Here is a 57,427-nt window from a genome sequence, read left to right on the forward strand (position 1 = left end):
GCCTTCGCAGCCCGACGTCTGCGCTTCAGCGCGCGCGTGCAGGAAGTTCGGGATGAGGATGGCGGCCAAGATTGCGATGATCGCGATGACGATCATCAGCTCGATGAGCGTGAAACCTTTTTGCGATTTGGTCACGAGAGAGGCCCCTTCCGACCTATTTCTGTGGATATCGAAATCGTCGCGCGAACCGGAGATTAGGCCAAAAGCCCAAGCGGTTCACGAACGCTTCACAATTTCATTTCTCGGCGCGGGGCGGATCAATCATGAGTGAGATAGGTCACGATCGCAATGATGCGAGCGCCAGATTCGGCCCGAGACGTCGCCTATTTCGCTTGGAGACCGGAGGCCTGATTGTAGATGATCGATGAGCCGCCGGGATTACCCGCGAGGTTGCCGGTCGTCGTCGTGTCGTGGCCGCCGGTATCCGTGACCTGGTATAAGCCGTACGTGCCCGTGGCCGTCGTCACGCTATAGTTCGATTTGTTGACCGGATCCGTCGGCGTGACGCCGAGGTATTGCGTGCCGAGCAGCGTGCTCGTCACCGTGCCGCCAGGGCCGTACGAACCGTTGTTGTCGACGGCATATTCTTCGAGCGCGGTCGCGATCTGCTTCTCGTTCGCTTCGCAGCCGGATGTCTGTGCCTGCGCGCGAGCGTGCAGGAAGTTCGGGATGAGGATCGCGGCGAGAATTGCGATGATCGCGATGACGACCATCAGCTCGATGAGCGTGAAGCCCTTTTGCGATTTGGTCACCGGACTACGATCCTCCCAATGCATCTCATCACATTTTCTCGGCTCTTGGAAGTCCACGAGCGAGGTGACCTCGATCACTATCGCCGATCGACAAGCTCTACCTCCCACGCCGATAAGCCCGACGTCTAGAACTCGCCGGGCTTATTCGTGTTTCGGCGTAAGCGATTTACTTCGCTTGGATTCCGGAGTTCTGGTTGTATATGATCGATTGACCGCCGGGGTTGCCCGGAAGGTTGCCGGTCGTCGTCGTGTCGTGTCCGCCGGTATCCGTGATCTGGTACGAGCCGTACGAACCGGTCGTCGTCGTGACGCTGTAGTTCGACTGGTTCACGGGATCCGATGGCGTGACGCCGAGGTACAGCGTGCCGAGCAGCGTGCTCGAAACCGTGCCGCCCGCGCCGTACGTGCCGTTGTGGTCGACGGCGTATTCCTCAAGCGCGGTCGCGATCTGCTTCTCGTTGCCTTCGCAGCCGGACGTCTGCGCTTCAGCGCGCGCGTGCAGGAAGTTCGGGATGAGGATCGCCGCAAGAATAGCGATGATCGCGATGACGATCATCAGCTCGATGAGCGTGAAGGCTCTATGGTGCCTGGCCAAGATCTACACCTTTCCGAGTCCGTGCGATCCCCCAAGCGGACTACCTTCGAGATTGTGGACCGCAGTCTATTGTGGCACGACGGCGTTCACACTTCCTTCGTACTCTTTTCTCAACGTTCGTAGCCCGTTCTAGCGTGTGACCGTACGAACGGTATGCGCCGGCTTCGATGAACGCTTCGTCTGTTTATCATATAAGATCACATTGACGATATCTGAAAGTCCCGCGCGAGCCTCGGACCACACGTGCAATTGCCGGCGCGTCGAGTCGAGGTAGCGCTTCACCTCGTGACCCGGGTCCGCGTAGTACGCCTGATTTTCGATGTACCAAATGCGCTGCCCCGCGTGCTTGCGGATCCACCCGAGCGTGAACGGCAGATCGGCCGGCATCGCCGGCCCTTCGGCCGGGTGGCCGCGAAACGCCGTGAAGTCGCCGACGACGAGATACGGGAACCCCTGGACGAACAGCATCGCGTCGTCGGGCTTCTCGTTCTGGAGCACGATGAGATTGACGAGATACCAGTCGGTGAACTGATAGAACGGGTCCCAGATGATGTCGGCCGAGCAGACGGCGGCGATCGCCGGCAACGCGATCGCGAGCGCCGCCCCCAAGACGCGAAGCCGGCCTGCGATAAGCCATGCGATGAGTCCGCCGACGGCGATCGTGAAACCGGGAAGCGCGGGCAGCAGATAGCGCGGCACCACGAGCCCTTTGCCGGTCGCGAGCGTCGCGATCACCTGCAGGGCGGCGACGCCGAGCCAGAACGGCACGATCGTCCTCGGCCAGCGCGCGATCGAGACGACGGCCACGATCGCTACGAATACGGTGACGGACCACGCGAATACGATCGAGCCGGACCAGTTCCACGGCACGCCGGCCAGCAAGACGTCGCGCGGCAATAGCACCCAGCCGATCGGCACGACCTTCGTGCCCGCGACGAGGCCGCCGTGTGGAGCCTGGATGCGGATCGCCCACATCCACGGCACGAGCGCGAGCACCGCGGCGCCGCATGATGCGAGGATCGGCCAGCGCTTGCGCAGGTCGAAGAGCGCGTACGCGCCCTGGCACACCAGCGTGACGGCGCCGAGATATTGGATGTAGGGCAAGAGTATCGCGACCGCCCCGTAGCCGAGCCATGCGGCGACGCGTCTTCGTCCGGTCGCATCCTGACCGATGAGCAAGAGCCACCACGACGTCGTGCAAAGCGCGGTGAGGACGCTGTACATCCGGAAGACGCGATCCCAGTCGACCAAGCTCGGCTCGAGAGCGACGAGGAACGCCGTCGCTCCCGCGGCGACGTCGCCGAAAAGGCGGCGCGCGATCGCCCACGATGCCACGATCGTCAGCAGCCCGAACGGCGCGGTGAGGAAACGATAATCCCACGGTTGCCAGCGCAGCACGCCGATGAGCCAATGCGTCACCGCGTAGAACACCGGCGGATGGAAATCGTGGTAGACGATCTGGTTCATCATCGCCGCCCACGGCTTGCTCGCGACCCAAAGCGTGAACGCCTCGTCGAGGAAGAGGCTGCGGTTCGTCAGGTCCCATAGCCGAAGGTAGCCGCCGATAAGGAGCGCGATGACGAGCGCGACGACCGCTCCGTCGATCCTACGGCCTCTCAAGGTTTCGGTCTCGATGTGGCATGCCGAGCGCAACTCGGCTGCCGACCTTCGGTCGGCATACCACATCTTTTCTCTGGGCCGTAGAGCGCGAAGAACACCGTGCTGCTCGGATCGGATCGCGGCTCGAACCATTCGCGCAGCCGAGGTCGCGTCGCTTCGATGCGCCGTTTGATCTCGCGGTTCGGATCGGCATACCACGCTTGGTTCTCGATATACCAGACCCGCACGTCAGCATGACGGTCGAGCCACGCATACGTCGGCTCGATCGACGACGGCGACTGCGGACCGAAGACATCGTGGCCGACGACCGCCGGCGAGGCCTCGAGGACGAGATACGAGTAGCCCTGTACGAAGAGGATCGCGTCCGACGGACGCTCGATGCCCGACATGATCGCAGCGACCGTGTTCCAATCCGAGGACTGATAGAACTTATCGAGGAGCTGGTCGGCATCTGCGACGGCATTCACCGACAGCACAGCGAGCGCGAGCGCGACGCCGGCGACGCGCCATTTCGTCCGCAGCGCAAATGCGCAGATCGCACCGACGGAGATCGCGAACGCGGGAACCAGATAGACGAGATAGCGGGCGAACACGAGGTTGCGGCCAAGCGCGAGCGTCGCGATGACCGCAACGGCGAGCGCGCCGCCGTAGATCGCCATCGCCCCGCCGCGCGCGAGCGCGAGACCGGCGGCAGCCAGGGCTATCACGGCGATCGCGAAGATCAGATCGAAATGCGTGCCGGTGTACCAGCTCACCGGCAGCGCGTAGCCGAGCACGTCGCGCGCGGACCATGCGGCGGCGGCCAGTCCCTTACCGCCCGTGAAACCCGATTGCGGGAACTGCTCTCGTATCGCCCACCACCATGGCATCGTGGCGAGGAACGCGATGATGCCACATGCGATCGCCGGACAGCGGCGTCGCAGGTCGAAGAGCGCGTACGCACACTGACAAGCGATGACGATCGCTCCGAGGTACATGACGTACGGCAGCACGATCGCGCATGCGCCGTACAGCGCCCAAGCGATGACGCGAGAGCGCCGCGTCTGCGCCGTCGAGGCGCGCATCAGCAAGACGCAGGACAGCGCCGTGAGCGCGGTCAGCGGCGCGTACATCCGCAGCAGCCGGTCGAACAGGAGCAGCGTCGGCTCGGTCGCGACGACGATGGCCGCCACCGCAGCCGCGATGTCGCCGAACCCACGACGCGCCAGCGCCCAGGTGCTCGCGATCGTGACGAGCCCGAACGGCGCGATGAGGTAGCGATACCACGTCGACGGCCAATGGAACAGCGCCATCGCGGCGTGGACGTAGAGGTAGAGCAGCGGCGGATGCGCGTCGTGCTGCGCGAGCTGGGCGAACATCGCCGGGATCGGCATGCGCGCCGCATCGAGCGTGAACGCCTCGTCGACGAAGACGCTTTGAGCCGCGAGCTGCCACAGGATCAGGAACGCGCCGACGGCGAGCGCGATCCACAGACCGCCGAACGCGACGCGTGCGGTAGCGGCGGGCGCCGGATCTCGCATCAGCGCAGGTCTTCTTTGAGCTTTCGGAGGCTTTGGGCGAGCAGTCGTGAGATGTGCTTTTGCGAGAACCCGAGCCGGCGCGCGATCTCGGTCTGCGTCAGGTCCTTGTAGAAGAACAGATGGATGAGCTCGCGCTCGACGTGCGCCAACTTGTCGATCGCGCGATCGAGTGCGACGCGATCCTCCACCGGCAGTTGGAACGACAGCGCGCGCTGGCTCCGGATGGCGTCGAAGCGTGCGGCCGACGCGCTCGGCGCGTCGTCCGACAGCGAGGCGAGATTATACGCGTCGCGCAGCCGCAAGATCTCGCGAACGCCTTCCGGCTTGACGTTCATCTCGTCGGCGAGCTCGTCGATCGTCGGCTCGCGATGGAGCCGGCTCGACAGCCTGTCGTGCGCCTCGTGCATCTGACGGTTGAGCGTCCGGTACCAGCGGGGCACGCGGACGATCGGGGCGAGGTCGCGGAGGTAGTGCGAGATCTCGCCGGCGATGACGGTGCGCGAGTACGCCTCGAACGGAACGCCGAACGCCGGATCGAAGCGTTCGACGGATTTGATGAGTCCGAGGTATCCGACTTGCTCGAGATCGTCGCGCGATCCCGACGTGCGGACGAACTGCGTCGCTATCTGACGGACGAGCGGCATGAAACGGACGACGAGGTCGTCGCGTGACTTACGGGATCTGGTCGCCCAGTATTCCTCGAAGTCAGCTCCGGCCTCGCCTGACCGATCGTGCATCAGAACCGCCATGCGGTCAGTGGATGTTGCCGATGATCTGGTACAGCGGCAGGAAGACCGAGATGACGATGAAGCCGACCACGAAGCCCATGCCGAGGATCATCATCGGCTCGAGCAGCGACGTCAGCGACGCGAGCATGTAGTCGACCTCGGTGTCGTAGAAGTCGGCGATCTTCGAGAGCATGCCGTCGAGGTTCCCGGTCTCTTCGCCGACGGACACCATCTGCGTCACGAGCGGCGGGAACATCCCGGACAGCTGGAGCGGCACCGCGATCGACTCGCCCTCGCGCACCGAGTCGCGGACCTTGTTGACCGTCTCGGCGACGACTTCGTTGCCCGACGCCTTGCCGACGATCTCGAGCGCCTGCATGATCGGCACGCCCGATTGGAGCAGCGTGCCGAGCGTGCGGCAGAAGCGCGAGATCGCGACCTTGCGGATGAGCATGCCGAACACCGGCAGCTTGAGCTTGAACGCGTCGAACTGTCTCCGGCCGACCTGCGTCGACGTGTAGCGGTTGAACATGATGAAGCCGACGATGAGCAGTATGATCGTCGGGATCAGGATGAACGGGTTGCGCGCTGCGACCGTGAAAGTGATGAGGATCTTCGTCGGCAGCGGCAGCTTCATGTCCATCTGTTCGAACATCGAGACGAACGTCGGCAGGATGAACGTCACGAGGAATATGACGATGCCGACCGCCATCACCAAGATGACCGTCGGGTACGTCATCGCGGCCTTCACCTTCTTCTTCAGGTTGAAGTCCTTCTCGAGGAAGCCCGCGAGCCGGTTGAGGACGTCGTCGAGGATACCGCCGAGCTCACCAGCGCGCACCATGTTGGTGAACAGGGGCGAGAAAACTTTCGGGAACTTGCCGAGCGCCGCGGCGAGCGTCGAGCCGCCTTCCACCTCGCGGCGCACCGCGACGATGATCGGCTTGAGCTGCGCGTCTTCCGTCTGCACGCCGAGGACGTCGAGACAGCGGACCATCGCGAGACCCGCGTTGATCATGGTCGCGAACTGGCGCGCGAACACGACGAGCGCCTGCTCGCTGACGCCTTTGAATTTGCTGAACACCGCGCCGATGTCGGCGTTCATCACCCCAGAGTTCTTCTGGGTGATGCCGGTGACGTAATAGTTCATCTCGCGGAGCTTCGCGCGCAGGACGCGCTCGTTCTCCGCCTCGATGACGCCGTTGACGGTCTTACCGGCCGCGTCTTTCGCCTGGTATGCGAAACTGGGCATGGAATCCTAACTCCCCGGTCGAGCTAAAGCTCGGCCGCTACAGAACAACGCTCAAAGATTGGTGTGCTGGCCCACGAGCAGGATCACGATGAGGATGAGCCACCACAACAAGGACATCTGCATGAGAATTCTCCCCCTCTATTCTCGGCCTTTGTTCACGGCCTATGTAGCGGTCGAGCTTTGGCTCGACCGTGTCGTGTCAAGCACCTTCGATGAGCTTGCGAAGCTCTTCGGGGTGCATCGATGCGTTGAGCGCCTCTTCGGCGGTGATCATGTGCTTGCGCACGAGGTCGCGCAGCGACATGTCGAAGGTCTGCATGTGCATGACCCGGCTCGTCACGATGGCGTTGTGGATCTGGTGCGTCTTGCTCTCGCGGACGAGGTTGCGTATCGCGGGCGTCGCGATCATGACTTCGGCCGCCGGCACGCGGCCGACTCCCGAAGCGTGCGGCAGCAGCCGCAGGCAGACGACGGCTTCGATGACCGAGGCCACCTGGACGCGGATCTGCTGCTGCTGATGGGCGGGGAACACGTCGATGATGCGGTCGATCGTCTGGGCCGCATCCGAGGTGTGCAGGGTCGCGAAGACGAGGTGTCCGGTTTCGGCGATCGTCAGCGTCGTCGCGATGGTGTCCATGTCGCGCATCTCGCCGACGAGGACGATGTCGGGGTCTTCGCGCAGCGCCGCGCGCAGCGAGTTGGCGAAGCTGTAGGAGTCCTGGCCGATCTCACGCTGATTGACCATGGACATCTTGTGGTAGTGGAGATACTCGATCGGGTCTTCCATCGTCAGGATGTGGCGCGCCATCGACGAGTTGATGACGTCCACCATCGCCGCCAGCGCGGTCGACTTGCCTGAGCCCGTCGGACCGGTGACGAGGATGAGTCCGTGCGGCCGGGCGACGAGATCGCCCATGACCGGCGGAAGGTTGAGCGACGCGAGCGGAGGCACCGTCGACGGGATGGCGCGGAAGACCGCGCCGATGACGCCGCGCTGCTTGAACGCGTTGATACGGAATCGTCCGAAGCCTTTGAGGCCGTGCGAGAAATCGAGCTCGAGATTCTTCTCGAACTTCTCCTTCTGTCCGTCCGTCAGGATGCTGTAGAGCAAACGCTTCGAGTCATCGGGCGTGAGCTTCGGAAATTCGGTCGGCGAGAGCCGGCCGTCGATGCGGAGCATGGGCGGCAAGCCGACGCACATGTGAAGATCGGACGCGCCGCGTTCGATCGTCACGCGCATCAGTTCGTCCATGCGCAGCCCGAGGAGATCGCTTACGTTTGTCGCCATTATTTTTCGCTCGTCCTGGAGGGTGTCGGAATGCGAGGGCACGACACCGGAAAACGGCGGCCTGCCCAGCCTCTCCTAGAGTATCGGCACGTCGTTACGACTTCCTGACGGCGGTCGCTGTGTCACGCCCCGTGTCCCGAAAGGCTAAAATCATGGGGGCGACGAGCATCACGGCCGCGAGCGCAGCCAAAAGCGGGGTGTACGCCGAGCCGAGCTCGGCCGGTGCGATGCCATCGAGCGCGTAGCGCAAGAATACGAAGACGCCGAGCCACCAACCGAAGGCGCCCCATCGGCCGCTGTCGACCGCCGACGGTGCGGTCCATAGCGCATACCACGGATGGATGATCGAGAGCGAATAGACGGCGCTCGTGAGCGTGCGCCAGATCTCCGCGAGGCGGCGGCCCGAGGCGTAGCGGATGACGCTTACGACCGCGATCGCGACGAAGGCGGCGAGCGCCGCGAGCTGGATGATCCGCGGCCATGTCAGCTGGCCGAAGAGCGGCAAGACGACGCCGGGCAAGACCGGGTTGTCGGCAGTGCCGAGCGAGAAGAACGGCATGTCGGCAAGCCACTGCGGCGACATCGCGAGCACGCCGCCGTGGCCGATGAGCGAGTACAGGGTTTCGATCCCATTCCAGAACGGGCGGAAGAGCAGCGCAGGCAACGCGATCGAGATGCCTGCGCAAAGCATGGCGCCGGTCGCGCCTTTTCTGGCGACGCGGATGACGAGGAACGGCACGAGCACGATCGACACGTATTTCACCGCGATCGAAGCGCCGAGCAAGAGCCCGGCGACGAGCGGCAGTTCGTCCGCGACCGCGAACGCCCAGATCGCCGCGGCGGCCATGAGCATGTCGTTGTGGCCGCCGACCGCCGTCTCGTAGAGCACGAGCGGATGGAGTGCGAAACGCGCGGCGCGCTTGACGCGCTCACGTTCCGCTAGCCCTCGCAGGGCGAAGAGCAGACCGGTGGTCGCGGCCAGCGCGCCGCCGGCCGAGAGGATCCGATGCGACCACACCTGCGCCCCGAGCGGCCAGGCCGCTTCGACGCGCGCGATGCCGCCGGCGAGCAGCGTCCAGAGCGGCCCGTAGTTGTCCGGCGGCGGCGGATTTCCGTAGAACGCGAGCGCCTGACGCAATATCTGATCGCTTCCGACATTTACCGGCGAGCCGAGCAGGTACGGATCGAGGCCGAGCAGTCCGTACAACCTGCCGTAGATGACGTACGCGTAGACGTCGCCGGAAAGCGTCACGGTGACGGCGAGCAGCGCCAAAAGGAGCAGTGCTTGTATGCCGACGAGCACGCCCGAGCGAGCGCGGCCTTCCGTATCCATTGCACGCGCGATCTGCGTTCCGGCGATCGCCAGGCCGGCGACGAGCGCCCAGAGGCAAAGCGTCAGGCGCCACTCGCCGAGCGCCTGCCATGCGACGTGGACCGGCAGCGCTAGGCCGACGGTGAAGTCGACGTGATGACGGAGGTCGTTGAAGTCGATCAGGCTCCCGGCGATCTGCGCACTCGCCAAAGCATAGGCGACGATGAGCGCCACAGCAAGAGCGGTCCAGCCCAAGAGCCTCACGCGCGAGCTTCCGCGTTCGGCTTCGTCGTCATGGCCATGACGGCGGGAACGATGAGATATGCGGCCGTCGCAGCGATGGGAACCCATGCCGGCATCCAGCCCGAAACCGTGTCGACCGTATAGCAGCCGAAGACGAAGACGCCGAACCACCACGCGTATTCGGCCCAACGGCCGGCGCACGACACGGCCGGTACGAGCCACAGCCCGTACCACGGATGCATCGAGGGCAACGAAAGCAGCAGGGCGGTGATCGATCGCCACACGTGACGCATGTCGAACCGTCGCAGACAGAGCAGGGAGCCGATGACGACGAGCGCCCCGGCGACCGACAGCGCCGCGAGCTGCACGATGCGGGCCCACGAGAGTACGCCGAACACCGGCACGACAGGCAGCGCCTCGAACGCGGGCACGTTTCCCAGCCCGGCCGCGAAGATCGGCATGTTCGCGAGCCATTCGAACGACATCGCGAAACGGCTGCCGTTCGCGGCGAGCGCCTGCGCGCCCGCAGCTCCGGTCTGGAACGGCCTCGCGCAAAGCACGGGTATGACGATAGCAAGAACGCCGCAGAGGATCGCTGCCGGCCAGCCGCTGCGCCGCGCGCGGACCACGAGGAACGGCAGCGCGATCACAGCGACGTACTTCACGGCGATCGCGCAGCCTGCGAGCAATCCGGCGATGAGCGGCAGTTCGTCGACGATCGCGAACGCCCACACCGCGGGCGCGACCATGAGCATGTCGTTGTGGCCGCCGACGGCGCATTCGTAGAGGACGAGCGGATGAAATGCGAAGCGGCCGGCGGCTTTCGTGCGCTCGGCCTCCGGCATACGCCGCAGCGCGTGCAGGATGCCGGCGATCGCCGCGAGGGCAGCGACGATCGCGACGGCACGAAACGACCATGCCGACCAGAACAGATCTGCGCCGGCGAACAGCTTCGATTGCAATCCGGCGACGAGCGTCCATAACGGACCGTACGGATCCTCGAACGGCACCTTGCCCGCGAAGGTCAATATCTGCGCGATGATCGGGTCGCCTAGATGCGTCACGTCGCCGAACGCATACGGATTCATCCCGTGGACGCCGTAGAGGCGTCCGTACATCACGTAGAAATACACGTCGCTCGATTGGATGATAGCGAACGCGCTGAGCGCCGCGCTCGTGACGGCGAACGAGAAGCAGAGCACGTGCGCCGGCCGCCGTTCCAGACGAGAGATAGACGAAGCGAGCGCGATGCCGCAGACCGCGATCGCGGCGAGCATCGACCAGATGACGAAGTCGACATCCCAGCCGGGCGATGCCGCCTGCACGACGTGGATCGGAAATGCGTACGCCGCGGAATACGGTGTCCGGGTGTATGCATCGAAAAAAGTCTCGTGGACTGCGAGCGCGGACGCCGCCAGCGAGCCGGCCACGGCGAGTACGACGATCGCCGCAAGCCACACCGCCCAGTGGACCTTCTTCATCGCTCGATCCACCGCGCAACCCTACCAAACCGGAACACCGTCACCATATCCCGCGAGTACACCGGCTTCAGAACGCCGCGGGCCGCATCTTCGTCGAGGACGCGCCAGTCGACACCCGTCGGCGTGCGGTCGACGTACGCGCTGTTCGCGTTGACGACGAGGTATCTGAACCCGGCGGCCGTGAGCGGTTCATAGCGTCGATACGACGGGAGCGTCCAGTCGATCGACAGCGGCTGATAGTACGGATTGAACCACGTCGCGGTCGAGCCGAAGTAATAATCGCGGACGTCGTCGAGCGCGGCGACGCGGCCGCCGCCGTTGTCGCGGACCCAGCGGACCGCGCCGTAGAATTCCAGGCGCGACGTCAGGTAGGCGTCGCCCGATTGCGCGCCCGCCATGTACGTGAACGCCGGCGCGACGCTGTTCGACGCGTCAAGCCGCCCGGGGATCCAGTCGACCGCGACGCCGAGGGCGCACAGCGCGAGGAGCACGGTTTGGCCGGCGACGCGCAGCCGCGGGCCTGCGATGACGGTACCTGCCGCCGCGGCTATCGCGAACAAGCACACGGCGGGCACGAGAAAACGCAGCTGCTGGCTCGATTCGAACCAGACGATCGTGAGCCCGAAACTCAGAGCGAGAACGACGGCCGTGCGACGGAACGCGGCGAGCGATGCGAGCACGAAGATCGAACCGATGTCGAGCGCGTAGCCGGGATCGCCGCAAAAGGTCTTCGGCGAGACGAGCAGACGCCACGGCAACATGACGGCGTCGCTCGCGCTTGCGCCGCCGCCGCACCACGAGCGCGTCATCGAAACGTAGCGCTGCGCGAAGAGCCCGACCGACCCCGGCGCCGAGGCGCTGAGGAACGGGAATACGGGATCGCCGGTCGCGAGCGCGGTTCGTAAGAACCACGCACCAGCGAGCACGATAGCAGCCGCGCCGAACCGGGCGACATCCGATGCTTTGACGCGACCGCGCAATACGACGAGCGCGATCAGCGCGATGACGATGATGACGAGACCCGTATATTTCGTCGCCGCCGCCGCGCCGGCTAGAGCGCCCGCAGCGACAGCGACTCCCGAGCGGACGTCCGACGGTTCCGAGGCGACAAGCAGCGCGCCGATCGCGAACATCGCGAACGGGATGTCGACGTAAAACGACGGCGCGAGCCAGATCCATAGCGCGCAACACGAGACCAGCGCCATCGCGATGGGGCCGGATCCGGCTGCGACACGCTGCGCCCACCTGGCGCAAAGGAGGACGAGGACGATGCCCGATCCCAGCGTCGCGAACGCCGCGCCTGCGGTGCCGCCGACGATGAAGGCAGGCAGCGCCGCGGCCTCACCGAGCAGCACGAAGCTCGTCTGAAGCATGCTCGGGTCGACCGCGATGGTATGCGCTTGCACCGCTCGCGCCAAGATCGGCAGATGATAGGCGAGCGGATCCCACCACGTCGCGGGCAGCGCTGCTGCGACCGCGCCGGTCAGCCACGCGCAAACGGTGACGACGACCGCCGCCTTATCGAGGACCGGCATGACCTTGAACGCGCTTATCGCTCCGGCCGGTAGCGATAGCGCGAGACGCCTATCTTGTATGCAGCGCATGACAAATCGCGCGACGATGAGACCGACGACGATCCACGCCCAGATCGCATGGAGCAGACCGAGCGCGCCGACGGCAGTCCCGACGAGCGCGTAGCCGAGAGCCGCCGCCTGCGGACTTCGTGCTCGATCCTCAAGACCGATCGCCGAAAACGACACGGCGCCGAGGTCGATCGCCGCCCACCAGACGAGCGTGCCGCCGGCAAGGCCGAACGCGAAACGCTCCCAGAACGGCGCAGCGTCGAGCCAGTTCATAGCGCGAGCGTCTCGCGGATCTGGCGCAGCCTGGCAGGTTCGATGGATCTGGCAGCGGCGGCTCTGCGGCCGAGGCGGGTGTTTTCGACGATGCGCAGCAGCGCGCGTAGCGGCGCGGCGGCGATGATCGCGCGCCAGCCGCCGAGGAGCAACGAGCCTCCGAGGCGCGGACCATATCGATCTCGCATCGCAAGTGCTGCGTCGCGCGCGACCGCATCGTCGCCGCGGACGAGGCCTTTCACCCAGACCTCGACGAGCTTCATCCGCAGCTGACGCAGGACCCTGGCGGCGAGCTTCTTGCGCGTGTCCGTCTCGATCTGAGTGTCTTCATCGATCTTGCGGCAGATGCGCGCAAAGCCGGTAGCGACTTCAGCCGTCTCTCCGACCGAATGCGCGTCGGCGTGCCTGACGTATGCTCCGCAGACGCGTTTCGAAACGACGATCGGGGCACACGCGGCGAGGTGCAATTCGAAGTCGAGATCGGACGGGGCACCCACGTCGAGGTCGAGGTATCCGATCCGATCGATCGCCTCCCGCCTGAACAGCACCGTCGTCCATGTCGGGTGTCGATTGTCGAGCATCGCGAACGCCCCGCTCGGCGGCTCGAAGATTCCCTCGCGCGGCCACAACGCTAGGGGTTCGAACAGCGGCCGTCCTGCTTCGTCGACTTCGACGGTCGACGCCGCGGACATGAGCGCGTCTGGCTGGCGTGCAAAACCAGAGAGTGCGGTCTCGTAGAAATCGGGTAACAGAACGTCGTCATCGGAGAGGAACGAGAAATACGGCGTCTCGACACGCCGCATCCCGAACAAGAAGTTCGCCATAGCTCCGATGTTGCGGTCGTGCCGAAAGTACTGGACTCGCGCGTCTCCAGAAGCGAATGCTTTGACGACGGACTCGGTCTCACCACCCGATGCATTGTCGTAAACGCATACCCTCACATTCGGGATCGTCTGACGGAGCACGCTGCTTAGAGCGCGCCGCAGCATCTGGGGCCGTTGATATGTCGGTATGATCGCCGTGACTGCTCCTAACGTTCGCACTAGCCGGCCGCAGTGATCCGATGAGTGACGCGAAGGTAACGTGCGACGGCATCGCGCCACGGCGCCGGCGTTAAGCCAAGCGCTGCAAGCTTTTCGCTTGCCAAGGCGCTGTGAAGCGGTCGGCGCACTATGTCTTCGTGGCCTGGGGTCGCTTCCACGATCGTGATATCGGCACCGCACAAATCCCGAACGACCGACCCTAGCTCGTACCAGGTGCAGGCTCCGGCGTTTGCGAGGTGATACACCCCGTAGGGTGCATGACATGCGAGCAGCCGGCCGATGAGCTCGGCCGCATCCGCCGCGTACGTGGGCGATATGGAGCCCTGGGCGACGAGTTCAACGGTCGAGCCTCGTTCCAGCCCGGCGATGCGATCGACGAAGTTCGGTCGTCGACGTCCGGCTGCGACGCCAAAAACCGTCGCAAGTCGAGCGACGTAGTGACGTGTCGTAGTCTCCCGTGTAATCGCTTCCCCGGCCAGCTTCGAGGCGCCGTAGACATTTAAAGCGTTTGTCGGATCCGACTCGACATACGGCGATGTCTTCGATCCGTCGAAGACGTAGTCGGTACTGAACGTCACGCAGGTCGCGCCGGTTGATTGCGACGCGAGCGATACGTTGAGGCAACCTCGATAGTTCGTCTCGAATGCCGCGGTCAGATCGCGTTCCGCGGCAGCGACGTCCGTCCAGGCCGCGGCGTTCACGAGCACATCGCCATCGGTGAGACTGTGCGCCGCCTCGAGCACCGCATCGAGAGACTCGATGTCGCAAGCGGCACGGTCATATGGGCGGACCACGTAGCCAACCTCCGTGAGAACGCTCTGAATCGCGCTGCCCATTTGGCCCCTCGACCCGAACACGACCGCCTTCGGAAAGTTGTTCAATCTTTCACGCACCGAAGGTACCCGTCGGGCGCCGCGGTCACGAGGAGCGTCGCGAGGATATCCTCGGCGATTTCGAAGCGATCGTCATGCCTGAGGAACGAGTGGACCGCCGTCATCGGGTTATTCCCGTGGCTCCACGGACGATCTGGAAAGGTGCCCGGCAATGTCTCGATGATCGTGTCGAAGACCACGAGGTAACCGCCGGATTTCACGAGCGGCGAGTACGCCTCGAGTTCACCTGCGACATGGTCGGCGGTGTGGTTAGAATCGAGAACGACGACCACGCGTTTACCCGCCGCCCGCTCGCGGGCCACCGCGACGACGGCCGGATCGGTCGACGAGCCGTCGAGCAACTCGATCCGCCGCGCCAGGGGATGCGCTTGAATGACCATCCGGTTATGCGCTCTGATGTCGACATCTATGCCGAGCACGCCGCCGGTGCCGATCATCTCGAGCATCGACGCGAAAAACACGGTTGAACCACCGTGTGCGACGCCTGTCTCGATGATGAGCTCAGGCTTGTATTCCCAAATGATCTCCTGAAGCGCGACGACGTCTTGCGGATATTGGATGATCGGAATTCCGAGCCATGTGAAGTTGTACGAGTAGCGGTGCTCGATCGTCTTCTCCATAAAAGCGGCTGACAGCCGTGCCAAGTCGCGATCGGCACGCATTGCGGCCAACAACGCCGGATCCGAAGCTCTATTGTCGCTCATCTCGCACACCAGTCGCCTCGGCTCGACAAAGAGTCAACGTTGGTATCGGCACGACGAACTGCCCACCCCATCCTTGGATCGCCTCCAACTGAAAGAAAATCTCGTCTTTGATATTCCACGGCAGGACGAGAACAAAATCTGGCCGTCGCTCGAAAATCTTCTCGGGAGCTTCGATGGGAATACGCACGCCCGGGATCAGGCGTCCTTGTTTATGCGGACTACGATCGACCGTATACGCGAGCAGGTCCGGACCGATACCGCAATAGTTGAGTAACGTCGTAGCTTTCGCCGGCGCCCCGTATCCCGCTACTCCTTTGCCGGAACGTCGGGCCTCCTGCAGAAACGTCACGAGTGCATCTTTCGCCTTGACGGCGGCGCCTTGAAAAGCAGCGTACGCGTCGCGGCGCTCCAGATGTGCATCTTCTTCCTCCGTAAGCACGCGCTCGACGGACTCGCCCTTCGGTGGATCCGCCTGAGCATGTCGCACCCAAAGACGCAGGCTTCCGCCGTGGGTCGGCAACTCGTCGACGTCGACGACGTCGAGCCCGTGGCGTTCGAAGATCCTTTGCGCCGCGCGCAGCGAGAAGTAGGAGAAATGCTCGTGGTATATCGTATCGAACTCGCCGGATTCGAGCATCCGCAACAGGTGTGGAAACTCGAACGTCGCCGTGCCTCGACGCGCGAGCAGCGATGCGATGCCGGCGACGAAGTCGTTGACGTCGGGCACGTGCGCGAGCACGTTGTTGGCGACGATAAGGTCCGCGCTGCGGCCGTCTTCGATGAGCTTTCTGGCGAGCGCGACTCCGAAGAACTCGGCGACCGTCGGCACGCCCGCGGCTTGGGCGACGCGGGCGACGTTGGCGGCCGGTTCGACGCCGAGCACGGGCACGCCGCGGGCCTGGAACTCCTTGAGCAGATACCCGTCATTGCTCGCCAGCTCGACGACGAGCGACTGCGGACCGAGCCCGAGCCGCTCCACTACCGTGGCCGCGTATGCTCGCGCGTGTGCGATCCAGGTGTCCGAGTACGACGAGAAATACGCGTAATCGCCGAAGATACGCTCGCGGCTTTCCACCGCGGGCACCTGCACGAGCCAGCACGTCTCGCAGACGTACGCCCGCAACGGGTACAGCGGATCGGCGGCGTGTGTCGACGGCTCGACGAGCGCGTTCGACAACGGCGACATGCCGAGGTCGATGACCTCGCTCGTCAGCGCCGCGCCGCAGGAGCGGCATGAAGGCGCCTTGCTCACGCGGACAGCGCCTCGTACCGCGAGATGTCGCGGGCGAGGAGATCGCGGACGGAAGCGCCCGAAGCGCGATCCTTGTGCCAATCGACCGTCCATCGGATCGCTTCGTCCAGCGCTATCCGGTCGCACCAATCAAGCAGCCGCGCTGCTTTTGTGCTGTCGAGCCGCAGCACGCCTCGCTCGGCGGCGTGCGCGCCCTTGTCGTGGCTCCACGACGCGCCATCGCCCCACGCTATCGCGACGGCATCGGCGATCTTCCGGACGGGCACCTCGTTCTGTGCGCTCGGCCCGAAGTTCCATGCTTGTGCGAACGAGCGTGCATCCGAGAAAAGGCGTTCGGCGAGATCGAGGTAGCCCGCGATCGGGTCGAGGACGTGCTGCCAAGGCCTGATGTCGTCCGGCCGGCGGATCCGTGCCGTCTCGCCCACGTCGAACGCTCGAAGCATGTCGGGCACGAGCCGGTCGCGCGAGCTGTCGCCGCCGCCGATGACGTTGCCTGCGCGCGCGGTCGCGATTTTTTCGTCCTCGAAGAACGCTCGTCGATACGCCGCCGCGACGATCTCGGCGCCGGCCTTGCTCGCCGAATATGGATCGTCGCCGCCGAGCGGATCGTCTTCGGTATGTCGTCGAGACGGCTCGCCGGCGGCATAGCATTTGTCGCTTGTGACGACGACCGCGGCGCGTGCGGTGGGCGACGATCTGAGCGCGTCGAGCAGGTTCGCCGTCCCCATCGTGTTGACGGAAAACGTCAGCGCCGGTTCTTCGTACGAGCGTCGCACGAGCGATTGTGCGGCCAGGTGGATGACGATATCCGGCCGCGCGTCGTCGAGCGCACTCGCAAGCGCGGACGTGTCGCGGATGTCCGCAACGGTCGAGACCATGTCGGCCTTCAAACGCGAATCGCCGAACGGCGAGCCCGCTTCAGGCGCCAGAGCGAACCCCGACACGCGCGCGCCCGCGTCGACGAGCCACGCGCAAAGCCAGGTCCCCTTGAAACCCGTATGCCCTGTGACGAACGCGCGCTTCCCTTTCCAGAAAGCCCGATTCATCCCCACGCTTTCCACGGCGCTTTGCCCGACGCCCAGAGATCGTTGAGAAGTTCTTTGTCGCGCAGCGTGTCGAGCGGCTGCCAGAAGCCGCGATGGAGAAACGCAGACAACTGGCCGTCTTTAGCGAGCCGCTCCATCGGATCACGCTCCCAGACGCTATCGTCGCCGTCGATATAGTCGATCGCCTTGGGCGAAAGGACGAAGTAACCGCCGTTGACCCAGCCACCCTCTTTCGGCTTCTCCTCGAACGCCGAGATCTTCGCGCCGTCCATCGTGAGGATACCGAAGCGGCCGGGCGGCTGCGTCGCCGTCACGGTCGCGAGCGTCTTACCGCTCTTGTGGAACGCGACGAGCTTGCCGATATCGACGTCCGACACGCCGTCGCCGTAGGTGAAGCAGAAAACCTCACCCGCGACGTGGTCCTTCACCCGCCGCAGTCTGCCGCCGGTCGCCGTCGCTTCGCCTGTGTCGACGAGCGTCACGCGCCAGGGCTCGGCGCTTGACTGGTGGACCTCCATCTCGCGCGTCCGCATGTCGAAGGTGACGTCCGAGACGTGGAGCGCGTAGTTCGCGAAGTACTCTTTGATCATGTAGCCCTTGTAGCCGCAGCAGATCACGAAGTCGTTGATGCCGTGAGCCGAATAGGTCTTCATGATGTGCCAAAGCACGGGCTTGCCGCCGATCTCGACCATAGGCTTCGGCCGGAGGTGTGTTTCCTCGGCGATGCGCGTGCCATAGCCGCCGGCCAAGATGACCGCCTTCATATCTATTAGATTATCGGTCGGGGCCGGTTTTTTCCAAGGCTCGGGACACGTCGTGGGTCCTAACCCGAAAGCGGCGAAGTGCCGATTCGTTGATTATGCCGTCAACCGTCGCCATCGGCGTCATGGCCCACAACGAGGAAGCCAACATCGCGCGGCTTCTCGACAGCATCTTGGGCCAAACGGCGTTGCCCCGGATCTCCCGGGTCGTCGTCGTCGCGAGCGGCTGCACCGACAGGACCTGCGAGGTCGTCGAGGCGTACTGCCGCAAAGACCCACGCATCTCGCTCGTCGCCGAAGCCGAGCGCGGCGGCAAGGTCAACGCGATCAACACCTTCATGACCTCATCGCCGGAAAGCATTCTCGCGATATCCGGCGCCGACATGGTCTACACGCCGACGACGATCGAAGCGCTGATCGCGCCATTCGACGACGCCGACGTCGGCATGGTCGGATCGCACCCCGTGCCGCTCAACGAGACGACGTCTTTCGTCGGCTTCGCGGTCAACCTGCTGTGGAAGCTCCACCACGAGATCTCGCTCATCGTGCCGAAGATGGGCGAGCTCATCGCGTTCAGGAACGTCTTCCGAGGCCTCGACCCGGATATGCTCGCCGACGAGGTTCAGATCGAGCGCGGCATCAAAGCCGTCGGCTTCAGGCCCGCGTACGCGCCCGACGCGATCGTCTACAATCGCGGACCCGAGACGGTGCGTGAATTCGTCGCGCAACGAAGCCGCTGGGTCGCCCACAACCTGCAAGTACAGCGCAAGCATCGCTACGCCGTCTCGACCTGGAACGGCTCGACGTTGCGGCGAGCCGCTCTGGCGGTATGGAAGAACGACCACCCGCGGCTCGATTGGTTCCTCGGAACCGCGGCGCTCGAGATGTATTGCCGGATCCGGGGCCTGCTCGCGCATCCGACCGCGACGAGCAAACACGGTCGCCTGTGGGAACAGCAGGCGTCCACCAAAGAAGTCGTCCGCGGCGCCGATCCGGTCCCTCACGGCGTGAAATAACCGTCCGATCGACGCCGGCCTAGCCGAGCGCCTTGCGCATGGCATCGAGGGGAGCGTCGGCCCCGGTCCACCAGCGGAACGATTGCGCTCCCTGATGGAGGAGCAGCGGCAGACCATCCGTGCGAGATCGGCCGATGGCGTCGGGCACGGGTGATCTCGAGGCGCGATAGTTGAGATCGAAGACGTGCGTCGCACCCTCGATCGTATCGAGTACTTCGGGCGGGATCTCCGCATCCTGCGGCAGGGCGCTGACCAGGATGTCAGGCCGCGAATCGGGGGGCTCCCCTATCTGCTCCGACGTCAGCGGATTGCGCGACCAGCACATGATGCGTAGCGCGTTCCGCCGAGCGACGGCTTGCGCGATCGCCCGCGCCGCCGGCCCGCTCCCGAGGAAGCAGAATATGAGCCGGCGCGGTTCGAGCTTCCACACATCCATGAGCGCGTCGACGAAGCCGGCGCCGTCCGTATTGTGTCCGGTGAGCTTGCCCTTTTCGATCCGCACGGTGTTCACCGCGAGCGCCGATTCTGCCACATCGGTGAGCGCGTCGACGAACGGCAAGATCACCTCTTTGAGCGGCGTCGTCACGTTGAACCCGCTGTGGTCGGAGCGCAGCGCGTCGACCGCGGCGGCGATGCCGTCGCGCGAGACCCGCAATGCCGTGTATTCCGCATCCATGCCGGCCGCGGCGAAGGCGGCGTTCTGCATCGCCGGCGACAGCGAATGCTCGACCGGGTCACCGATGAGCGCGTACTTCGCGGACAACGTTCAGATACGCCGCGGCGCGACGCGCGCGCGGACAGGCCGCTCTAGCCAGCGTACGAATCGCGTCGTGAAGAACTCGCGTGTCGACAGCGGCTCGACGAGAATCGCACGCATGCCGACGAGCTTGCCGCCGAGCACGTCGGTGAAGAGCTGATCGCCGACGACCGCCACCTGGCCCGCCGGCAGCGCCATGACGCGAAGCGCTCCGCGAAACGCCGCCGGTGAGGGCTTGAACGCAGCTTTGATGATCGGGATCTTCAACAGTCGCGCGACTTCGCTCGCGCGTTGCGTGTAGTTGTTCGTCAGCACGCAGGATGCGATGCCCGCCGCGGTCAGGTCACGCACCCACGCGCCGACCGGACCGGGGACCATCGCGGTGTTCCATGGCACGAGCGTGTTGTCAAGGTCGAGGACGAGGCCGCGTACGCCCCAGCGCGCGAGAAAGGCGGCGGTTATCTGATCGACGCTATCGACGTGAGCATCCGGCGTGACGTAATGCAAGAGGCCCACACGCAAGGCCGCGTCAGTGGACGCGGAACGGCTCCGCGCGCAAACGATGGACGGTCTCGACGAAGCGTATCGTGCCTGCTTGACTGTTCATGACGATCGAGTGCGTGCGCGCGCCATTGCCGAAGAAGCGAACGCCACGCACCAGATCGCCGTCGGTGATCCCGGTGGCGACGAACGAGACGTCGGACGTTCGGACGAGATCGTCCATCGTCAGCACCTTGCCCACGTCATCGAAGCCCATCTCTTTCGCCCGCTTCACCTCGTCGTCGTTGCGCGGCTCGAGCCTCCCCATGAAGCCGCCGCCGAGGCACTTGAGCGCCGCAGCGGCGAGAACGCCCTCGGGAGCGCCGCCCGTCCCCATCGCCACGTGGACGCCCGTGTTCTCGACGGACGTCGCGATGCACGCGTCGACGTCGCCGTCGGAGATGAGCTTGATCTTCGAACCCGCCGACCGGACGTCTTCGATGAGCTGCTTGTGGCGCGGGCGGTCGAGGATGATGACCGTGATGTCGTCGATGGGACGCTCGAGCGCGTTTGCGACGAGCTGCAAGTTCTCTTTGACGGTCGCGTCGATGTGGACGTAAGGCGCCGCCTTCGGCCCGACGGCGAGTTTCTTCATATATGTATCCGGGGCGTTGAGGAGGCCCCCCTTTTCGGCGACCGCAAGCACGGCGATCGAGTTCGGCAGGCCGTTCGCGACGAGGTTCGTGCCTTCGACCGGGTCGACCGCGATGTCGACCTCGACGCCGCCTCTGCCGACCTCCTCGCCGATATACAGCATCGGTGCTTCGTCGCGTTCGCCTTCGCCGATGACGATGCGGCCGCGGATGTCCATGTTGTTGAGGACTTCGCGCATCTTCTCGACGGCCGCGCCGTCGGCGAGGTCGCGCTGTCCCTTGCCCATCCAACGCGATGCGGCGAGCGCCGCCGCCTCGGTCACTTTGACGAACTCGAGGGTGTTCAAGTCGCTGTCTCCTCCATCACGAGGGCAGGTCTGCCCAGCGCGCGACGACGTCGTGGACAAATTGTGTTGCCCCGCTGCGCGTCACCGCGAGCGAGCGGTTTTGGACGTCGGCGCCAGACGTGTCGCGTTCGCCTGTAGCCCAAGAGCCGCGCGTATATTTGTATTGGAGCACGGTTCCCCCCGCTAGCGGGATGGTCGCGGTCCAGATGTTGCCGGGCTGCGGCGAGAGCCGGATCGCGTTCGCCGTCCAGTTCTGCGCGTTCGTCGCCAGGTAGACGCTTGCGTCGGTGGGCGTGTTCACCGGAACCCGTACTTCGAAAGTGACGGCCACGGTCGCAGCGGCGGCGACTTGTGCGAACGGATGCGTCGAGACCGACGCGTCGAACGCGTCGCCGGTGTCCGGATCGGTGTGGAGCTCGACGTACGAACCGAGCGGCACCGAGGCGAGCGCTGCGGCCGCGGCGACGAGTTTATGTGCGACGCCGTCGGTACCGACGAGATAGCCGCCTTGCATGACGACGGCTCGGGTATCGACGAGCGCGTACTCGGCGTCGACTTCGACGATGCGCCCGGCGGCATCGGACACGATGCGTATGGGTTCATCGAGTTTGACGTCCGCGATCGATGCCGGCTCCCAATCGCCGCCGATCGCCCTCTGCCGGACCTTGGCGGTGGGCGGCACGGTCACGACGACCGAGCCGGACGACGTCGCGATCGTCAACACGGCGCCCGCCGGGCTCGCCGCTATCGAGCTCAGCGTTCCCGATGCAGGCGCTGCGGGTTGCGGCGGCGGCGCCACCGTCGCGAACAACAACGATGCTGCGATCGCCGCGTGAAGACCCACCATGTCCCGCCACTTTTGACCGATGAGAAATGGCGCCCTTTACGCGTCGTGCGCGCGACGAGGACCGTTCGGCGGTACGGCGAAGCCGCAGCGTCGTGCAGGCCGCAACCTCGCAACCGCGGCCCGACGGGTCTGCTTTCGGCCTGGTCGGCCGCGTTCGTGTTCTTCTTCCACCAAAGGCGCGCGTCGGAGCCGCGGTCACCGGATTCGCCGGCGTCTCGATCGGCGCTTTCCTCTGGTACTCGCTGTCGATCCACGCCGAGGGCTCGGACGCATCCTCGAGCCCATTGCTCGCGCTCTGCTTGCTCGTCGGCGTCGGAGCCGCGTACGGCGCGTGGTTCGGCTATTCGAGCTGGGCGGCGCGACATTTCGGCGTCGATACGGGCACGCTGCTGCAGGCCGACTCGTACAGCTTCCTGCCGATGCTCAGCCTGTGGCTTTACCTGTTCCAAGTGCCGCCGACGTTGTCGTCCGCTCCGGCCATCGCGGCGGCCGCGCTGCTCATCATGGCAGCGGTCAAGCTCGCGATCGCGGCGCGCTACTCGGATATCGCCCGCTCGATCTCGGTCGTCTTCGTCGCGACGCGCGTGCCGCTCATGCTCATCGCGCCGCTCGCCGCGATCGTCATCGGGCAGCGGCAAGGACACCACTTCAGTCCGGCGCACGGCGTACTGCTCGACGTCTGGGGACGCTGGGACGCGCAGCACTACCTCGACATCGCGACGCAAGGCTACCACGGCAAAGACATCGCGTTCTTCCCGCTCTATCCGTTCCTCATCCACATCGTCGGCGATCTGATCGGAGACCATCTCGTCGCGGGGCTCCTCATCTCGAACATCGCGTTCCTCGGCGCGCTCGCGTTCTTGTACGCGCTCGTCAAGCTCGAGTTCGGCGATAACAGCGTCGCGTTTCACGCGATCTTCTACGTCGCGATCTTCCCGACCGCGATCTTCTTCTCGGCGGTCTACACGGAGTCGCTCTTCCTCATGCTGACCGTCGCGTCGGTCTACTTCGCGCGCAGGGGCAACTTCATGACGAGCGGCGTGTTCGGCGCGCTCGCGAGCATGACACGTGTGGAAGGCATCCTCACCGCGTTGCCGCTCGCGTACGAGGTGTGGCGAGCGTGGCGCGAAAGGCGAGGGACGACGCTCGCGCGCGGCGCGGCAGGCCTCGCGATCGTGCCGCTCGGCATCGGCGCGTATATGTTCTACCTATACGCCCTGCAAGGCGACCCGCTCGCGTTCTCCAAGGTCCAAGCTGAGTGGGATCGCCATTTCGCGCCGCCATGGATCAGCATCGCGAACACGATCCAAGCGATCGCGACGCCACCGTTCACGAGCGGCACAGCCAATCACATCATCGAGCTCGTTTTCACGCTCGCCTTCCTCATCCTCATGGTCGTCGCGTTCCGCCAGTTGCGTCCTTCGTACGCGTGGTACTTCGCTGCATCGCTCCTCATGCCGATGTGCACGGCGAGCCTCATGAGCATGCCGCGCTTCGTGCTCGTCGTCTTCCCCGCGTTCATGCTGCTCGCGCTCTGGGGCCGCAGGCCGGCCGTCAACTCGGCGATCGTATCGTTCTGCTTGCCCGTGCTCGGGTTGTTCACGGTGCTCTTCGCCGACTGGTATTGGCTCGCGTGAGCCTCGCGCGGCGGATCGCGGCGCGCCGCGGCGTGCGGCAGTTCTTCAAGTTCGGAATCGTCGGCGCGTCCGGCGCCGTCATCAGCTTCATCATCTTCCACTCGCTGCTCCACTTCAAGCTCGATCTGACGCTCGCGTTCTCGATCGGCTTCATCTGCGGCGGCGTCAACAACTACTGGTGGAACCGGCACTGGACGTTCCGATCGCAAGGGCACGCGGGCAAAGAGCTCATGCAGTTCTTGACGGTGTCTGCGATGGCGCTCGTGCTCGGGATCGTCATCACGAAATTCATGGACGGCCGGCTGCCCCCGTTCATGCTGCGCAACTCGCTCATCTGGCTCTGCGGCACGGTCGGCGGTATGGGCGTCAACTTCTTCGTCAACAAATACTGGACGTTCAGGCACACGCATCACGTCCAGCCCGACGCAGAAGCGTAGATGGGCGAAGGCTCGACACTGCGCAACCGGTTAGCGCTCGTCGCGATACTCGTGCTCGCGCTCGCGCTGCGTCTGTACGGCATCCACGACCCGATCATCGATCATCCCGGCTGGCGCCAGGGCGACGAAGCGGCGATCGCCCGCAACTTCGCGCAGCTGCAGGACGATCCGCTCGCCCCGCAGACCGACTACGACGGGCCGCCGCCGAACTACGTCGAGCTCGAGCTGCAGATCGTGCCGTTCGCCGCGGCGCAGCTCTATCGCGTCTTCGGCGTCCACGAGATCTTCGCGCGGCTCATCGTCGTCGCGTTCAGCCTCGGCACGGTCGTACTGCTCTACTTCTTCGGCACGGAGCTGTTCGGGCGCAGAGCAGGGCTTATCGCGGCGCTTTGTTACGCCATCGCGCCCGGTGCCGTCTACTACGGACGCACCATCACGCCCGACTCGGACATGGTCTTCTTCCTCACGGGAACCTTGCTGTTCTGGTGGCGTTGGGCGCGCAGCGACGCGAACTCGGACTTCTGGCTGGCGACGGCGTTCGGCGCGCTCGCGTGGGTCGCAAAACCGCCGGCGCTGCTCGCGTTGGCGCCGATCGTCGCGGTCGTGCTCGCGATGCGCGGCCGCAAGGCGCTCGTAAGCTGGCAGCCATACGCGTTCCTAGCGCTCACGCTCGCGCCGTTCTACTTCTACTTCCACTACGAGAGCTCGATAGCCGAGTGGCACTGGGCAGAGGGGATCACGAGCCAGCACGTCCTGCCGCAGCTCGTCGCCGAGCTGACGAAGCCGCAGGCTTTGTGGACCGGGCTCCAAAGCGCGTTCGCGCTCCTGCGCATGCTCGGCTCCACGATCTTCGGCCCGGCGCTGTTCGGTTTCACCGCGGTCGCGGGATTTGCGCTGCCGCGCGATGACATGTCGCGCGCACGTGCGTGGTTGTTCGGCGCGTGGGCCGCGGCCTTGACCGCGTATACGGTCGTCGTCGTCAACGTCGAGCGCGTCGATTACTATCTGCTGCCGTGGCTGCCGTTCGCAGCGCTGCTCGTAGCGGGCGCTGCCGACAACGTCATCGAGCGCCTCGGCGCCAACGCGGCCTCGACGCGTGCGAACGTCATCGCGTGCGTCGGTATCGCCGCGGCGATCTTCTTCATCACGTACTCGAACATGCTTCAGATCCACGGGTACTACACGTGGAGCCGCCCCGTATACGCCGCCGCGACCGAGCTCGATCGCACCCTCGATCCGGACTGCCTCATCGTCATGGGTCATCTCGATCCGTCGGTGCTCTACACGATCGGGCGTAAGGGTTGGGAGGAGGACCCGCTTTCGTGGAACGTCCACGATCAGACGAGCGCGATCGAAAAGGGCGCATGCTATTACGTCGCCATCGAGATCCCGCGCCTGCGCGCGAACCCCGCGCTCTACCATTTCCTCCAGCGCTATCGGCGCGTGCCCGTCGCCTCAGGCTGGCAGGTGTACGACATGCGCCATTTCGCGCGGCGGTCTACGGCACGGGGAGGAGGTTCGGCGTCTCGGACTGCGCCGGCGGCTGTGCCTTCACCTCACCGCTCGTCACCAGTCCCCGGTACGCAACGATCCTCGACGCCAGCCGGTGCTCCTCATCCTGGAGCGCGTAAGCGGCGATGATCGCTTTGGTCAGGTGCGTCGCGTCGAAGTCCGATCGGAACGCCTTGAGCTGCAGGGCGACTTCGTGCTGCGACGCAGCGAGCGTCTTGAGCGAATCGGTCAGCGACGCGCCGACCGTCTCGTAGAGCGGGTAGTTCGCCAGCACGATCTCGCGGCGGATCTTCGCCTGCTCGATCTGCGCAGAGAGCGCCTTCGCCGCGTCATCCTGCGGCGCGTAGCGCAGCGCGCCGGCGATCTCGACCTGTGCATCTTCGAGCTTGCTGTCGACGAAGGCCGCGCGCGCTTGGAGGAAGAGAACGCGCGCAAGGCCGGAGCGCGCGTGCGAGTTGTGCGGGTCGAGCTTGAGCGCGAGGGCGTACTCTTTTTCGGCCTCTGCGAGGCTGCCCGCGGTGAGCGCGGCATCGCCTTGCGACGTGCGCAGGTCGACGAGGCGCTGCGTGAACGCGCTCGCGCAACCGCTCGCGCTCAAGGCAAGCGCGATGCATGCCGCGACAGCGGCGATCCTATATCTGCGTTGCGGCATTCGTGAGGATCCTCGCGACGTATGCGATGACGGACGCGGCGGGGTCGAGCAGCAGCTGCGACAGCAGGGTCCCGACGATGGTCGTCAACACGAGGTACACCAGCATCGCTTTCAGGTCTTCGATCGGGCGCTTGCCGGCGGCCGTCTGGTCCGTGATGAGCGCGGCGGTCGGGTCGACGATGAGCGTCAGCGTAACGGTCGCGACGCCGGTGATCAAGCCGGAGAGCGATATAGCGGTCGCCATGGACGAGTGGAGCAGCGCCCCCGCGTAGTACGCCGACAGCGGCCCGGTCACCCAAAAGCCCATGACGACGACGTTCCAGATCAAAAAGCCCTTCGGCAGGTTGCGAGGAGAGTATGCCCAGACGTTCAGCCGCGGCGTCCGGACTTCGCCGAGCGCCGACACTGCCGTTCGCGGCACGAACAGTCGCGACATCGCGGCGAGCACCGATCCGCGCCGTTCGAACGAATCGATGCCGCGCTGGAGCAGACGCGCTGCGGTCGGAAGCAAGAGCCCGCCGAGGCCTGCGCCGATCGTCGCGGCGAAGATGATGACGCGCACCTCCGCTTCGAACTCGCCCGGTGCGCGCCGCTGGACCGCGCGATCGGCGAGCGCCGCGATGAGCGGCATGTAGAACAGGCTGAGCAGACGCGAGAACGTCGCGAACAGATTGAAGAGCGTCAATCCGGTTGCGACGCGATGGGCGCGGACGCCCGCGAGGCGCGCGGCACCGGTGCCCATCTGGAGCGCCTGCGCGAACATGTAGAGCAGCGCCGCTATCGGTAGGAACCACCCCGCTGGGACGTGCAGGTGGTCGGTCACTTTGCGGCCTTAAGCGGATTCTGCAAGCCCGACTTGCGCTTCGAAGCGGTCGTCGACCGGGCCGAGCACGGTGAGCGCGAGTTTACCCTGCGCGAAGAGCGAACGCGCTGCGGCGTCGACCTGCTCTTTGGTCACCGACTCGATCTTCTCGACCACCTCGCTCGGCGGCACCGATCTGCCGGAGACGAGCTCGGTCCGGCCGAGCCGCAGCATCCGCGTGCTCGTGCTCTCGAGCGACAGGAGGAGCCCGCCTTTGAGGTGTTCCTTCGCTCGCGCGACTTCGTCGGGGCTGACGCCGCGCTCCGCGAGTGAAGTCGTCTCCGCGCGGATGAGCGAGAGCACTTCTTGCGCGTTCTTCGGCCGCGTCGCCGCCGCGATGGTGAACAGACCGCCGCTGCGATACATCTGGTGCGCCGAGTAGACGCTATAGACGAGGCCGCGCTTCTCTCGGATCTCCTGGAAGAGCCGCGACGCCATACCGCCCCCGAGGATCGTGTCGAGCACGGAGTAGATGTAGCGGCGGTCGTCTCCGGCGCTCGTGCCCTCGGCGCCGACGAGCACGTAGACCTGCTCGCAGTCGCGCTGTTTGACGACGCTCACCGGACGGAATACGGGCGGCTTGGGGTCCGCATGCTGCGAGACGCCCGCAAGTCCGCCGAAGCGCCGCCGTACGTCAGCGACGAAGTCGTCGTGCTCGAGATTGCCGACCGCGGTGACGATGACGTTTCCGGGCACGTAGTTGTGGCCCATGTAGTCGAGCAGCGCGTCGCGCGTGAGCGCCGAGACGGTCGACGCATAGCCGATCGTCGGCTCGCCGAGCGGGCTGCCGCCCCAAGCGGAGCGCACGAAGATATCTTGGCTCACCTCGTCGGGCGAGTCGTCGTACATCTTGATCTCTTCGAGGATCACTTGCTGCTCTTTATGCAGCTCCGCCGGATCGATCGCGGAGTTCTCGAGCATGTCGGCGAGGATCTCGACCGCGAGCGGTGCGTGCTCGTCGACGGTGCGGGCGTGAAAGCACGTCGTCTCTTTGTCCGTGAACGCGTTGAGGTGGCCGCCGATCGAATCCATGAGCTCGGCGATCTCGCGAGCGGTGCGCGTCCGCGTGCCTTTGAAGAGCATGTGCTCGATGCAGTGGCTGATGCCGCGCTGGCCGGCCTCTTCGTTCGACGACCCGACGCTCACCCAGACGCCCATCGCGACGCTGCGGACGTAGGATACCCGTTCTGTGATGACTCGAATGCCGTTATCGAGGACGCTTTTTTGGATCGCGCCGTCGTTCATCTCGCCGCTTGATCGAGCCAACCCGCCTCCCAATACGTCGTGCCGAGCGAGCCTTCGTCTCGAGTGAAGTCCCTTCGCAGCACCGCGGCGGAGAACACCGTCCGGTTCGTCGGCACGGCAAGGTCTCCTGAGACGTCAGCGTACGGCGACACAGCTATCGGAACGACCGCCCACACGTCGACCTCGGACACGCTCGGATCGGCGGCGAACGCTCGATATATCATGTCCGCCGCATCGGCTGCGAACGTCTGCCTGTCGACCGGCGCGTGGAACTTCACGCCCGATAGCATGATGCCGGCGACGACCGCCGGCTCCGTCTTGTACGTCCGCACCTTGAGGATCTGTTCGGGGTAGCCAACGCTCAGCAGTGCGACGGCGACGCGTTCGGCGACGTCCGGCGCGTTCCCCGCAATCCTGTCCTTCGCGATGTCGCGCAACTCCGCCGTATCCAACGCAGGCGCTGCGCTCCCGCCGCTTCCCGCCGCGCCGAGGACGCGCCGGATGAGCGCATCGCCCCGTCCGCGCAGTACGCGAAACCGCGGGAGTGCGAACTTGTCCCGAGCTAAACCGGCCGGCGTGATGTCGCCCGCAGCGGTCGCGAACGCCACATCGTAGCCCGCAGCGGCGACGGCTCGCTCGACCGAGATGTTGAAACGCCCCGACGGATACGCGAACGCGCCGACGTGTGCGCCCGTGATCGACTCGAGCACTGCTCGCGAGCCGCGCACCTCGCGCTCGACCGCAGCGGGCGCGAGCAACGTCAGGTCGGGATGCGTGATCGTGTGCGCTTCGACGTCCATCCCGGATCGCGCGAGAGCACGAACTCCGGAAGCGCTGAGATGACCGGGAGTGCCGAGCAGTCCGGTCGTGACGAAGAACGTGCCGACGTCGCCGTAACGCCGCAGCATCGGGGCGGCTTGGGTCGCCGCGTCGTCGTAGCCGTCATCGAATGTGAGCGAGACCTCGCACGCGCGCGCTCTGCTCGAACCGACGTCGGCGACGAGCTTCTCGACGCCGACGACCGAGCAGTCGTGGTCTCGCAGGAGCCGCAACTGGTCGTCGAGCTCTTGCGGCGTCACCGTCAGCGCGGTACCGAACGCTCCGCCGCCGGGACGCGTCGAAACGTGGTGGTACATGAAGACGGCGGCGACCGCTGCCGCGATCACCGCTCGGACACCTCGCGTCGACGCCTAGTACGAGCGGGCAAAGTATGCTTTGACTTTCGCCGGCGACCCGCAATACGCGCACACCTCGCCGGGCGACGCGTCGGCGACGATGACGCGCGATACCGCGCTCGTCTCCGCCTTGATCTCAAGCTCGCACTCGCTGCGTTCGCACCACGCCGCCAGCACGAACCCTGTCTGGCGTTTGAGCGCGTCGACGAATTCTTCGCGACTCGTCGCGGTCGTCGTCCGGCGCTCGCGGTCCGCGAGCGCGCGTTCGTGCAGGGTGCGCTGGATGTCGGCGAGCATGCGCCCGATGTGCGCCGTTGCGTCAGCTGTCGGCACCGATGTCTTCTCGAGCGTGTCACGCCTGGCGATGGTCACCTTACCCTCGGCGACGTCACGCGGTCCGATCTCGACGCGAACGGGGACGCCGCGCATCTCCCACTCGTTGAACTTCCAGGGCGCTGTCTGCTCGAGGCGATCATCGAGATGGGTGCGGAACTCGCCGCGCAGGACGTCGAAGCAAGCGTGCGCCGCCGGGAGCACGGTCTCATCGCCTTTGCGGATGATCGGCACGATGACGATCTCGTGCGGAGCGATCGACGGCGGCAGCACGAGTCCCCGATCGTCGCCGTGCGCCATGATGAGCCCGCCGAGGATCCGCCACGACACGCCCCACGACGTCGTCCATGCGTGCTTGCGCTGCTCGTCGACGTCGGTGAACGAGATGTCGTACGCCTTCGCGAAGTTCTGGCCGAGGTCGTGCGACGTGCCGGCTTGGAGCGCTTTGCCGTCGGGCATCATCGCTTCGATCGCATACGTCGCGAGCGCGCCGGCGAACCGCTCGTTGGCGCTCTTCCGGCCTTTGATGACGGGAAGTCCGAGCACGTCTTCGGCGACCTCGCGATACACCTCGAGCATGCGCTGCACTTCCTCCGCCGCTTCCGCGTGCGTCGCATGCGCGGTGTGGCCTTCCTGCCAGAGGAATTCGAGCGTCCGCAGGAACGGCCGCGTCGCCTTTTCCCATCGGACGACGTTGCACCACTGGTTGATGAGCACGGGGAGATCGCGATGCGACTGGATCCAGCGCGCATACATCATGCCGATGACCACTTCCGAAGTCGGCCGAATGGCCAGCCGCTCGGTCAGCGTTTCGCCGCCGCCTTGCGTGACCCACGCGACTTCGGGCGCGAAGCCTTCGACGTGATCCGACTCGCGCGCGAGCAGCGACTCGGGGATGAAGAGCGGGAAGTAGGCATTCGAGTGGCCGGTCGCCTTGAAGCGCTTGTCGAACTCGTCGCGGATGCGATCCCAGATGGCGAAGCCGTACGGGCGCAGCACGATGCACCCGCGCACCGGCGAGTAGTCGACGAGCTGCGCCTTTAGACAGACCTGCGTGTACCACTCGGACAGGTCGTCGCCTTTGGGCGGGATGTTCTTGACGGCTTTCTTCTCTTCTGCCATGCTCACGCGTTATTGGGAGCGGTCGAGATTCATCTCGACCGCCGCGGTTTCGCAGTAAGGTCGTCTGCGGTCGAGCTAAAGCTCGACCGCTACACCGATCATTGGTAGTCCGGGTATCGCTCGGCGATGACCTTCTCGATCTCTTCGCGCAGACCGTCGAGCAGCTGCGCCTCCGGAAGCGAGCGCACCTTGACGCCGTCGCGATAGAGCAAGCCCATCCCGCGCCCGCCGGCGATGCCGACATCGGCCATCGACGCTTCGCCCGGACCGTTGACCGCGCATCCCATGACCGCGACCTTGACCGGCGCCCGGTACTCGGCGGTGATGCGCTCGACCGCTTCCGCGAGCTTGAGGATGTCGACCTGGACGCGACCGCACGACGGACAAGCCGTGATCTCGACGCCGCGCTCCCGGATGCCGAGCGACTTGAGTATCTCCCAGCAGACGGGCACCTCTTCGACCGGATCCGCCGCGAGCGACACGCGAATCGTGTCGCCGATGCCTTCGGCGAGCAGCATTCCGAGCCCGACGCTGCTCTTCACGGTGCCCGTGCGCAGCGTTCCCGCTTCCGTTATGCCGAGGTGGAACGGATAGTCGACTTTATCCGCCATCATGCGATATGCAGTGACGGTCGATCGCACGTCGTGCGACTTCAGCGACACGACGATATCGCCGAACTCGAGCTCCTCGAGAATCCTGATGTGCCGCATGGCCGACTCGACCATGCCCGCCGGCGTCCGTCCGAGCGTCTCGACGATGTCGGGAGCGAGCGATCCCATGTTGACGCCGATGCGTATCGGCATGCCGCGATCTTTCGCCGCGCGGACGACTTCGCGGACCTTCTGCGGATCGCGGATGTTGCCGGGGTTGAGCCGAAGCTTATCCCAACCCGCCTCGATCGCGGCCAGCGCGAAGCGATGATCGAAGTGGATGTCGGCGACGAGCGGAACGCCTGCGCCGTCCTTGATCTTGCGGCACACCGCAGCGGCTTTTGCGTCCGGCACCGAGATGCGCACGATCTCGCAACCCGCTTCGGCGAGCTGATGCACTTGTTCGAGCGTCGCCGCCCAGTCGTCGGTCTTCGTCGTCGTCATCGACTGGACGGAGACGGGCGCGTCGCCGCCGATCACCAACGAGCCGACTTTGACGGAACGCGTCTTGCGTCGAGGCGGCAGCGCGGGCGGACTAGGATTGCGCTCTTGGACGCCGGTCCATTCGGGCACCGGAGGCAGCGCCATCTAGATCGCGCCCTTTCCGCTTATCCAGTTCGCGATGTCATGATACGTCACGAACGCGATGAACACCATGAGCAGTGCGAACCCGGTGAGGTGGACGAGCCCCTCCTTCTCCGGATCGACGCGCCGCCCGCGGACGAGTTCGACGACCATGAACGCGAGCCGTCCGCCGTCGAGCGCCGGTATCGGCAACAGATTGAACATGCCGAGGATCACCGAGAGCATCGCCGCGAGCTCGACGAGCGAGCCGATGCCGTACTGGGCGACCTGGGAGACGACTTGTGCGATGCCAACCGGCCCGTGAAGGCCGGACGTGTCGTGGGTCGCGATCATCTGGACGATGCCGTACCATTGCGTCGCAATCGTCAGCGGAACCATGCTCACGCCCCACACGACTCCTTCGAAAAACGGCATCCGCAGTGCGGTCGTCGTCGGCAAGTAGCCAAGCAATCCTTGCTTCGTTCCGTCGCCGACGGGTCCGTACGTCGTCTTGATCTTCAGATGGAAGACCTTGCCGTCGCGTTCGATCGCGACGTCCATAAGCCGGTTCGGGCGAGCATGGATGTAGTCCATGATCTCCGTGCCCGACCGAAACGCACGGCCGTCGAGCGTCCGGATCTCATCGCCGGGCTGGAGATGTGCCGCGGCCGCCGGTGTATCCGGACGGACTTGCCCGATGACGTCCGTCGGCACCGGTTGTCCGATCGCGACGCCGACGATGGTGAAGAGCAGCGCGGCGAGCAAGAAGTTGAAGAACGGCCCGGCGAGGATGATGCCGAAGCGCGCGTAGAGCGGCTTGTGCTGGAAATTGCCCGGATCGGGGCTGCCGTCGTCGGCGCTATCCTCGCCGACCATCCGGCAGAAGCCGCCGAGCGGAAGCAGATTCACCGTGTAGAGCGTTCCGCCGCGCTCGATCGCGAACAGTCGCGGTCCGAAACCCATCGCGAATTCGCTGACGGTGACGCCCGCGCGCTTCGCGACGACCATGTGGCCGAGCTCGTGGAACAAGATGAGCACGCCGAGGATGAGCAGGTAGAGCGCTACCTTCTCGACGCCGCTCAAGGTCGCGGCGAGGACGGACTCGATGCTGCTCGTCGTCAGGGCTGCTAAGATCAATGGGGTTCCTTTCGCTGCGAGGCTCCCAAGGCACTACCGCTTGGAGCCGCATACCGTTACTTTCGGCGCGGTTGTGGCGCGGCGCACCACGCGTTTTCGTCTCCGCGCCGTGCTAAGCGCGGCGCGAACCTGTGACCACGTCCCGGGTGAAAGACCGCGCCCAGCGATCGGCTTCTTCTATCTCAGGCAATCGCGCCGGCCGGGCGTCGTGGGCGTCGAGCGCTGCGGCGACGATCTCGCCGATTTCGACGAATCGGATTTTCCCTTGTAGGAATGCCCGTCCTGCCTCTTCGTTCGCGGCCGAGAGCACCGCGGGATACGTTCCACCGGATCCGACGGCGCGATATGCGAGCTTGAGGCTCGGAAAACGCGCGTGGTCGACGGGCTCGAATGTCAGCGTGCTTTGCTGCGATTGCAGGCCAAGGGCTCTGCGCGTCGCTTCGAGCGCGACGGGCTGGTCGAGGCGATCCGGATATGCGAGCGCGTACCCGATCGGCATGCGCATGTCGGGCGATGCGATCTGCGCTTTGACGTTGCCGTCGGCGAAGACGACGAACGCGTGCGCGATGCTCTGGCGGTGGACCACGACGTCGATCTGCGACGGCGCGAGCCCGAACAAGCGGCACGCTTCGATCACCTCGAGACCCTTGTTCATAAGAGTGGCGGAGTCGAGCGTGTTCTTCGCTCCCATCGTCCACGTCGGGTGGACGAGCGCTTGCACCGGCGTCACCGAATCGAGCTCGTGAAGCGTGAAATCGACGAACGGACCACCGCTCGCGGTCAGGACGACCGTCCGAACGTCGGAAGGCTTCTCGCCGAGCAGGCACTGGAACACGGCGCAATGCTCGGAATCGACCGGCATGATGCGTGCGTCCGATGCGCGAGCAACAGCGAACAGCGGCTCGCCCGCCGCGACGGCGATCTCTTTGTTCGCGAGCGCGATGGCGATGCCGCGCTCTGCGGCCGCGAAGACGGCGCGGCAAGCGACGAGCCCGTCGGTGGCGGCCAACACGATGTCCGCGCCGGACTCGACTGCGACGGCGATGAGCCCGCGTTCGCCGTGCTCCAGCCGGACTACGGGCGAACCGGGTGTGCGCGGCGCGATCCGTTCTGCGAGCTCCGAGAGACCAGCCTCAGTGGCGCACGACGCGACCGCCGGCGCGAACGCATCGATCTGCTCGGCGAGCAGTTCCGTCTTCGTTCCCGCGGCGAGACCGCAAACGGAAAACCGATCGCGGTTCGCAGCGATGACCTCGAGCGCTTGGCGGCCGATAGACCCGGTCGAGCCGAGGATCGCGACGCGGCGCACGCGCGTCGTCAGATGCGCCCGGCGAGCGCGAGGACCGTGTACGCGACGACGCCGGCGACGAGGTATGAGTCGAAGCGGTCGAGCACGCCGCCGTGGCCGCCGATGAGCTGACCCGAGTCCTTGATCTGCGCGTTGCGTTTGAGCGCGCTCTCGAAAAGGTCGCCGACTTCCGCGGCGACCGCGCAAGAAGCGCCGAGCACGAGGCCGAGCCACCACGGCTGTCCGATCTGCGGCACGAATGACAAGCCGACGCCCGCGAGCGTCGCGATGACGAACGCGACGAGCGCGCCCTCCCATGTCTTGTGGGGCGAAAGCCGCGGCGCCATCTTCGTGCGCCCGAAGCGCAGCCCGCCGATCATCCCGAATATATCCGTGAGCGCGACGAGCACGATCACCCAGACGGTGAACGCCGCGCCGTGCGGCGACTGTCGGAGCAGGACGAAGTAGGAGAGCAGCTTGCCGAGATACATCGACGCGAAGAGCGTCATCCCGACGCGGCCGGCGAAGCGGTCGCTGCCGTGTGCGAAGGCTGACACGAGCGACGCGACGATGATCGCACCGCCGAGCACCCATTCGTTGCGCTCGAGCATGCCGAGGTACGCGAGCACGGCGTAGGCGACGCACGCGGCGATCGCGACAGATGCCGAAAGCTCGTTGCCCGTGCGGCGGGCGATGTTCTTCAACTCGAACACGCCGATGATGCCGATGACGATGAGCAGCGCGGTGAACGCGGGCGGCCATGCGACCGAGCCGAGGCCGATCGCAGCGACGAGCGTGCCGTTGACGAGCCGTCGTGCGTTCAACGCCTCGCCCGCTTTCGCGCCGACCTTATCCGTCGTCGCGGCCGCGTCGCCGATCACGATCCACCGAAGCGACGCGCGCGGCGCTGGTACGCGATGACCGCGGCGACGAGATCGTCGCGACCGAAGTCCGGCCAATACCGCTGCGTCACCCAGATCTCGGTGTAGGCGAGCTGCCAGAGGAGAAAGTTCGACAACCGCAGTTCGCCGCCGGTCCGGATCAAGATGTCGGGATCCGGCGCCGGCGCGGTGTATAGATGCTGCGCCACCGTCGATTCGTCGATGTCGTCGGGCGATATCGATCCGTCGCGAACACGGGCCGCGATGGCGCGCGCGGCGTCGGCCAGCTCGGCACGCGCGCTGTAGTTGATCGCGATGTTCAGCGTCAGCCGCTCGTTCGCGCTCGTGCGCCGCTCGAGCTCCTCGATCGCGCCGCGCTGATGCGCGGGCAGTCCGTCGATGCGTCCGATGCCGCGCACGCGCACGCCGTTGCGGTTGAGTTCGGCTTCTTCCGACTTCGCGAACTGCACGAGCAGGTCGAGCAGAAGCGAGATCTCGAGCGCCTCGCGCTTCCAGTTCTCGGTCGAGAAGGCGTAGACGGTGACCATGCCGATTCCGAGATCGGAGCAGCCGCGCACGAGCTCGCGCAACGCGAGCACGCCGCGGCGATGGCCCTCGATCGCCGGCAACCGCCGTTCGCGCGCCCAGCGCCGATTGCCGTCCATGATGACCGCCACGTGGCGCGGCATCCGCGCGGGGTCGAGCGCGGTCGCGGTCGTCAGCCGGCGATCGCGCGCGCTCATAGTCGAGCGTACCCTTCGTAGGCGGCGGTCAGCTCCAGGCGGCCGTCTTCGACCAAGGCGCGCACGACGCGCAACGTGCCGATTCCCGCCGCGTCATACGGCGGAGCGAGTACTTCGACGATCGCGCGGCGCGTCGACCGCGCCAGCGCATCGCGTAACGGGGTGAGCAGGAGATCCTCAGACTTGTCGATGGCCTAGACCTCCATGATCTCCTTCTCTTTGTTGTGGACGAGCGCGTCGATATCCGCGATGTGCTTGTCGGTGAGCTTTTGCACCTGCTCGTTCGCGCGGCGGCTCTCGTCTTCCGTGATCTTCGAATCTTTCTGCGCCGTCTTGAGGTGGTCGTGCCCATCGCGGCGGACGTTGCGCACGGCGACGCGACCTTCTTCGGCGCGCTTGTGGACGAGCTTGACGAGGTCTTTGCGACGCTCCTCGGTCAGCGGCGGCATGCCGAGCCGGATGACGTTTCCGTCGACGTTCGGCGAGATGCCCAGGTCCGATTTCTCGATCGCTTTGCGGACATCGCCGAGGATCGACTTGTCGTGCGGCTGGATGACGATGCTCCGCGCGTCGGGCACCGAGACGTTAGCGATATGGCGCAGCGGCATCTCCGTGCCATAGGCCTCGACGACGACGTGATCGAGGAGCGACGCGTTCGCGCGCCCCGTACGGATCGCTGCGAACTCGCCTTGCGTGGCCTCGACCGCTTTCTTCATGCGGTTCTCGAGATCTTTATAGAGCTGGGGTAACACCGCTTGATGACCTCCCGACGACCGTGCCTATCGGTTCGCCCCAGATCGCCTTCTTGATGTTGCCGCGCTGCGACAGCTCGAAGACGATGATCGGCAGGCCGTTGTCCATGCAGAGCGTCAACGCCGTGTTATCCATGACCTCGAGGCCGCGCTGAAGGACGTCGAGGTATTCGAGCGACTCGAAGCGGACCGCCTTTGGATCCTTCTTCGGATCCGCGCTGTAGACGCCGTCGACCTGAGTCGCCTTGAGGATCGCGTCGGCGCCGATCTCGACCGCGCGCAGCGCGGCGGCCGTATCGGTCGTGAAGTACGGATTGCCGGTGCCGGCCGCGAAGATGACGACGCGCCCCTTTTCGAGATGACGGATCGCTCGGCGGCGGATGTACGGCTCGGCGACTTGGTGCATCGAAATCGCCGAGAGCACCCGCGTGACGACCCCGGCGCCCTCGAGCGCGTCTTGCAGCGCGAGCGCGTTGATGACGGTCGCGAGCATGCCCATGTAATCGGCGCTCGCGCGATCCATCGTCGAGCGAGCGGCGCGACCGCGCCAGATGTTCCCACCGCCGACGACGATCGCCGCCTGAACGCCCGCGAGCACGACTTCCTTGACTTGTTCTGCTATGAGATCGAGCGTCGCGCTGTCGATCGAGTCGGTGCCGGAGCCGGCGAAGGCCTCCCCGCTGAGCTTCAGCAGGACCCGCTTGTATTTGGGTTGGCTACCGGCCCCGTTGCTCGACACGCGTCAGGACTCGCCGATGTCGAAGCGGGCGAACCTGCGGATCTTTATGTTCTCGCCGAGGACGCCGACCGCCGACGTGATGAGATCCGCGACCGATTTGCTGTCGTCGCGCACGTACGGCTGATCGAGCAGCACCGCTTCCTCGAAGAACTTCTCGACTTTTCCGTCGAACTCGCCCTTCTTCGCTTCGACCACCGCGGCGGGGACGTCGTCGCGGCTCACGTAGAGCGGCCTCGATGCGCAGATGTGGACGGCGAGATCGTGAGCGAGCCGTTGGAACTGCTCGTTCTTCGCGACGAAATCGGTCTCGCAAGCGAGCTCGACGAGAACGCCCATCTTGCCGCCCTGATGGATGTAATGGCCGATGAAGCCCTCGCGCACTTCGCGGTCGGACTTTTTCTCGGCTTTTTTCTGACCTTCGACGGCGAGCAGTTTTTTCGCACGCTCGAAGTCGCCGCCGGATTCGGCCAGCGCGCGCCGGCAATCCATGACCGGCGCGTTCGTCGCCTCGCGAAGCGCTTTGATCGCGGCCGCATCGGGCTTGTAGACATCAACCATATGGTGAGTTTTCCGTTTCCTTGCTAGTCGTTCGTTCCCTGTCAGGCCGACGGCGCCGCGACCGCGGGCTCCGGCACGGACGGCTTCGTGTCGGGCTCTTCCGATGCGTCGCTCGCCGATTCGCTCTCCGTCCGGCCCTCGACGATCGCGTCGGCGATCTTTCCGGCCATGAGCTTCACGGCGCGGATCGCGTCGTCGTTGCCGGGTATCGCGTAATCGATCTCGTCGGGATCGCAGTTCGTGTCGATGACGGCGATGATGGGGATGTGCAGCTTGCGCGCTTCGAGCACGGCGATGCGTTCCTTGCGCGGATCGACGATGAACAGCGCATCCGGAACTCGCGGCATGTCTTTGATGCCCCCGAGAAAGCGCTCGAGCCGATCGAGCTCGTCGGTCAGCTTGCTGACCTCTTTCTTCGGCAGGATCTCGAGCATGCCGGTGTCGCGCTGGCGCTCGAGCTCGCGCAGCCGCGCGATCCGCTTCTGCATGGTTTGGAAATTCGTCAGCGTGCCGCCGAGCCAGCGCTGGTTGACGAAATACATGCCGCAGCGCTCGGCCTCTTCGCGGACCGCTTCTTGCGCTTGCTTCTTCGTGCCGACGAAGAGGAAGATCTTGCCTTGCCGCGACATGGCGGTCACGGCCGCGTAGACCTCACGCAGCTTGATCACCGTCTTCTGGAGATCGATGATGTAGATGCCGTTGCGTTCCTGGAAGATGTACTTGGCCATCTTCGGATTCCAACGGCGGGTCTGGTGCCCGAAATGCACGCCGGCTTCGAGCAACTGCTTCATGGAAATGATGGAGTGAGAGACGGACATCGTCGCCTGCCTTCCAACCGGTCCGATGAGGATCGGTCACGAACGTTCGTTGCTAGGTGCCGCACCGGAAGGTCCGGCTCCTAAATTCGCACCCGGTGTCGGGTGCTGCTCTAGTATACCATATGAACGAGCAAGCAAGCAAACCCGCGTTTCGACTTTCGCAGCGCGCGATCGTCTTTCATATGCGCGTCGGACGCGCGACTTTTATAGACGACGCCGAAAACGTCGGCCGATTTTGTGCGCGCTCGGCTAAAGGTACCGCGCGCGCATCAGACAGAATCGACGGGGAGGAGCCCTTCCCACCTTCGCGCCTTCGAGAGGATTGAAAGCTTCGCTATGAACCAGTATGTCAAGCTGGCTTGCGTTACGCTATTGGCGTCGGCGCTCGCCGCCTGTAGTGGCGTCGGCAGCTCGGTGCCGAACCTGACACATCCAGTCGGATCGAACGCGACCGTCTCGCACGGCTTCGGCGATCTCTCCAACGTCCACGTCATGCGTCCATTCAACGGTTCGATGCAGCCTGCGCTGACCGGCGCACTCACATACCACGGCGGCCCGGTGCTCAAACACCCCATCGTGTACGTCGTGTACTGGGGCTTCAACGCGTCTGGCGCCGATCCGAACGGGGAGCAGATGTACTTGACCAATTTCCTCACGGGTCTTGGCGGTACGCCCTGGAGCCAAACGAACCATCAATACTATCAGATCGTCAACGGCCTGACGCAGCATATCGCCAACGAAATAGGCCAGCTGCAAGGAACGTGGGTCGACTCCACCAACCCGGTCCCGTCGAGCCCGTCCGACGCGCAGATCCAAGCCGAGGCCGGCAAGCTCATGGCTCAGGTCGGCTTCAACAAGTACGCGTCGTACGTCGTGGCGACCCCGCACGGCCATAACTCGCCGGGCTTTGGCAGTAGCTTCTGCGCGTACCACGGCGCGACGAATCAAAGCGGCCACGTGATCTCGTACACGAATCTCCCATACATGACCGACGCCGGCGGCAACTGCGGCGAGAACTTCGTCAACCCCGGTCCGTCGGGCGTTCTCGATGGCGTCAGCATCGTCGAAGGTCACGAGTACTCCGAGAGCGAGACCGATCCGCAGCTGAACGCGTGGTGGGATGGCGCCAACGGTGAAGAGATCGGCGACCTCTGCGCATGGAGAGGCCTCGGCAACATCACCGAGTCGACCGGAACGTTCGCGATGCAGCCCCTCTACAGCGACAAGAAGGGTGGTTGCACGCTACATACCCCGTAACGGCGCTCCTTCCGCTACCCTACACGAGCCTGCCGGCGTCGGCAGGCTCGTCTCTTTAGAGGTCGGCGGGGCGGCGGAATCAGAACGAGCGTCGTGATGTACTACGCGGCGTTCGGCTTGTCACGAGATCCGTTCATGGACACGGCCGACCCCTCGTACTACTACGAGACGATCGCGTGCGCGAACGGGCGACGCCGCCTCGCCGAATGCATGATATCCGGCCGCGGTCTTGCGGCCGTCATCGGACCGATAGGCGTCGGCAAGACGACGCTCTGCAACGCGGTCCAGCAAGACGTGCTCGGCGTGCCGACGTGTCAAGCCGGGCTCATCCTCGACCCGACCTTCGACGACGAAGCAGCTTTCGTCAGCGCGATCGGCACCTCGCTCGGTCTCGAGCTTCCCGATCCGCCCGAACGCGGCGGTGTACACGCTCTCAAGGATCGCCTCAAGCATGCGCTCTTCGCTTCGCTCCGAAACGGCACGCAGTACGTGCTATTCATCGACGAAGCCCAGCTTTTGCCCGAACCCCAGCTCGAGACGCTCCGGTCGCTGCTCAACTATCAGGTCGACGAGCGCAAACTGCTCGCCGTCGCCCTTTCAGGTCAACCCGAGCTTGCGCGGCATCTCGCACGTCATGCGGGTCTCACCGATCGCATCGCGCTGTGGCTCGAGCTCGAGCCGCTCGCGGAGAGCGAAGCTGCGGCGCTTCTCGATCATCGTCTGCGGGTCGCCGGCTTCTCCGGCGCGCGCTCGCCGTTCTCTCCCGAGACCGCATCTGCGGCATGGCGGCTCGCTCGCGGCTTGCCGCGACGCCTGACTTCAATCGCTCGCGGCGCGATGGAGGTCGCCTCGGAACGAGGATCGAGCGAAGTCAGCGTCGCCGACGTCGTAGCGGCGAGACGGCGCGTGCCGCCCGAAGCGATGCCTGAGTCCGCCTCGGGTGCTCAAGAGATGACCGACACCGGTCGAGCTAAAGCTCGACCGCTACAAAGTCAGCGCCGCTGGCCGTGGATGTGGTTCGCGCGATGAGCGCCGACGATCGTCTCCCGGCCGACATGCTGCTGCTTCGCGAGCGGCGCCGGCGGATGACGTCATCGTCGGAGCCCGTGCTGCTCGAAAGCGACGCGATCGTCGACGGCTTCGCTTCGGAAGAGCTGCCCGCACGAGACGGCGCTCTACATCTATATAGGTCGCTCGGGTCGGTGACCCTCGCAGCGATGACGTGGACCGGCGCGATCGACCATGCTGCATTGCAGCGCGCGATCGCTTGCGCCCAGCTCGAAGGTCCGTTTTCGGCGTTTTCAAGCGGATGGTTTGCGAGGGTGTCGACCGCGAACGCGCTGCCTCCACATGGCGAGGCGGCACTTCTTGCGACGTTGTCGACGTCCGACGTCGAGTTGCTCGAGCGCGCGTCGTCGAACCACGCGGCCCCCGTTGTCGAAAGGCTCGGCCTCGCCTCGCTCCTGCCGTCGACCATCGTCGGGGCGGACGATCCGACGATCGAGGCCGCGACGGTGGTCTTGACGACCTATCGGCGCGCGTCGCTCGTCGTCGCATGGCTCGACGCGATCGGCGGCGATGCCGGCGCCGACGCGACAAGCCGTCGCGATGAAGCGGCGGCTGCGGCTATGTCGATGCTACGAGCGCTTCTCGGCGAAGCGTGAGGGCTTGAACTACGCTGGAACGACTTTTTCGAGCGCGCGGGCGTCGTTCTGACGCTCTTGGTAGACTTCGAGACGGTGGACCGGCACCGAGCGCGGCGCGGTGATACCCAACTTGACCTGATCGCCGCCCACGGCGACGATCGTTATCCTGATCTCGTCGCCGATGACGATCTCTTGATTCAACTTACGGGTCAAAACGAGCATTTCGCGCTCCATCATAGAGAAGCGAAGAGGGACCCGTGCGTTCCACCGAGTCCCTCCCCCATCCTCCGCCCGCTTGTTCGCTCGCCGGTCATTCTTCGTTGAGCAGGTCCGCGGCGAGTCTTCCCAGGAGCGCGCTCACGATGTCCCGGCTCGAGACGAAGTAGCGGCCGCGTCGGATCTTCCTCCTCAGCTCGTGCACGATCGTGTCGCGTTCTTCCGGGAGATTCGCGAGATGATGCTCCAACTCGGGATTCCGCGCCTCACCCTCACCGACCGCACGTTCGCCGGGGCTGGGCTGCGAATGCTTCGCCTTGCCGTCGACGTAAGCGGCCAGCGCGGCTTTCACTTGCTGCGAGGAGATCTTCATCGCTTTTCTCATCGGCCCGCTGCGCGGACGCGGATAGCCGGGAACGGTCACAAAGCGTCGAGCACTGGGCCGTCCCGGGCCGGAATGTGGTCGCGCGCACTTGTCCTCGCTGACCGCGCGCACTGGTGCAGGACCCCGCGGCGATACCGGGTCATTCTTGCAATCCGGACGCGCGTCGCCTGACGCGCGGCCCGTTACGCGTCGTTTGCCGACGAAAGGGACGGATTCCATGAGCGCGCACATCAGGGCGGCATCTGTGGCGGTTATCGTTCTTGCGTTGACCGCATGCGGCTTGACGACGAGTTCACTCCCAGGCGTCGTCCGGCCACCTGACCAGCATACGGCAATCCCCGTGTCGATGGCCTTGCGAACACCGCCGGACAGCGCGATGAACCCCATGCTTCGCGAGCGTATCACCTACAACGGCGGCAAGGTCCAACGCATCCCTAAGATATACGTGAACTATTGGGGCTTCAATGTCAGTGGACGCGATCCGAACGGCGAGCAGTTCTACCTGACGAATTTCCTCGAAGGCATCGGCGGCAGCACGTGGCTGAGCGACGTGACGCAGTACTACGAAGTGCTAAACGGCCGCCGGCTCCACATCCAGAACAACGTCGGCGAGATGCAGGGTGCCTGGATAGACGGTACCTCGATACCGCTACACCCCACCGACAGCCAGATACAAAGGGCAGCAAAACGCCTCATCACCCATTTCGGCTTTCACGCCGACGCGACGTACATAGTGGCGACGCCCCACGGTCACAACACGCAGGGTTTCGGTACCCAGTTCTGCACGTATCACAGCGCTCTCGTCGGGAGCGGCGGTGCCGTCGCGTACGTCGACTTCCCGTATATCTCGGACGCAGGCGCGGCATGCTTTGCAAATGCGGTGAACGGCGGTCAGGCAGGTCGGCTCGACGGCGTGAGCATCCTCGCTGGCGGGATCATCGCTGAAACGCAGACCGATCCGTTCATACCGTTCGCATTCGCGTGGATCAACCCCGACGGCGCCGAGATCGGAAGCGATTGCACCGGGCTCAACTTGCGAGACATAACCTTCTCGACAGGTACGTTCGCGATACAAGGCCTGTGGAGCGACAAGCGCAACCTCTGTTCCGACAGCGGACCGTAACGTTTCTGTTGTGAAAACGCCGCTCGCCGTCACGCAATGCCTCGATCGCGCGCGGTCGATCTACGGCGCGTCGCTCGGCGTCGTGTGCGGCGGCACGCGACTTACCTACGGCGAGGTCGCCGCGCGAGTCGATCGGCTCTCCGCCGGCTTGACGGCGCTCGGCGTCAAGGGCGGCGATGTCGTCGCATGTCTCTCGTTCAACTGCCACCGGCTGCTCGAGCTCTACTATGCGGTGCCGCAGATGGGCGCGATACTTCTGCCGATCAACATCCGGCTCACGCCGGACGATTTCGCGTTCATCATAGAAGACTCCGGCGCCACGACGGTCGTCATCGATCGCGCGCTCATCGGCCTCTTCGCTTCGGTCCGCTCGCGACTCGCGCATGTCGAACGTGTCATCCTCATGGGCGGCGACGCGAAGACGCAAGACGCCATCGACGGCGACGACTACGAGATGCTCGTCGACGATGGCGCCGAGACGTTCGAACGGCCGGCGCTCGACGAAGACGCCGTCGCCGAGCTGTTCTACACGAGCGGCACGACTTCACGGCCTAAAGGCGTCATGCTGACGCACCGCAATCTCTACATGCACGCGATGTCGGTGCTCGCTGCGCTCCATCCGACGGACGCCGACGTGCAGCTCCACTCGATCCCGCTTTTCCACGTCAACGGCTGGGGCACACCCCACACGATAACGTTCGTCGGCGGCCGGCACGTCATGGTGCCGCGTTTCGACCCCGAGGTCATCCTCGCGACGATCGAGCGCGAACGCGTCACGCAGATGCTCCTCGTGCCGACGATGGCCGTCGCGCTTCTCAATTCGCCGTCAGCGAAAACGCGCGATCTGTCCTCGATGCGCCGCATCAAGGTCGGCGGCGCCGCCGCTCCGCCGAGCCTCATCGCCGCGCTCGACGCGTGGCTGCCGGGCTGCACGATCACGTGCGGCTACGGCCTCACCGAGACGACGCCCGTACTCACGGTCGCCGGGCTCAAAGCAGGGCTCGAAGGTGACCCGACCCGTTCGGTATTGCTGCGGTCGACGGCGGGCGTCCCCATCCCCGGCGTCGAGGTCGAGATCATCGACGAGAGCGGGCAGCCGCTTCCGCACGACGGCGTCGCGGTCGGCGAGATATGCGCGCGCGGAAATTCCATCATGGCGGGATATTGGAAGCAGCCGGAGGAGACCGCGCTCGCCTTTGCTGGCGGGTGGTTTCACACCGGCGACGTCGGCGCCATCGATCCGAACGGCTACGTCTATATCGTCGACCGGAAGAAAGACATCATCATCACGGGCGGCGAGAACGTCGCGTCGCTCGAGATCGAGAACGCGCTGTACACCCACCCGAGCGTCCTCGAGTGCGCGGTCATCGCATTGCCCGATCCGCTGTGGGGCGAAGTGCCTGCGGCACTCGTCGTGCTCAAGGCGAACGCGAGCGCGGACGAACCCGGGCTCATCGCCCACTGCAAGTCGACGCTCGCCGGCTTCAAGGTCCCGAAGCGCGTGCGCTTCGTCGAGTCGCTGCCCAAGGGCGGCACCGGCAAGATCCTCAAGCGCCAGCTTCGCGACGAGTACATCCGCGAGCTGTCCGGCGCGACCTAGTTCCCGAGCTTGCGCCGCAGGACGCGGCGGGGGACGTACATCATCGCAAGCGTGAATGCGACGAGCCATGCGATGTCGATTCCCGTTTGGACCGTCGGCGCGCCGATGAGCAGCTGGCGGCACGCGGCGACCGCGTGATAGAGCGGCGTGCACCACCCGATGGCCGCGACCCACGCCGGCATCCGATCGAGCGGGAAGAACACGCCGCCGACCATGAGCATCGGCGTCACGACGAACGAGAAATAGAAGAACAGATGCTCTTGGATCGCGACGATCATCGCGACGTAGAAGCCGGGCACGGCGAACGCCATGCCGCCGAGCGCGAAGACGAGCGGGCACGCGAGCACCCACCACGAGTGGATGAGACCGAACGCAGCGACCGCTGCGAGGAAGAGCGTGCCGTAGAGCACCGCACGGAACGCCTGCCAGAGATATTCGCCCGCCGCGATCTCGAGCGGATCGACCGGCGCCGTCACCATCGACTCGTAGACGCCGTTGAAGTTGAGGCGCTCGAAGCAGCCCCAGCACGAGTCGAACGTACCGGCGTTCATGACCGCCATGCCGAGCATTCCCGGAGCGATGAACTGCATGAGCGTGCCGTGGCCGGTGAGCGTCACGTACGCGCCAAGTCCGAGACCGATCGCCAGGAAGTATATGAACGGGTCGATTATGTTGATCGCGACGCTCGACACCGCGTACTTCTGCCACGCGAGGAAATTGCGCCAGAAGACGAGCCGAGCGTTGCGCCCGACGATCGCGGTGAGCGGATTCACTCGCCGAGCTCCCTGCCCGTTATGTTGAGAAAGACGTCTTCGAGCGTCGCGGCGCGGGCGACGTGGCGCCGCGAGTCGAGGCCGGCCTGCGCCATCCGCGCGAGCAGCGCTCGATTGTCGTCCGTGTAGAGGTAGGTGACGTCGCCGTGCCGCTCGCGTCGCCGGACCAGCCCGTCGAAGGCGTCGGTCCGCGCAAGCACGTCGGCGTGCGCGGGTTCGGCGATCACCTCGAGGACTTCCGCCGCTGCGAAGCGCTGGACGAGCCCAGCCGGGGTGTCTTCGGCGAAGACCAGCCCCTCTTCCATCACGGCGATCCGGTCGCATAGGCGCGCCGCTTCTTCCATATAATGCGTCGTGACGATGAGCGTCAGGCCGCGCTCGCGAAGCCCGTTGAGCGTTTCCCAGACCATAAGGCGGGCTTGCGGGTCGAGGCCCGTCGTCGGTTCGTCGAGGACGAGCAGTTCGGGTTCGTTGACGAGCGCGCGGGCGATGACCAGCCGGCGGCGCATACCGCCCGAAAGCTCCTTGTACTTCGCCCGCTCTTTGCCAGTGAGGCTCATCATGGCGAGCAGCGAGCGCGCGCGCTTTTCGGCCTCGGCTTGGCGCAGACCGAAGAACGAGCCGTAGACGAGGAGATTTTCCATCACGGTCAGTTCTTGATCGAGCGCGTTCTCTTGCGTCACGACGCCGATGCGCGATTTGATCTCGCGCGCACTCCTGGCCGCGTCGAGGCCGAGCACGTCGAGCGTCCCCGAAGTGCGGGCGATGCGGCAGTAGATCATCTTCATCGTCGTCGTCTTGCCGGCGCCGTTGCGGCCGAGGAAGCCGAAACACTCGCTCGGCGCGATCGCGAACGAGATGCCGCGCACGGCCTCGAGCGAGCCGTAACGCTTCGTGAGACCGGTCGCGGCGACGGCGGGGACGAGATGCGACGCCATGCACACTGTTTGCATGGTGGCGCGCGGGATTCCGCCGTCCGGGCCGCGGGTGCAGGATACGCTCGTACCCCGTTCCAATGACGGGCCCGAATGATCCGGCATCTTTTCCGCTACTTGAGCCAAGCGAAGATCCCGCCGGCGTTGCCGCCTTGTCGACGCTCGCCGTTCACAGGAGCTTGTTGACCGAAATGCCCTGCAGCGCCAACGCGCGTACCCAGCTCTCGCCCGCCGATCGTGCACGTTACGTCGCCGATCATCTCCCGCCCCACTTGTTCCGCAGCGTCGCCGGACCCGATGTAACGGATCCCGGCAAAGTCGCGTGGCGCATCTCCCCCGAACCCTTCCCGCTTTCGCCTGCAACCGTCGCCGCATTCGAACGTCTCGGCGGCGATCTGCTCAGGTTCTACCGAGCCGCGAATAAGTTGTACGCGCAAAGCGTCAAAGGTCAGGCGCCCGACTTCATCCGCGACTACCTCGAGCTTGGTAAGCCCGACAACATCATCCGTCTCCAGCGTCAGAACCGCTTCAAGCAAGACGTGCCCGGCGTCATCCGGCCAGACATAATCCTCACCGAAGGCGGGATGATCGCGTCCGAACTCGACTCGGTGCCCGGCGGCATGGGTTTTGTCGGCGCGATGGGCCAGACGTACTGCGAGCTCGGCTTCGATCAAGTCGGCGAGTTCGACGGCATCCTGCGCGGCTTCGCGGCGATGGCGACGGCCGCGTCGGGCGGTAAGGAAAAGCCGGTCATCGCGGTCGTCGTCTCGCGCGAATCCGACGACTATCGCGGCGAGATGGATTGGCTCGCGGGAGCGCTGCGCGACGCAGGGCTCGCGAACGCCGTGACCGTGCGACCCGACGAACTCGTGTTCACCGAAGAGGCGCTCGTCGTCGACACGCCGTCCGGGCGGCACACCGTCGACGTCCTCTACCGCTTCTTCGAGCTCTTCGACTTGCTCAACATCCCGAAGCAAGAGCTCATGCTCTATGCCGCGCGCCACAAGCGCGTCGCGCTGACGCCGACGCCAAAGTCCTTCCTCGAGGAGAAGCTCTGGTTCGCGCTCTTCCACAACCCGATGCTCGAGACGCTCTGGTCGGACGAGCTCGGCGGCGACTCGTTCTTTCGTTTGCGCGCGATCATCCCACAGACGTGGGTTCTCGACCCGCATCCGCTGCCGCCCCAGGCGGTCATCTACGGCCTCACCGCGGATGGCCGGCCGATCCGGGCGTGGCGAGATTTGTACGGCCTCTCGAAGTCCGAGCGCCAGTTCGTCGTCAAGCCGTCCGGATTTTCGGAATTGGCCTGGGGCAGCCGCGGCGTCTATGTCGCGAACGATCTGACGCGCGACGAATGGATGGCGGTGATCGACGGCGGACTCGCGACGTATGAGAAGTCGCCGCAGATCCTGCAGCGCTTTCACAAAGGCAGACGCGTCCAATCGAGCTATCTCGACGAGGCGAGCGGTACGATCAAGACGCTCGACGGCCGAGTTCGCCTATGCCCGTATTATTTCGTCGCGGGCGACGACGCGCCGCTGAGCGGAGTGCTCGCGACCATCGTCCCCGCTGACAAGCGTCTGATCCACGGCATGGCCGACGCCATCATGGCGCCGTGTTCGGTGAGCGACTCGGGGTACTAGGCCGACCGATGTGGAACCTCACGGAGCCGTGGTGGGAGATCCCGCTGCGAACGGCGCTCGTCTATTTCTCGGTCCTCGTCGGCGTGCGGCTCGCCGGCAAGCGCGAGATAGGTCAGATGACGGCGTTCGATCTCGTCCTTCTTCTTCTGCTGAGCAACGCGGTCCAAAACGCGATGACCGGGCCGGATACGTCGGTCGTCGGCGGGATCGAGGCCGCAGTGACCCTTTTCATCGTCAATGCATTCATCGTGTATGTCGCTTTCCGCATCCCCCGCGTCCAGAAACAGCTCGCCGGTAGGGCGACGCTCCTCATCAGCAACGGCCAGATCATCACGCAGAATCTGCACACGGAGCTCATCACGCAAGACGAGCTTCTCGCGGCGTTGCGCGAGCACGGCGTCGAATCGCCGGCGGAGGTCGCGCTGGCCGTCCTCGAAGTCGACGGCAGCATCAGCGTCGTCCGGCGCGATGACGTCGAGGCCGACACACCGGAAGAGCCGCGTTTCAATCGCGGCAAGCCCGCCCGCCGACCGATCCGCTTCCTCCACGCCCGCCACTAACTCGGGGAACTGTGTAGTAGGCCGAGCGAAGCTCGGCGGTTATATGTTAAACGCTTCGCGACTCCCATATCCGGGTAGGATATCCGTATGATCGCACTTATAACATCAATCCTGCTCGCCGCAGCGGCGTGCGCGAACCCGAGCATCGTCTCGACCGCGGTGCAATCCATGACAACCGATTCAAGCGGGCTAAATCATTACACTGTAGGCGTCACCATCCAGAACGTCGGCACAGTCCGCCAGCCGAGCGATCTGCTCCAATCGATCGTCGTCGAGCAGGACGGCGAGCGGGTCGACGTGATCGGGCTATTGCCGCTGCGCCCGCGACAAACGCAGCACGTCGTCTACTCATTCGTCCGCTCTTCTGAGGCGGGCGCGGGCACGACGCATCTATCGTTCGCGCTCGACTTCAACAAGACGGGCGCCAACGTCACCTGTCACCGCGGCGCTGAGGATTCGTCGCTCGACATCTGAACGCCGGAAAACATCGTTTGCCGCGTCGCTCCGCAGGGTAAGACAAGCATGCGATCCATCGGATCGCACCTCGCTACGTCTCGCAGGAGCGGATTTGCGATGAAACGGATCCCGGCAGTCTTGTTCGTCCTCGCTCTCGTCACGTGTATCGCGGCGCCCGTCGAGGGTCGAGCGGCGACATCCAGCGCGAGCGATCTTTCACTCAAGCTCGGCGCGCTCTTCCCAGCCAATGGAGATTCGCGCGATCTCGGCGGCAGCACGCAGTACGTCATCGGCCTCGACTACCTACTGCATTCAGCGTCGACGAGCACGAGCGCGACGTCGATCTATCTCGATTACCTAGGCGGCTCGAAGAACTCCGGCAGCATCCATTCGACAGGCGTCGGCGTCGCTTTACGTTCGAGTGGTACCGCATATTTCGGAGCGGGTCTCGGCATCTATTCGACGAGCGTCCAGTTCGACGAGGACGCGGATGACAGGTTCCGCTCGAACACGTCCTCGACGGGCGGCGGCGGCAAAGTCTTTGCCGGCTTCGATCTCGGCAGCGGCGTCGATCTCGAGTTCGACTACCACATCTTGCCTGCGGCCGGCGGCGTCAACCCGAGCGGCGCGGCGCTCGAAGTCGGCATCCGCCTCTAAACTGCCACGACTTTCGATTTTCGATCAAGGGAGCGGTCGAGATTCATCTCGACCGCGGCGGCCTTATATCTTGAGTGTAGTAGGCCGAGCGAAGCTCGGCTCCGTTGTCGAAGGGGCGCGGTCCCCTTTAGTCCAGGATCGACAGCACGCGATCCACGTCCTCATCGGTATTGTAGCCGTGGGGTGCGAATCGAACACCGGTGTCGCGGATCGTCACTTGAACGCTCGCTGCTCTCGCGCGGCGTTGCAGCTCTTCGACCGAGTTGCGCCCCCGGCCGGCGACGACGATGCCGGAACGAACCGCGGGCTCGACGTCGCCGACGATCGGCAGACCGAGGCTCCATACGCCTGCGATGAAGCGATCGCCGAGCCGAAGCACGTGCGCTTCTATGTTCGGCAGACCTGCATCGGTTATGAGGCGCAAGCTTTCGCCAAAGCCGATCGCCGCGGGATAGTTGACAGTCGCTCCGTCGAACCGTCGCGCACCGGGGAGCAACGGCTGCGCATAGTCCAAAAAACGCATCGGCTCTTTGACCGAACGCCAAGAGCACAATGCAGGCCGTAGCCGCTCGGCGAGCTCACGCCGGACGTAGACGACCGAAAGTCCTTGCGGCGACAGCAGCCACTTCGCGACGCCGAAATAACAGACGTCGATGTCGCACGCCGCGACGTCGAGCGGCAGATGACCGAAACCTTGGATCGCGTCGACCGCGAAGATGATGCCTTTAGCTTTGCACCACGCGCCGAGCGCCGCAAGATCGTGCCGATATCCGTCCGAGAAGCCGACGTAGGACACGGTCACGACGCGCGTGCGATCCGTGACGAGACGCTCGAGCGTTTCGACCGTGAGCCGCTGTCCGGGGGCGCGGACGAGCACGGGACGCACGCCGACATCGTGCAAGTTGAGCCACGGATACGCGTTTGCGCCGAATTCGTTATCGCTCAGGATGACCTCATCGCCATCGCGCCAGTCGAGCCCGTTCGCGACGACAAGCGCTCCGTCCGAGGTCGAGCGCATGAAGGCGATCTCATCCGCCGTCGTACCGATCGCCTCGGCGACCGCGGATCGCACCGCCTCGAGGCGCGATTCTATGTCGAGTATGCCGGCGCAGCCGTCGCCCGTCTGGGCGTCGAGCGCTGCCACCACCGCGTCGCGCGTCGGCTGGGGCAAGGGGCCGACCGAGGCGTGGTCGCAGTACGCCCATCGCCTGGTGATCGGAAACACACCGGGATCGAGCGGCGGCGACGGATGCGCCAGCCGTCCGATTGAGGATGTAGACATGCTCGCACGCAATTCGCTCGCATCACCCGGTCGCCTTTCGCGCATCGTCGCGTTGACGATCGCGCTGCTCATATCCGTCGTCGCGTTCGAAACGCGCGCGCTCGGATCCGATTCGATTCCGACGGTCGTCGAGAAGGGCCACACGTACGTCGCGGTCGAGCCGCTGCTCCGAGATCTCGAGATCGGCTACGACATCGAAGGATCGCACCTGACCGTCAACGGCCGCTCGTATCCGCCCGCACTCGTCGAGATCAACGGCATGTCGATGGCGAACGCGCGCGATCTCGCGGCGTTCCTCAACTTGAAACTCACCGACGACCACGGCTCCCTCGTGTTCGGGCAGCCACAGACGCCGGCGCCGTCGCATGCGGAGGCGCCGCCCGATCCCGACCTCGATGCGATCCGCGCGCAACTGATCGCGTTGCTCGACGAGCATCGCAACGCGCAAGGCGTCGGACCCCTCGGCATCGATCCGCGCGCGCAGGCGGCTGCCCAAGCGCACGCGCTCGACATGGCCCGCGATGGCGTCCTCCGCCACGTCGACCCCGATGGCCGAACACCGTTCGACCGCTATCACGCGCAAGGCGGCCACAGCAGATTCTACGCGGAAAACGTCGCGTGGTACGGCCTGGCGGACGCCAGCCGCGCTGCGCTCGCAAGCGCGATCTCAAAGCTCGACTCGCAGATGATGGCGGAGCGGCCGCCCGACGACGGCCACCGCGCCAACATCGTCTCGCCGATCTATGATTCCGTCGGCATCGGGATCGCCGTCGGTCCTAACGGCATCTACCTGACCGAAGACTTCTCCGGCAGCTGACCTGCAGGGCGGGTAGGGCTCGTAAGAGCGCCCCGCAAACTCATCGCCCTTCGCGCACCGGATCAAGAGCGAAAGGAGCGACGGTCGTGGCGGACATCCAGAAGGTCGGCGTCTGCGGATGCGGTTTGATGGGATCGGGCATCGCGCAAGTCGCCGCGACCGCAGGGTGCGACGTCGTCGTCCTCGAGGCCGATCGTGCCGCGCTCGACCGTGGCATGGCGGGCATCCGCAAATCGCTCGACAAGTTCGTCGAAAAAGGCGCGATGGACGCGGCTGCTCGCGATGCGATACTCGGCCGCATTCGGACGACGACCGACGTCGCCGATCTCAAGGATCGCGATCTCGTCATCGAAGCGATCGTCGAGAACATGGCGGTGAAGAAAGAGCTCTTCGCCGCGCTCGACAAGCTGCTCGCGCCGCATGCCATCATCTGCTCGAACACGTCGAGCCTGTGCGTCGTCGAGATGGCCGCGGCGACGAAGCGCCCGAAGCAAGTCGCCGGGCTTCACTTCTTCAATCCCGTGCCGCTCATGAAGCTCGTCGAGATCGTCAAGACGATCGTGACGGATCAACCGACTATCGACGCGCTGTTCGCCTTCGCGAAACGCCTCGGCAAGACGCCGATCCTCGCACAAGATACTCCGGGCTTCATCGTCAACCGCCTGCTCGTGCCGTATCTGCTCTACGCGATCCGCATGTACGAGGCCGGCCTCGCGTCGCGCGAGGACATCGATGAAGGCATGAAGCTCGGTTGCGGTCACCCGATGGGCCCGCTGACTCTGCTCGACTTCGTCGGGCTCGACACGACATATTACATCGCGGAGATCATGTTCGACGAATTCAAGGATCCGCTCATGGCGCCCCCGCCGCTGCTCAAGCGGATGGTGCTCGCCGGCTACTACGGCCGCAAATCCGGCCGCGGCTTCTACGAATACAAGTGACGCCCTAAGCGCGAGGAGCGATATGCCGTACGAGAATATCTTGGTCGAGCGCGACGGTCCCGTCGCCGTCGTGACGCTCAACCGTCCGAAAGCGCTCAACGCGCTCAACGAGGCGTTGCTCGGCGAGGTCGAGCGCGCGATGCACGAACTGGAGACGGACCGTTCGGTGCTCGCGGTCGTCATCACGGGCAGCGGCGAAAAAGCGTTCGCGGCCGGCGCCGACATCAGCGAACTCGCGCGCCTACCCGACGCCGCGGCGGCGACGACGAAGGCGAAATCCGGTCATCGCGTCACCCACGCGATCGAGCATTCGCGATTGCCCGTGATCATGGCCATCAACGGCTACGCGCTCGGCGGCGGACTCGAACTCGCGATGGCGGGCGACTTCCGCATCGCCTCGCGCAATGCGAAGCTCGGCCAGCCCGAGGTCAATCTCGGGATCATCGCCGGCTTCGGCGGCTCGCAGCGTCTACCGAGACTCGTCGGCCAAGGCATGGCGTCGTATATGCTCCTTACGGGCGAGCCGATTTCGGCCGATGAGGCCAAGCAGTGCAATCTCGTCGAGAAGGTCGTCGAGCCCGGCGCCCTGCTCGACGAGGCAAAGCGGTTGGCGAAGATCATCGCCTCAAAGGGGCCGCTCGCGATAGCCGCGACGAAACGCGCGATTCACAAAGGATTGCAGACCGATCTCCACAGCGCGCTCGAGCTCGAGGCCGAGGAGTTCGGCAAAGTCGCGGTGAGCGCGGATGCCAAAGAAGGCACGGCCGCGTTCCTCGAAAAGCGACAAGCCGCGTTCAAAGGCGAGTGACCCAGAGGATGTAGCGGTCGAGCTTCAGCTCGACCGCCGCGGTCTCGCTTTTTAGGATAGGGAGCGGTCGAGATTTATCTCGACCGCCGCGGTCTCGCTTTTTAGGATAGGGAGCGGTCGAGATTTATCTCGACCGCCGCGCTCTAGCCAGGCTTACCTTCGCGGCCGGCGATAGCGCGCTTCGACGGCCGTGCGCAATTTGACGACGCCCCGATCGAGCGTCTGCTCGAGCATCCGTTGGAACGGGATGCGAAACACCTTGGCGAGGATACCGTTGAACGATTCGCTCGTGCGGACGATCGTCCGGCCTTCGGCGGGCTCGAGCCGCCATACATGGCGAGCGGTGATGCCGAGAGTTCTCCCGACCCAGCCGATTTCGCGCGGTCGGACAAGCGTTTTGAACGTCGACGTGATCGTGCCGGCGCTCGTCTTCCAGCGGAAGACGCTCCCGACGTCGACGGGACCGTCGAGCGCGACCGCCTTCACATCCTGGTTCCACTCGGGCCAGCGCTCGACGTTCGCGAGGACGTCCCATATGGTCGCCGCGTCCGCGGCGATTTCGATCTGACTCGCGGCCGCTACGGGCGCGTTGAAGTCGATCTCCATAACCGCATGATACCCCCAAGCGCCCCTTATTACCCGCAAATGAACGGGCCGGGACTTTCAGACTCGGTCAGACCGTCGTCGACGGAGTGGGATTGGGCGTCGGCGTCGGACGCGGCTTTACCGTCGGCGATGCGTTCGACGTCGTGCTCGGCTCCGGGCTGGGCGTCACGAGTGGAATCGTTTCGATCGGCGTCGGTGCGGAAGTCGCCGATGGCAACGGGGATGATCTCGTGATCAGGCCATTCGCATAGTGAGAGGCGTCCGTCGCCAGACGTTGCGCGGCCGCGACGCCGCCTGCATATACGAGGGTCGCGTAGCCGGCGCCGCCGAGCATCACGATACCGAGCAATGGAGCGATCGCACCGAGCTTCGAATTGACGACGACCGTTCCGGCGACCAGATCGCCGACGCGCTGCCGTCTCGGCAGCAGCGCGGCGAGCAGAAAACCGATGACGACGAGGTCGAGCGGCAGGATGAGTTCGCGTACGAATGTGCGCCCGAGCCCCGCCCGGCCCCCGCCGTTGCGTCCGACGACGAGTCCGAAGAGCAGCTTGCCCGGCGTCGATCCAAGTATGCCGCTGAAGAGCCAGCGATACGCGAAAAGCGCGATCGCGACGACGAGCGCCAGCTGAAGGAAGCCGCCGAGGGAAAGCTCGCCGTTCGAGGCCCGCGTGATCCATACGCGCGCCGCCATCGCGATGAGCATTCCCACGAAGACGATGTCGACGAGCAGCGCGAGCGTGCGGCGGACGATGTACGCGCCGACGTCCCCGTGGTCGGGTGCGACGGGCGGCGGCGGACCGGGGAATATCTGGCGCGCTTCAGGTGGCAGCGTCGATGCCGCATGCGCGGAATGCTCGGGCGTCGATTCCGCTGCCGGCCGGTCGAGCACCGCGCCGCAACTCGTGCAAAACGCGGAGGGCCGGTCTTGCTCGCGGCCGCAGGAAGGGCACGTCGCCACGCGCTTGACGCTCTAGAGAGCTTCGACGACGCCGGCGATCCCTTGACCGCCGCCGATGCATGCGCTCGCGACGCCGTATTTCTTCTTCCGCCGCCGCAGCTCGTGGAGCAGCGTGTACGTTATGCGCGCCCCGCTCGCTCCGAGCGGATGGCCGAGCGCGATCGCTCCGCCGTTCGGATTGAGCTTCGAGTCGTCGAGCCCGAGCTCGTCGACGCACGCGAGCACTTGCGGCGCGAACGCCTCGTTGATCTCGACGAGGTCCATGTCATCGAGCTTCATTCCCGCGCGCTCGACGGCTTGCGGGATCGCGAACGCGGGACCGATGCCCATGATGTCCGGGTCGACGCCGACGACTCCCCACGACACGAGCCTGCCGATCGGTTTGAGCCCATCTTTCTCCGCCTGCTTCGCGGTCGTCAACACGACTGCAGACGCCCCGTCCGTGATGCCGCTCGCGTTCCCCGGCGTGACGATGCCGTCTTTGATGAAGCGCGCTGGTAATCTCGCGAGTTGCTCCATCGTGACGCCAGGACGCGGTCCTTCGTCTTTGTCGACGACGGTCGGGCCCTTCTTGCCGGCAACTTCGACCGGCACGATTTCTTCTGCGAAGTAGCCGCTCTCGATCGCTTTAGCGGCGCCGGCCTGTGACTTGAGGCTGAACTCATCCGCCTGTTGGCGCGAGATCTCATAGCGCTTCGCGAGATTCTCCGCGGTGATCGCCATGCCCATGCCGTTGTACGAATCGGTAAGGCCTTCCCAAAGGGCGTCTTCGAGCTTGCCCTGTCCGAGGCCAAGACCCCAGCGCGCACCGCGGATGACGTGCGGCGACTGGCTCATGTTCTCCATGCCGCCGGCCAAGACGTACGTCGCCTCGCCGAGGAGGAGCGATTGCGCACCCGAGACGATCGCCTGGAGACCTGAGCCGCACAGCCGATTGACGAGGAGCGCCGGCGTATCGATGCGACAGCCGGCTTTGAGACCGACGTGGCGGGCGCCGTAGATCGCATCCGCACTCGACTGGATGACGTTACCGAAGACGATCGTGTCGATCTTCTCAGGATCGACGTTCGAGCGCTTCATCGCGCCCTTCGCGGCCACGACGCCAAGATCGATGGCGCTGACGTCTCTCAGCACGCCGCCGAAATTGCCGAACGGCGTACGCGCGCCTTCGACGATGACGATGTCGGGTCTCCCGTTGCTTGCCACTTTG

General features: G+C 65.0%; 57 protein-coding genes. 16 read left to right on the top strand and 41 right to left on the bottom strand.

Going from position 1 to position 57,427, the window contains the following annotated elements; translation table 11 throughout:
• Positions 1 to 323: 323 nt before the first annotated feature.
• The 16 genes from VFO25_12340 to rfbF form a co-directional block, all read right to left on the bottom strand.
• Positions 324 to 752 (bottom strand): prepilin-type N-terminal cleavage/methylation domain-containing protein, encoded by a 429-nt coding sequence (locus VFO25_12340; GenBank protein HET9343693.1) that lies wholly within the window; start codon positions 750 to 752, stop codon positions 324 to 326.
• 166 nt (positions 753 to 918) lie between these two features.
• The gene (locus tag VFO25_12345; protein ID HET9343694.1) at positions 919 to 1,347 is read right to left on the bottom strand and encodes a prepilin-type N-terminal cleavage/methylation domain-containing protein; all 429 of its coding nucleotides are present in this window, start codon (positions 1,345 to 1,347) and stop codon (positions 919 to 921) included.
• A gap of 129 nt (positions 1,348 to 1,476) precedes the next feature.
• Entirely contained in the window at positions 1,477 to 2,967 is a 1,491-nt protein-coding gene (locus VFO25_12350) for a glycosyltransferase family 39 protein (GenBank protein HET9343695.1), read from the bottom strand.
• The gene (locus tag VFO25_12355) at positions 2,964 to 4,487 is read right to left on the bottom strand and encodes a glycosyltransferase family 39 protein (protein HET9343696.1); all 1,524 of its coding nucleotides are present in this window, start codon (positions 4,485 to 4,487) and stop codon (positions 2,964 to 2,966) included. Before VFO25_12355 ends, VFO25_12350 begins: the two co-directional genes overlap by 4 nt.
• On the bottom strand, positions 4,487 to 5,236 hold the full coding sequence (locus VFO25_12360) for a sigma-70 family RNA polymerase sigma factor (GenBank protein ID HET9343697.1): 750 nt from the start codon (positions 5,234 to 5,236) through the stop codon (positions 4,487 to 4,489). The genes VFO25_12355 and VFO25_12360 overlap by 1 nt, the downstream gene beginning before the upstream one ends.
• A 4-nt stretch (positions 5,237 to 5,240) precedes the next feature.
• Positions 5,241 to 6,467: a type II secretion system F family protein gene (locus VFO25_12365; GenBank protein ID HET9343698.1), complete on the bottom strand. Its 1,227-nt coding sequence runs from the start codon at positions 6,465 to 6,467 to the stop codon at positions 5,241 to 5,243.
• Between the two features lie 199 nt (positions 6,468 to 6,666).
• On the bottom strand, positions 6,667 to 7,755 hold the full coding sequence (locus VFO25_12370) for a type IV pilus twitching motility protein PilT (GenBank protein HET9343699.1): 1,089 nt from the start codon (positions 7,753 to 7,755) through the stop codon (positions 6,667 to 6,669).
• Between the two features lie 94 nt (positions 7,756 to 7,849).
• Entirely contained in the window at positions 7,850 to 9,331 is a 1,482-nt protein-coding gene (locus tag VFO25_12375) for a glycosyltransferase 87 family protein (GenBank protein HET9343700.1), read from the bottom strand.
• Positions 9,328 to 10,791, bottom strand: coding sequence for a glycosyltransferase 87 family protein (locus VFO25_12380; GenBank protein HET9343701.1), 1,464 nt, complete (start codon positions 10,789 to 10,791; stop codon positions 9,328 to 9,330). The genes VFO25_12375 and VFO25_12380 overlap by 4 nt, the downstream gene beginning before the upstream one ends.
• Positions 10,788 to 12,647: a hypothetical protein gene (locus tag VFO25_12385; GenBank protein ID HET9343702.1), complete on the bottom strand. Its 1,860-nt coding sequence runs from the start codon at positions 12,645 to 12,647 to the stop codon at positions 10,788 to 10,790. The genes VFO25_12380 and VFO25_12385 overlap by 4 nt, the downstream gene beginning before the upstream one ends.
• Positions 12,644 to 13,690: a glycosyltransferase family 2 protein gene (locus VFO25_12390; protein ID HET9343703.1), complete on the bottom strand. Its 1,047-nt coding sequence runs from the start codon at positions 13,688 to 13,690 to the stop codon at positions 12,644 to 12,646. The genes VFO25_12385 and VFO25_12390 overlap by 4 nt, the downstream gene beginning before the upstream one ends.
• Positions 13,690 to 14,583: an NAD(P)-dependent oxidoreductase gene (locus VFO25_12395; protein HET9343704.1), complete on the bottom strand. Its 894-nt coding sequence runs from the start codon at positions 14,581 to 14,583 to the stop codon at positions 13,690 to 13,692. The genes VFO25_12390 and VFO25_12395 overlap by 1 nt, the downstream gene beginning before the upstream one ends.
• Complete coding sequence (locus VFO25_12400) at positions 14,568 to 15,287, bottom strand: cephalosporin hydroxylase family protein (protein HET9343705.1); 720 nt, start codon at positions 15,285 to 15,287, stop codon at positions 14,568 to 14,570. Before VFO25_12400 ends, VFO25_12395 begins: the two co-directional genes overlap by 16 nt.
• A complete protein-coding gene (locus VFO25_12405; protein HET9343706.1) occupies positions 15,274 to 16,539 on the bottom strand; it encodes a class I SAM-dependent methyltransferase in 1,266 nt (421 codons plus the stop codon). The genes VFO25_12400 and VFO25_12405 overlap by 14 nt, the downstream gene beginning before the upstream one ends.
• Entirely contained in the window at positions 16,536 to 17,585 is a 1,050-nt protein-coding gene (gene rfbG / locus VFO25_12410; GenBank protein HET9343707.1) for a CDP-glucose 4,6-dehydratase, read from the bottom strand. The genes VFO25_12405 and rfbG overlap by 4 nt, the downstream gene beginning before the upstream one ends.
• Positions 17,582 to 18,349 (bottom strand): glucose-1-phosphate cytidylyltransferase, encoded by a 768-nt coding sequence (rfbF, locus tag VFO25_12415; GenBank protein HET9343708.1) that lies wholly within the window; start codon positions 18,347 to 18,349, stop codon positions 17,582 to 17,584. The genes rfbG and rfbF overlap by 4 nt, the downstream gene beginning before the upstream one ends.
• 95 nt (positions 18,350 to 18,444) lie before the next feature.
• Between rfbF and VFO25_12420 the strand changes: the two genes are divergently transcribed.
• Positions 18,445 to 19,362 carry a glycosyltransferase gene (locus tag VFO25_12420; GenBank protein ID HET9343709.1) on the top strand — a complete coding sequence of 306 codons (918 nt, stop codon included), beginning with the start codon at positions 18,445 to 18,447 and terminating at the stop codon, positions 19,360 to 19,362.
• Between the two features lie 19 nt (positions 19,363 to 19,381).
• Here the strand turns inward: VFO25_12420 and VFO25_12425 are convergent, their stop codons facing one another.
• From VFO25_12425 to VFO25_12440, 4 genes are read right to left on the bottom strand one after another with little or no spacing between them, the layout of a single operon-like run.
• Positions 19,382 to 20,125 (bottom strand): hypothetical protein, encoded by a 744-nt coding sequence (locus VFO25_12425; protein HET9343710.1) that lies wholly within the window; start codon positions 20,123 to 20,125, stop codon positions 19,382 to 19,384.
• A 3-nt stretch (positions 20,126 to 20,128) separates the two neighbouring features.
• The gene (locus VFO25_12430; GenBank protein ID HET9343711.1) at positions 20,129 to 20,635 is read right to left on the bottom strand and encodes a YqeG family HAD IIIA-type phosphatase; all 507 of its coding nucleotides are present in this window, start codon (positions 20,633 to 20,635) and stop codon (positions 20,129 to 20,131) included.
• A gap of 13 nt (positions 20,636 to 20,648) precedes the next feature.
• Positions 20,649 to 21,599, bottom strand: coding sequence for a class II fructose-bisphosphatase (gene glpX, locus VFO25_12435; GenBank protein HET9343712.1), 951 nt, complete (start codon positions 21,597 to 21,599; stop codon positions 20,649 to 20,651).
• Between the two features lie 16 nt (positions 21,600 to 21,615).
• Positions 21,616 to 22,446, bottom strand: coding sequence for a CBM20 domain-containing protein (locus tag VFO25_12440; protein ID HET9343713.1), 831 nt, complete (start codon positions 22,444 to 22,446; stop codon positions 21,616 to 21,618).
• A 92-nt stretch (positions 22,447 to 22,538) separates the two neighbouring features.
• Here VFO25_12440 and VFO25_12445 point away from each other — a divergent pair, with 92 nt between their 5' ends.
• Genes VFO25_12445 through VFO25_12455 form a run of 3 tightly spaced genes read left to right on the top strand, consistent with a single transcriptional unit; the run spans position 22,539 to position 26,161 of the window.
• Positions 22,539 to 24,083, top strand: a complete 1,545-nt coding sequence (locus VFO25_12445) for a mannosyltransferase family protein (protein ID HET9343714.1) — start codon at positions 22,539 to 22,541, stop codon at positions 24,081 to 24,083.
• The gene (locus tag VFO25_12450; protein HET9343715.1) at positions 24,080 to 24,520 is read left to right on the top strand and encodes a GtrA family protein; all 441 of its coding nucleotides are present in this window, start codon (positions 24,080 to 24,082) and stop codon (positions 24,518 to 24,520) included. Before VFO25_12445 ends, VFO25_12450 begins: the two co-directional genes overlap by 4 nt.
• Positions 24,521 to 26,161, top strand: coding sequence for a glycosyltransferase family 39 protein (locus VFO25_12455; GenBank protein ID HET9343716.1), 1,641 nt, complete (start codon positions 24,521 to 24,523; stop codon positions 26,159 to 26,161).
• Positions 26,162 to 26,664: 503 nt separating this feature from the next.
• On the opposite strand, the gene VFO25_12460 is transcribed toward VFO25_12455, so the two are convergent.
• The 13 genes from VFO25_12460 to rpsB form a co-directional block, all read right to left on the bottom strand.
• Complete coding sequence (locus tag VFO25_12460; protein ID HET9343717.1) at positions 26,665 to 27,507, bottom strand: DUF2837 family protein; 843 nt, start codon at positions 27,505 to 27,507, stop codon at positions 26,665 to 26,667.
• A 9-nt stretch (positions 27,508 to 27,516) separates the two neighbouring features.
• A complete protein-coding gene (locus VFO25_12465; GenBank protein HET9343718.1) occupies positions 27,517 to 28,791 on the bottom strand; it encodes a pitrilysin family protein in 1,275 nt (424 codons plus the stop codon).
• The gene (locus VFO25_12470; GenBank protein HET9343719.1) at positions 28,788 to 29,957 is read right to left on the bottom strand and encodes a polysaccharide deacetylase family protein; all 1,170 of its coding nucleotides are present in this window, start codon (positions 29,955 to 29,957) and stop codon (positions 28,788 to 28,790) included. The genes VFO25_12465 and VFO25_12470 overlap by 4 nt, the downstream gene beginning before the upstream one ends.
• Before the next feature lie 24 nt (positions 29,958 to 29,981).
• Positions 29,982 to 31,421 carry a proline--tRNA ligase gene (gene proS / locus VFO25_12475; protein ID HET9343720.1) on the bottom strand — a complete coding sequence of 480 codons (1,440 nt, stop codon included), beginning with the start codon at positions 31,419 to 31,421 and terminating at the stop codon, positions 29,982 to 29,984.
• A 98-nt stretch (positions 31,422 to 31,519) separates the two neighbouring features.
• Positions 31,520 to 32,659, bottom strand: coding sequence for a flavodoxin-dependent (E)-4-hydroxy-3-methylbut-2-enyl-diphosphate synthase (gene ispG / locus VFO25_12480; protein ID HET9343721.1), 1,140 nt, complete (start codon positions 32,657 to 32,659; stop codon positions 31,520 to 31,522).
• The gene (locus VFO25_12485) at positions 32,660 to 33,772 is read right to left on the bottom strand and encodes a M50 family metallopeptidase (protein ID HET9343722.1); all 1,113 of its coding nucleotides are present in this window, start codon (positions 33,770 to 33,772) and stop codon (positions 32,660 to 32,662) included. It abuts the gene before it with no gap.
• A gap of 112 nt (positions 33,773 to 33,884) precedes the next feature.
• A complete protein-coding gene (dxr, locus tag VFO25_12490) occupies positions 33,885 to 35,081 on the bottom strand; it encodes a 1-deoxy-D-xylulose-5-phosphate reductoisomerase (protein ID HET9343723.1) in 1,197 nt (398 codons plus the stop codon).
• A gap of 8 nt (positions 35,082 to 35,089) precedes the next feature.
• A complete protein-coding gene (locus VFO25_12495; GenBank protein HET9343724.1) occupies positions 35,090 to 35,941 on the bottom strand; it encodes a phosphatidate cytidylyltransferase in 852 nt (283 codons plus the stop codon).
• Positions 35,938 to 36,684 (bottom strand): polyprenyl diphosphate synthase, encoded by a 747-nt coding sequence (gene uppS, locus VFO25_12500; GenBank protein HET9343725.1) that lies wholly within the window; start codon positions 36,682 to 36,684, stop codon positions 35,938 to 35,940. The genes VFO25_12495 and uppS overlap by 4 nt, the downstream gene beginning before the upstream one ends.
• Positions 36,685 to 36,878: 194 nt before the next feature.
• Complete coding sequence (gene frr / locus VFO25_12505; protein ID HET9343726.1) at positions 36,879 to 37,400, bottom strand: ribosome recycling factor; 522 nt, start codon at positions 37,398 to 37,400, stop codon at positions 36,879 to 36,881.
• 16 nt (positions 37,401 to 37,416) lie between these two features.
• Positions 37,417 to 38,175 carry a UMP kinase gene (pyrH, locus tag VFO25_12510; GenBank protein HET9343727.1) on the bottom strand — a complete coding sequence of 253 codons (759 nt, stop codon included), beginning with the start codon at positions 38,173 to 38,175 and terminating at the stop codon, positions 37,417 to 37,419.
• 3 nt (positions 38,176 to 38,178) lie between these two features.
• Positions 38,179 to 38,733, bottom strand: a complete 555-nt coding sequence (locus tag VFO25_12515) for an elongation factor Ts (protein HET9343728.1) — start codon at positions 38,731 to 38,733, stop codon at positions 38,179 to 38,181.
• Between the two features lie 41 nt (positions 38,734 to 38,774).
• A complete protein-coding gene (gene rpsB / locus VFO25_12520; GenBank protein HET9343729.1) occupies positions 38,775 to 39,551 on the bottom strand; it encodes a 30S ribosomal protein S2 in 777 nt (258 codons plus the stop codon).
• 336 nt (positions 39,552 to 39,887) lie between these two features.
• On the opposite strand from rpsB, the gene VFO25_12525 reads away from it, so the two are divergent.
• The 3 genes from VFO25_12525 to VFO25_12535 all read left to right on the top strand — a co-directional run bounded on the left by VFO25_12525 (position 39,888) and on the right by VFO25_12535 (position 42,472).
• Positions 39,888 to 40,808 carry a hypothetical protein gene (locus tag VFO25_12525; GenBank protein ID HET9343730.1) on the top strand — a complete coding sequence of 307 codons (921 nt, stop codon included), beginning with the start codon at positions 39,888 to 39,890 and terminating at the stop codon, positions 40,806 to 40,808.
• 135 nt (positions 40,809 to 40,943) lie between these two features.
• Complete coding sequence (locus VFO25_12530; GenBank protein HET9343731.1) at positions 40,944 to 41,837, top strand: AAA family ATPase; 894 nt, start codon at positions 40,944 to 40,946, stop codon at positions 41,835 to 41,837.
• Positions 41,834 to 42,472, top strand: a complete 639-nt coding sequence (locus VFO25_12535) for a hypothetical protein (GenBank protein ID HET9343732.1) — start codon at positions 41,834 to 41,836, stop codon at positions 42,470 to 42,472. The genes VFO25_12530 and VFO25_12535 overlap by 4 nt, the downstream gene beginning before the upstream one ends.
• Before the next feature lie 9 nt (positions 42,473 to 42,481).
• On the opposite strand, the gene csrA is transcribed toward VFO25_12535, so the two are convergent.
• Positions 42,482 to 42,676, bottom strand: a complete 195-nt coding sequence (csrA, locus tag VFO25_12540) for a carbon storage regulator CsrA (GenBank protein HET9343733.1) — start codon at positions 42,674 to 42,676, stop codon at positions 42,482 to 42,484.
• An 88-nt stretch (positions 42,677 to 42,764) separates the two neighbouring features.
• A complete protein-coding gene (locus VFO25_12545) occupies positions 42,765 to 43,043 on the bottom strand; it encodes a flagellar biosynthesis anti-sigma factor FlgM (protein ID HET9343734.1) in 279 nt (92 codons plus the stop codon).
• 229 nt (positions 43,044 to 43,272) lie between these two features.
• Here VFO25_12545 and VFO25_12550 point away from each other — a divergent pair, with 229 nt between their 5' ends.
• Both VFO25_12550 and VFO25_12555 read left to right on the top strand, forming a co-directional pair.
• Positions 43,273 to 44,178, top strand: a complete 906-nt coding sequence (locus VFO25_12550) for a hypothetical protein (GenBank protein HET9343735.1) — start codon at positions 43,273 to 43,275, stop codon at positions 44,176 to 44,178.
• 10 nt (positions 44,179 to 44,188) lie between these two features.
• The gene (locus VFO25_12555; protein ID HET9343736.1) at positions 44,189 to 45,778 is read left to right on the top strand and encodes a fatty acid--CoA ligase; all 1,590 of its coding nucleotides are present in this window, start codon (positions 44,189 to 44,191) and stop codon (positions 45,776 to 45,778) included.
• Here the strand turns inward: VFO25_12555 and VFO25_12560 are convergent.
• Both VFO25_12560 and VFO25_12565 read right to left on the bottom strand, forming a co-directional pair.
• On the bottom strand, positions 45,775 to 46,551 hold the full coding sequence (locus VFO25_12560) for an ABC transporter permease (protein ID HET9343737.1): 777 nt from the start codon (positions 46,549 to 46,551) through the stop codon (positions 45,775 to 45,777). The two genes, VFO25_12555 and VFO25_12560, sit on opposite strands and share 4 nt — an antisense overlap.
• Positions 46,548 to 47,489, bottom strand: a complete 942-nt coding sequence (locus VFO25_12565; GenBank protein HET9343738.1) for an ABC transporter ATP-binding protein — start codon at positions 47,487 to 47,489, stop codon at positions 46,548 to 46,550. The genes VFO25_12560 and VFO25_12565 overlap by 4 nt, the downstream gene beginning before the upstream one ends.
• A 188-nt stretch (positions 47,490 to 47,677) precedes the next feature.
• On the opposite strand from VFO25_12565, the gene VFO25_12570 reads away from it, so the two are divergent.
• The 4 genes from VFO25_12570 (at position 47,678) to VFO25_12585 (ending at position 50,802) form a co-directional block, all read left to right on the top strand.
• Positions 47,678 to 49,129: a hypothetical protein gene (locus tag VFO25_12570; GenBank protein ID HET9343739.1), complete on the top strand. Its 1,452-nt coding sequence runs from the start codon at positions 47,678 to 47,680 to the stop codon at positions 49,127 to 49,129.
• Positions 49,130 to 49,137: 8 nt separating this feature from the next.
• Positions 49,138 to 49,689 carry a YetF domain-containing protein gene (locus VFO25_12575; protein HET9343740.1) on the top strand — a complete coding sequence of 184 codons (552 nt, stop codon included), beginning with the start codon at positions 49,138 to 49,140 and terminating at the stop codon, positions 49,687 to 49,689.
• Positions 49,690 to 49,776: 87 nt separating this feature from the next.
• Positions 49,777 to 50,163 carry a hypothetical protein gene (locus VFO25_12580; protein ID HET9343741.1) on the top strand — a complete coding sequence of 129 codons (387 nt, stop codon included), beginning with the start codon at positions 49,777 to 49,779 and terminating at the stop codon, positions 50,161 to 50,163.
• 99 nt (positions 50,164 to 50,262) lie between these two features.
• Positions 50,263 to 50,802 (top strand): hypothetical protein, encoded by a 540-nt coding sequence (locus tag VFO25_12585; GenBank protein HET9343742.1) that lies wholly within the window; start codon positions 50,263 to 50,265, stop codon positions 50,800 to 50,802.
• 127 nt (positions 50,803 to 50,929) lie between these two features.
• Here VFO25_12585 and VFO25_12590 read toward each other — a convergent pair whose 3' ends face one another.
• Positions 50,930 to 52,084, bottom strand: coding sequence for an aminotransferase class V-fold PLP-dependent enzyme (locus VFO25_12590; protein ID HET9343743.1), 1,155 nt, complete (start codon positions 52,082 to 52,084; stop codon positions 50,930 to 50,932).
• Between VFO25_12590 and VFO25_12595 the strand changes: the two genes are divergently transcribed.
• From VFO25_12595 to VFO25_12605, 3 genes are all read left to right on the top strand, one after another.
• Entirely contained in the window at positions 52,083 to 52,901 is an 819-nt protein-coding gene (locus VFO25_12595) for a CAP domain-containing protein (protein ID HET9343744.1), read from the top strand. The genes VFO25_12590 and VFO25_12595 overlap by 2 nt on opposite strands.
• An 86-nt stretch (positions 52,902 to 52,987) precedes the next feature.
• Positions 52,988 to 53,842, top strand: coding sequence for a 3-hydroxybutyryl-CoA dehydrogenase (locus VFO25_12600; protein ID HET9343745.1), 855 nt, complete (start codon positions 52,988 to 52,990; stop codon positions 53,840 to 53,842).
• Between the two features lie 22 nt (positions 53,843 to 53,864).
• Complete coding sequence (locus VFO25_12605; GenBank protein HET9343746.1) at positions 53,865 to 54,650, top strand: enoyl-CoA hydratase-related protein; 786 nt, start codon at positions 53,865 to 53,867, stop codon at positions 54,648 to 54,650.
• 153 nt (positions 54,651 to 54,803) lie between these two features.
• Here VFO25_12605 and VFO25_12610 read toward each other — a convergent pair whose 3' ends face one another.
• From VFO25_12610 to VFO25_12620, 3 genes are all read right to left on the bottom strand, one after another.
• Positions 54,804 to 55,256, bottom strand: a complete 453-nt coding sequence (locus VFO25_12610) for an SRPBCC family protein (protein ID HET9343747.1) — start codon at positions 55,254 to 55,256, stop codon at positions 54,804 to 54,806.
• Positions 55,257 to 55,323: 67 nt separating this feature from the next.
• On the bottom strand, positions 55,324 to 56,148 hold the full coding sequence (locus VFO25_12615; protein ID HET9343748.1) for an RDD family protein: 825 nt from the start codon (positions 56,146 to 56,148) through the stop codon (positions 55,324 to 55,326).
• A gap of 81 nt (positions 56,149 to 56,229) precedes the next feature.
• Complete coding sequence (locus VFO25_12620; protein HET9343749.1) at positions 56,230 to 57,423, bottom strand: acetyl-CoA C-acetyltransferase; 1,194 nt, start codon at positions 57,421 to 57,423, stop codon at positions 56,230 to 56,232.
• Positions 57,424 to 57,427 lie beyond the last annotated feature (4 nt).

Source organism: Candidatus Eremiobacteraceae bacterium, from assembly GCA_035710745.1.
Classification (GTDB): Bacteria; Vulcanimicrobiota; Vulcanimicrobiia; order Eremiobacterales; family Eremiobacteraceae; genus JANWLL01.

Excerpts from the sequence above, each read along its gene's own strand:
- VFO25_12355 (HET9343696.1), bottom strand. The coding sequence starts at position 4,487 with ATGCGAGATCCGGCGCCCGCCGCTACCGCACGCGTCGCGTTCGGCGGT.
- VFO25_12360 (HET9343697.1), bottom strand. The coding sequence starts at position 5,236 with ATGGCGGTTCTGATGCACGATCGGTCAGGCGAGGCCGGAGCTGACTTC.
- VFO25_12365 (HET9343698.1), bottom strand. The coding sequence starts at position 6,467 with ATGCCCAGTTTCGCATACCAGGCGAAAGACGCGGCCGGTAAGACCGTC.
- VFO25_12370 (HET9343699.1), bottom strand. The coding sequence starts at position 7,755 with ATGGCGACAAACGTAAGCGATCTCCTCGGGCTGCGCATGGACGAACTG.
- VFO25_12380 (HET9343701.1), bottom strand. The coding sequence starts at position 10,791 with ATGAAGAAGGTCCACTGGGCGGTGTGGCTTGCGGCGATCGTCGTACTC.
- VFO25_12385 (HET9343702.1), bottom strand. The coding sequence starts at position 12,647 with ATGAACTGGCTCGACGCTGCGCCGTTCTGGGAGCGTTTCGCGTTCGGC.
- VFO25_12400 (HET9343705.1), bottom strand. The coding sequence starts at position 15,287 with ATGAGCGACAATAGAGCTTCGGATCCGGCGTTGTTGGCCGCAATGCGT.
- rfbG (HET9343707.1), bottom strand. The coding sequence starts at position 17,585 with ATGAATCGGGCTTTCTGGAAAGGGAAGCGCGCGTTCGTCACAGGGCAT.
- rfbF (HET9343708.1), bottom strand. The coding sequence starts at position 18,349 with ATGAAGGCGGTCATCTTGGCCGGCGGCTATGGCACGCGCATCGCCGAG.
- VFO25_12420 (HET9343709.1), top strand. The coding sequence starts at position 18,445 with ATGCCGTCAACCGTCGCCATCGGCGTCATGGCCCACAACGAGGAAGCC.
- VFO25_12440 (HET9343713.1), bottom strand. The coding sequence starts at position 22,446 with ATGGTGGGTCTTCACGCGGCGATCGCAGCATCGTTGTTGTTCGCGACG.
- VFO25_12455 (HET9343716.1), top strand. The coding sequence starts at position 24,521 with ATGGGCGAAGGCTCGACACTGCGCAACCGGTTAGCGCTCGTCGCGATA.
- VFO25_12465 (HET9343718.1), bottom strand. The coding sequence starts at position 28,791 with ATGAACGACGGCGCGATCCAAAAAAGCGTCCTCGATAACGGCATTCGA.
- proS (HET9343720.1), bottom strand. The coding sequence starts at position 31,421 with ATGGCAGAAGAGAAGAAAGCCGTCAAGAACATCCCGCCCAAAGGCGAC.
- ispG (HET9343721.1), bottom strand. The coding sequence starts at position 32,659 with ATGGCGCTGCCTCCGGTGCCCGAATGGACCGGCGTCCAAGAGCGCAAT.
- uppS (HET9343725.1), bottom strand. The coding sequence starts at position 36,684 with ATGAGCGCGCGCGATCGCCGGCTGACGACCGCGACCGCGCTCGACCCC.
- frr (HET9343726.1), bottom strand. The coding sequence starts at position 37,400 with ATGAAGAAAGCGGTCGAGGCCACGCAAGGCGAGTTCGCAGCGATCCGT.
- VFO25_12515 (HET9343728.1), bottom strand. The coding sequence starts at position 38,733 with ATGGTTGATGTCTACAAGCCCGATGCGGCCGCGATCAAAGCGCTTCGC.
- rpsB (HET9343729.1), bottom strand. The coding sequence starts at position 39,551 with ATGTCCGTCTCTCACTCCATCATTTCCATGAAGCAGTTGCTCGAAGCC.
- VFO25_12525 (HET9343730.1), top strand. The coding sequence starts at position 39,888 with ATGAACCAGTATGTCAAGCTGGCTTGCGTTACGCTATTGGCGTCGGCG.
- VFO25_12530 (HET9343731.1), top strand. The coding sequence starts at position 40,944 with ATGGACACGGCCGACCCCTCGTACTACTACGAGACGATCGCGTGCGCG.
- VFO25_12535 (HET9343732.1), top strand. The coding sequence starts at position 41,834 with ATGAGCGCCGACGATCGTCTCCCGGCCGACATGCTGCTGCTTCGCGAG.
- csrA (HET9343733.1), bottom strand. The coding sequence starts at position 42,676 with ATGCTCGTTTTGACCCGTAAGTTGAATCAAGAGATCGTCATCGGCGAC.
- VFO25_12545 (HET9343734.1), bottom strand. The coding sequence starts at position 43,043 with ATGAAGATCTCCTCGCAGCAAGTGAAAGCCGCGCTGGCCGCTTACGTC.
- VFO25_12550 (HET9343735.1), top strand. The coding sequence starts at position 43,273 with ATGAGCGCGCACATCAGGGCGGCATCTGTGGCGGTTATCGTTCTTGCG.
- VFO25_12565 (HET9343738.1), bottom strand. The coding sequence starts at position 47,489 with ATGGCGTCGCATCTCGTCCCCGCCGTCGCCGCGACCGGTCTCACGAAG.
- VFO25_12570 (HET9343739.1), top strand. The coding sequence starts at position 47,678 with ATGCCCTGCAGCGCCAACGCGCGTACCCAGCTCTCGCCCGCCGATCGT.
- VFO25_12575 (HET9343740.1), top strand. The coding sequence starts at position 49,138 with ATGTGGAACCTCACGGAGCCGTGGTGGGAGATCCCGCTGCGAACGGCG.
- VFO25_12580 (HET9343741.1), top strand. The coding sequence starts at position 49,777 with ATGATCGCACTTATAACATCAATCCTGCTCGCCGCAGCGGCGTGCGCG.
- VFO25_12585 (HET9343742.1), top strand. The coding sequence starts at position 50,263 with ATGAAACGGATCCCGGCAGTCTTGTTCGTCCTCGCTCTCGTCACGTGT.
- VFO25_12595 (HET9343744.1), top strand. The coding sequence starts at position 52,083 with ATGCTCGCACGCAATTCGCTCGCATCACCCGGTCGCCTTTCGCGCATC.
- VFO25_12590 (HET9343743.1), bottom strand. The coding sequence starts at position 52,084 with ATGTCTACATCCTCAATCGGACGGCTGGCGCATCCGTCGCCGCCGCTC.
- VFO25_12605 (HET9343746.1), top strand. The coding sequence starts at position 53,865 with ATGCCGTACGAGAATATCTTGGTCGAGCGCGACGGTCCCGTCGCCGTC.
- VFO25_12610 (HET9343747.1), bottom strand. The coding sequence starts at position 55,256 with ATGGAGATCGACTTCAACGCGCCCGTAGCGGCCGCGAGTCAGATCGAA.